This window comes from Chryseobacterium sp. OSA05B, from assembly GCF_019970065.1.
Classification (GTDB): domain Bacteria; phylum Bacteroidota; class Bacteroidia; order Flavobacteriales; family Weeksellaceae; genus Chryseobacterium.
Genome location: NZ_JAHXYH010000003.1, coordinates 519,043 through 576,713, shown reverse-complemented (window position 1 = coordinate 576,713; position 57,671 = coordinate 519,043). Strand labels below are relative to the sequence as shown.

Below are 57,671 nucleotides of genomic sequence, written 5' to 3'. Positions count from 1 at the left end.
CCAGTATTGTGAGACAGTCTTCTACTGGTCACGCAACCAATATAATCGGAGGACTTGCCGTTGGAATGGAATCTACCTTACTTCCAATCCTTGTACTGGCAGGTGGTATTTACGGATCCTATTTATGTGCCGGACTTTATGGAGTCGCCATTGCAGCAGCCGGAATGATGGCCACCACTGCGATGCAGCTTGCTATTGATGCTTTCGGGCCTATAGCAGATAACGCAGGAGGAATTGCTGAAATGAGTGAGCTTCCGAAAGAAGTTCGTGAAAAAACAGATATTCTTGATGCTGTTGGAAACACTACAGCAGCCAGCGGGAAAGGATTTGCCATTGCTTCTGCAGCATTGACGGCATTGGCTTTATTTGCAGCCTTTGTAGGAATTGCCGGTATTGATGGCATTGATATTTATAGAGCCGATGTTCTGGCAGGATTATTTGTTGGGGGAATGATCCCATTCATATTCTCTTCACTTGCGATTACGGCAGTAGGACAGGCCGCGATGGCCATGGTGGAAGAAGTAAGAAGACAGTTCCGCGAAATTCCTGGAATTCTGGAAGGAAAAGCACAGCCTGAATATGAAAAGTGCGTGGCGATTTCCACAGATGCATCTATTAGAAAAATGATGCTTCCGGGGGCGATTACCATTATTTCACCTCTTTTGGTTGGCTTTATCTTCGGACCTGAAGTTTTGGGAGGATTCTTAGCCGGAGCTACCGTATGTGGTGTTCTGATGGGAATGTTCCAGAATAATGCAGGTGGTGCCTGGGATAATGCTAAAAAGTCATTTGAAAAAGGAGTGGATATCAATGGTCAGACTTATTATAAAGGTTCAGAACCGCATAAAGCTTCTGTAACGGGAGATACGGTGGGAGATCCGTTTAAAGATACTTCAGGACCATCCATGAACATTCTGATCAAACTGATGTCCATTGTTTCATTGGTTATAGCACCGACGCTGGCGGTAATTCATAAAGATAAAATTGAAGCTAACAGAAAAGCTAAGCTTGAGAGCCTGACAAGAGCTTCCAATGCTACTTCAACAACAGCCCATGCACAGCTTCAAACAGTTCCTTCATCTCCACAAGACATCAAGGGACATCTGAACGAAAACGGGGATTTTGTCTATGAAACCGGGAATATTCAGGAAATTAAACTGAAAGGTGGAAAAACAATTACATTGGGAGAAGGAAGCAGGCTGTTTCAATTGTATAATGCTGTACAACAAAAGGATCAGAAGATCATTGATCCTAATAATTGGTATACGGTGGAAAATCTTTATTTCCAGACCGGATCCAGTGATCTGAAGGCTGGTTCAGAATTACAGTTGAATAATCTTGCCGAAATTCTAAATGCCTATCCTAATCTAAAAATAAAATTAGGAGGCTATACGGATAATACAGGAAATGAAGAAAGCAATCAGAAACTATCCAATCTAAGGGCTCAAACGGCTAAACTGAAGTTACTTGAACTAGGTATCCCTTCAGACAGGGTAGAGGCAGAAGGCTACGGCTCTCAGCATCCTGTTTGTGAGGCGAATGATACCGACGAATGTAAAGCAAAAAACAGAAGAATTGATGTAAGAGTTCTTGCTCTTTAAAATCAATTATTAATTAAATATACAAAGCACCGTCTAGAATAAGACGGTGCTTTTTTATTGATAACAATATTAAGTGTTAGATTAAAATTAACCACAATCATCCATGTTAATCCGTGAAATCAGTGGTTAAAAAAATGTAATTTATTAAAGATGCTTTTGCAAATACTCCAATGCCTGAATAATGACGTCATCTTTTTTCGCGAAACTGAACCGGATGTAATCCGAGTTCTGTCGTGAATGATAGAAAGCAGAAAGCGGCAGACACGCCGTTTTTTTCTCTACGGTCAGCCATTTCGAAAATTCTACATCCGTCATTGTTTGGGAGACATTCCTGAAATTAACCACCTGAAAAACACTTCCTTCAGCTTTTTTTGTGGCTTCCAAGGGCGTAAGGGCAATCATCTCATTAAAAATATCCCTTTTTCCCTGCATAATCCTGCGGTTTTCCGAAGAATCAAATACTTCAAGATATTTCGCAAGAGCATACTGAGCAGGTGCATTGGCACTGTATGAAATATACTGTTGATGACATCTGAATTTTGCTGTCAGATCTTCGGAAGCAAGCAGGTAGCTGACTTTCCAGCCGGAAGTATGAAACATTTTCCCAAAAGAAAAAATACAGAAAGTCCTGTTTTTCAATCCCGGATGAAGAAAAGAACTGTAATGTTCAACTCCGTCGTAGCAATAGGTGTCATAGATTTCTTCCGAAATGAGATAGATTTCCTGATGTCTGATCAATTCATACAGTTGGTTCCAGTCGCTTTGTTTCCAGATTGTGCCTGTTGGATTTTGAGGCGAATTAACGATAACCGCCTTTGTTTTTTCGGAAATGCATTGTTGAAACTTTTCCCAGTTAATGGTGAAATCTTGATCAAGATCATAATAGACAGGAACACCATCGTTTAAGACCACAGAAGGGCCATAGGTGTAATAGGAAGGCTGAATAATAATTACTTCATCTCCCCGATTTAAAATAGATTTAAGTGCCGTATGTAAAGCAAAAGTGGCACAGGGAATGATGGTGACCTCATTTTCCTTAAGGTAAATACTGTTCACTCTGGCAGTATTGAATGCAATAATATTGTTGATAAGCAAAGGACTTCCTGAAAGCGGCTCATATTGATGGCATTGATGATCTGCTGCTTCTTTCAGGAACGATTTCAGTCGGCTATCGATATCAAAATCGGGAAGCCCTAAAGAAAGGTCGAAGCTGTTGTTTCTGGATGCGAGCTCAGACATTTCCGTAAAAAACGAATAATGTGTGAATCCGTAAATTCTTTCCATCTATTTTGCATTTATGTCAAATATAAGAAAAATAGACATTCGTTAAATTAAATCATAAAAATATATTGTTTTCTTTATTGAATCTTTATTTCTGCTATGTTTTTGCTTTAGGAAATCTTGATTTTTCTATCTTTACCGCCATTAGATTTTAAACGAGCGATATTGCAAATGAAAAAGAGTATTCTTTTATTTTCTTTTGGTTTCTGCCTTCTGGTAAGTGCACAAACTTCTCCTCCGGTTATTAAAAATCCATTAACGACATTTTGAGGAATTTACAATGAGAAGCTGAAAGCTGGATCAACTACATAAAAATACCTTTCACACTGTATAACCAGAGTTTAAATGAATTCAGCAGAGATGAACTAAAAGTACTGATTAAAATTTTGAAAACCGCAGAACAGAATTGTGAAAAAATGAAGACCTAGACAATCAATAGATATGAACCGTCGTTATATAGCGCTTGGGGTTCAATAAAAATTTGTTATTTTTAAGAAAATTATTATCATATGAAAAAAATACTTATCCCGTTGTTGGGTCTGGCTGTTGTAGTCAGTTGCGGAACAGCGAAAATTTCTGAAGGAGCCTCGGCACAGTCTACTTCTGTAGCTAAAGAAGATAAAGCCTTTCAGTCTGCTTATAAGACCATTAAAGCTGATGAATTAAAGAAAAACTTATATGTAATCTCTTCTGATGAAATGGAAGGCAGAGATACAGGAAGTCCCGGGCAAAAGAAGGCGGGTGAGTATATGATTAATTATTATAAAAGCTTGGGAATTAATCCTCCAAAGGCATTGGGCTCCTATTATCAGAAGGTTCCTGCTGAATTTATGAAAAAAAGAGGTGGTGGAAATCTCCCTGATTCTGAAAACATTCTGGCCTTTATAGAAGGAAGCGAAAAACCTGAGGAAATAGTAGTGATTTCAGCGCATTATGACCATGTAGGAACCAAAAATGGAGTAGTATACAACGGAGCGGATGATGATGGCAGCGGTACGGTTGCTGTGATGCAGATTGCAAAAGCTTTCCAGGAAGCTAAAAAGGCCGGAAAAGGACCAAAAAGATCAATTCTGTTCCTTCATGTAACAGGAGAGGAACATGGTCTGTTCGGGTCGGAATTCTACACCAGCAATCCTGTATTCCCACTTGCCAATACAGTCGTTGATTTGAATATTGACATGATAGGCCGTGACGATGCTGAAAACAGAGGAAAGCAGTATGTTTATGTGATTGGTTCGGAAATGTTGAGTTCTCAGCTTAAAGTGATTAATGAGGCTGCGAACAAGAAAACGAATAATTTAGAACTCAACTACAAATACGATGATCCGGCAGATCCTGAACAACTTTACTACCGTTCAGACCACTATAATTTTGCTAAAAACAATGTCCCGGTAGCCTTTTTCTTCGATGGCATCCATGAAGACTACCACAAGCCAACAGATGATCCTGAGAAAATTGATTATCCTTTGCTTGAGAAAAGAGCACAGCTCGTTTTTGCTACAGCCTGGGAAATTGCCAACAGGGCAGAAAGAATTGTAGTAGATAAGAAATAAAATATTGTGTTGGATCAGCGCAAAGATGCAGGAGGAAATTGCTTTAAGTAACAAGTTCTAAAATATATTAAATCAGATGATTTATGGATTTTAGTATATGCTTTTTAGAAATCCAATTTTATCGGAGATAAATCATTACGGCTTATAAACGGTAATATATATTAAACAATTGCGCCTTTGCGTTGACCAACAAATATCTCCAAATATACATTCAATAGGAACGGACTTTAGCCCGTTTTATAAAAAGAACCACAACCATTGGGATTTAACCCAAATTGTAATAAACTCATCATGCGTTTTAATTCAAATTCAAATGAAAACAGCAATCCGTGAAGCCAGACCGGAAGACATCCCACAAATCCAGATCGTAAGAAACTCCGTCAAAGAGAATATGCTCTCTGATCCCGCACTGGTTACAGATGCACATTGTAAAGAATTTCTATTCGAAAGAGGAAAAGGTTGGGTATGTGAAATCGAATCCAAAATTGTCGGTTTCTCCATTGTAGACCTGAAAGAATATAATATCTGGGCACTTTTTCTGGATCCTGATTTTGAAAATCTGGGCATTGGAAGACAACTTCATGATATCATGCTCGACTGGTACTTTGAACAGACTCAGAAGAGTGTCTGGCTTGGCACTGCACCGGGAACAAGAGCTGAAACATTCTACAGAAAGTCCGGATGGAAGGAAGCAGGAGCTCATGGAAAAGAAATCAAGTTTGAGATGACTTTTAATAACTGGAAAAACAAAAGATCATGACACAGGGCGTAAAATCTATAAGACCCTTTATCGGGGCTGAAAATTTTGAAATTAGCAGAAGTTTTTACAGGGATTTAGGATTTGAAGAAGTAATTCTTGAGCCTAAATTATCCTTATTTAAAAGACAGGAAACAGGTTTCTACCTTCAGGATTATTATGCTAAAGACTGGATAGACAATATGATGATCTTTATGGAAGTGGAGAATACAGACGAGTTTTGGAAAGAGATTCTGACTTTGAATCTTACCGAAAAATATGAGGGTGTGAAACTTGCCCCTGTACGAACAATGGAGTGGGGAAAGGAATGCTTTGTACATGATCCGTCCGGGATTTTGTGGCATTTTGGTGAATTTTTTTAATGACGAAAAGGAAATATGATTTACGCTTTTGATACTTATTATTATGAGGATTATGCGAATACGGTGTGTATCGCATTTGAAGACTGGACTTCCGAAAATGAATCCGAAATTTTTATTGAAAAAACAGACATCGGTTCTGCGTATGAGAGCGGTGCATTTTATAAAAGAGAATTGCCCTGTATTCTGAGTTTACTGAAAAAAATCGAATTAAAAGAAGACGATCTTATTATTGTAGACGGCTATGTTACCCTTGATAATGATGGTAAAATAGGATTGGGAGGCTATCTGTATGAAGCTTTGGATCGGAAATACCCGATCATTGGGATTGCAAAGAATGAATTTGCAGCTCTCGATTCCCAAAGAAGAAATGTCTTAAGAGGAGAAAGCAAAACTCCATTGTTTCTTACCGCAATGGGAGCAAATGTAGATGAAATAATACCTAAAGTGGAGCAGATGCACGGCGCTTACAGAATACCAACACTGCTTAAAAAGCTGGATCAGCTGTCCAGAACGTAATCATTTTCACAAATCGACTATCAATTTCAATTATAAAAGCAATTTCATTTCTTTGCTGATTGCTATAATTATTAGATTTTCAACGGATTAATCTATTTTATCTTCCTTATTTTTGAATTATTCCGGAAAAGGTGACAAATGTCATTCGTTTCTTATTTTTATTGATTCTAAATAAATATAAATTTGTCTCAACAAAATAAAGGAATAAATGAAGAAATTATCTACTCTTTCTGCCGCAGTATTCTGTATGATGATGAATGCGCAGTATTGTACTCCGGCATTTCAGTATGGATCAGACAGCAATATGATCACCAACGTTAGTTTTGGAAATATCAATAATACGTCACCTTCTCAAACCGGCACTACACAGGTTTATGAAGATTTTACTTCGGTGTCTACGGATATTCAGGCTGGGAACAGTTACCAGATCTCTGTAAAAGGCCCTTCCAGTACTTTCCCGAGTGATGTTGTGGTTTATATTGATTTCAACAGGAACGGTAATTTCGATGATGCGGGAGAAAGCTTTACTATCGGAAGACTTGGTGCAGCCAATCCTTTTAATGCCATGACAATTACTGGTACGATTGCCATTCCTGCCAATATAACATCAGGAACTACAAGAATGAGAGTACTTAAAAACACGAATACAGCAGCTTATTCGAATCCCAATGCAGCGAATTCAATCAATACGGCGTGTGATACAGGTTTACGAGCGGGGCAGTTTGAAGATTATACATTAAATATACTGGCTTCCAATCTGGCAACCTCTGAAGTAACTAAAAAATCTTCCGTACGGGTATATCCTAATCCTACATCAGACTCAGTAACGGTGAAAACTGAAGAAGGGCTAGAAAAATACGAAGTGTATAACTTAGCAGGGCAGAAACTTACAGAAGGGACCTCCGGTGTTGTCAATATGAACGGCCTTGCTTCCGGAACTTATCTGATTAAGCTCTACACCAGAGATAAAAAAAGCATCACTGAAAAGATCATTAAACAATAGAAACACTTATCTAATCATATCCATATCAATTTTTGTTTTTTTAGACCGGCAGACCTATCTGCCGGTTTTCTTTTTTGTAAGAAATCATTAAAATGTATGAGAAGTTAATGTGAGAATGAAATTGATTAAGAATTTTAATACATAATTGAGGAGGGTTTCGGGCGGGCCATCCGGCCCGCCCGAAACCTCTATAACGGTCCCGAATCCAGTATTTCCAGTAAATCATGCTTTGAAAGCTTCTGGATACCCATTCCATCAGTCTGGAGCAGGTTTTGAGCCAGTTCATTCTTCTTTTTCTGAAGACTTAAGATTTTCTCTTCTACGGTATTCGAACAGATCAAACGGACAGCGATCACGTTTTTTGTCTGACCAATACGGTAACTTCGGTCAATCGCCTGGTTTTCCGCTGCTGGATTCCACCACGGATCCACCAGATAAATATAATCTGCCTGCGTAAGATTTAGGCCCACACCGCCGGCTTTTAAACTGATCAGAAATACGCGGATCTCTTCATTTTCCTGGAAATTATTAACGGCTTTGCCTCTGTTCTTGGTCTGTCCGGTAAGGTATTCAAACGGTATTTTTTTATGTTCAAGTTCTGCTTTAAGTAAATCCAGCATCTCTACAAATTGTGAGAAGACTAATATTTTATGATCCTTAGATTTACTTTGGATCTGTTCCATCAGTATTTCTATTTTCACGGCATGTTCACCGGAGTATCCTTCTTTTAAAAGTAAAGGAGAATTACAGATCTGTCTGAGCCTCGTTAATCCCGTCAGAACGTGCATGCTGTTTGTATTAAGATCGTCATCATCATTGGCGGCGATAAATTCGCGAAGTTCTTTTTCATAGGCATCATAAATCTTTCGCTGTTCAGCATCCATTTCGCAATAGATCATCATTTCGGTTTTTTCAGGAAGCTCTTTGGCCACCTGTTTCTTCGTTCTGCGGAGAATGAAAGGTCTTATTTTGTCCTGAAGTTCCTGAGCCCGTTTTCCGTATTCAAATTTATCGATAGGAATAGCGTAAATATCTTTGAAATACTGCTTGCTTCCCAAAAGCCCCGGACAGGCAAAAGAAAGTTGGCTGTAAAGATCAAACGTATTGTTTTCAATAGGTGTACCGGTAAGAACGATTCTGTTTCTCGACTGCAGGAGGCGTGCTGCTTTATATCGTTCCGAATTTGGGTTTTTAATCGTCTGTGATTCATCGAGGAAAACATAATTGAAGCGGAAATTTTTCAGGAAACGGATATCTGAAAGAAGCATTCCATAGCTGGTAAGCACTACTTCATACTCAGCCATATGTTCCGATGCTTTTAACCGGTCTGCTCCATAATGCGTCATCACTTTTACAGAGGGTGCAAACTTATTGATTTCTTCCTGCCAGTTGAAGAGCAGGGAAGTTGGTACGACCACAAGATTGGTCGTATGTCCGTGTTTTTCCCTTTGAGACAGGATAAATGCAATTACCTGAAGCGTTTTTCCTAATCCCATATCATCCGCCAGACAGCCTCCGAAATTGAAACCGTCCAGAAAGTCCAGCCAGTTTAATCCATCGTGCTGATAGTCTCTTAAAGTGGCATTTAATCCTTTGGGAACAATGACTTGTGGAATGTTCTTGACAGACGAGAACTGAAGCGAGTAAGATGTCAGTTCCTCCTGGATTTCCTTACTTAAAACCTCTTTCTCAAACAGAGAAGAGATCTCAGTAAAACTGATTTTCGGAATTTTAAGATCTTCACAATCAATTTCCCCAATTCTGAAAAACTCATTCATCTTGTCAATCCATTCTTCAGGAAGCAGGCCAAGTGTGCCATCATCAAGCTGTACAAATTTGCTTCTGTTCCGAATAGCGCGGTGAAGCTGTTTCAAAGCGGCATCTTTCTGTCCGAAACTTACTTTCAGTTTGGCATTGAACCAATCCAGGCCGCTGGTGATCTGAATATTGATTTTCGCTTTGTGCGAATTAAGCTTATTGTTTTTGAGTTCATTGAACCCCAGGATAATAACCCCTTCATTTCTCCAGGTTTCAAAGGCATGCAGAAACCAATCTTCATCCAAAAATTTATCCTTGTGCAGATAAAAATAATCATAGCCGTCCATTTGTCCCTCAAAGTCCGGATGCTGTTTCATGATGAGCGAAGTAAAGCGGGCTTCTTCGGCATCACTTCTGTTGATTTTAAATACATTCCCGTTCTGATCCGTCCCGAAAAGCTGCTTTCTGGAATACACAGGAACTTCGGCCTGACCATATTTCATGACCGGAGTGACGGCAATATAATTTCCCTGCTGACGAAGATAAATGATCCTCTCATTCCGGTGTGGTTTTTCTTCAAGCTGTACCGGAGTTGCAGGCTGTATGTAGCTATAATTAATATGAATACGCTTTTCAAGTGAACTAAGAATGTTCTGCATAAATGCTTCATATTTTGAAGCATGAACAAGCAGGATTTCGTTATTGGCTTTAAAAAACTTCAGGACCCTCAGCATATCAGGATCGTCTACAAAGCTAAAGGTATTCCTGCTGTACACAAAATATTCATTCCTGATCGTGACATTTTTGAAGGGAATAGAAATATCATTGAATTCAAGTTCCCCGGTCACTTCATAGAAAGGTTCTTTTTTGAACACACTAAGTTTTAATTCTGCCTTTAAAACTTCAAGATGTACAGGCACAAGAGATTTTGCCGAAACGGTTTCCGAAAGTTCACGGTCATGATAATACGTTTCCAGCCCAAGCGGATTCTGTACAATCAGTTTTAATGCTTCCAGTTCTGCAGCATTATATTCCTCATTGTAATTGTTCTGGAAGGCTGAAACAGCGGTGTAAAATTTAATCTGATGCGGTTCTTCTGCTTTCCATATGAGCTGCATGGCATCAACCGGATTGACTGGGTTTTTAATCTTTCCCATCTGTGTAGTCTCGGACTCCATCAGTGAAAAGTTCAGATGACTGTAATAACGGTGCCTGCCGATGACCAGTATTTTTCTTTTTCCATTTTCCTGCAAAGCAAGGTCCTCAATCACAGAAGAGCGCTGTGGAATAAGCTGTTGTTTAAAAACGTCTTCATCGATGGATAGCATTTCTTTGATCTTAGGCTGTACTTCAATTTTACCGTCGGCATAGTGCAGTTCGAAATAGATATCGAGATCAGGTTCATTTTCCAGGCCGTAACTTTTAGCTTTGGCAATGAACAGTTTTTTACGAAGGTACGGGTCAAAAAAAGTTCTGAAATTTTTTTCTTCTATAATACAGTGGATAATTTCTGTCTGATGTTCACAAAGTTTGTCTTTGGGATGACTGCAGGTGCAGGTACTTACGATGGAACTCCCGATCTGGCTTACGGAAACATCCGGAAAATCCTGTAGCGGAGCTCTTTTCGTGAAAATTCCATTGTTGTTTTCAATAGCAGTAGGATAGATTCCGTGGAAATCTCTGATCTCCAGAAATGCGCTGCCGGAGGTGTGCTTCAGAAGATCGTAAACAGAAAGGGTAGTGAAGCTTGTATTTTCAAGAATATATGCCGCCATAAGTATGCGAATTTACAAAAATTGACGACAAGATTCCAGGGTATTTAGGATGAAGTGAAAAAGCAGTGATAGAGAGCGATTTAACGGAATTAGAAGTCCCATTGTATGCGCTGAATACCAATATAAATATTCAATTATAATTTATCATACGATTAATAAATATTTTATCGTTATTATTGTACAATATTTGAATTCATGAAAAATACGAAATGAATTTAAGAAGATCATAATTTTTTTTTAATGACAAGCAAGATTATAGGCGTCGGCAATTATATTCCGCCGGAAACAATTACAAATTTATTTTTTGACCAGCATCATTTTATTAATAAAAACGGAGAGTCATTAAAGGAAGCGAATGATATTATTGCCAGAAAGCTAAAGGAAATTACCGGCATCGAAGAAAGAAGGTACGCATCTGAACATCAGGTGACCTCGGATCTGGGGCTCATAGCAGCACAGAGAGCAATAGAAAACTCAAAAATAGATCCTGAAACATTGGACTATATCATATTTGCCCATAATTTTGGGGATGTTCGTTTCGGTACCGTTCAGTCGGACAGTGTTCCGAGTCTGGCCTCAAGAGTAAAGCATCTGCTGAAAATCAAAAATAATTTTTGTGTGGCTTATGATGTCCTTTTCGGATGTCCGGGCTGGATTGAGGGCGTTATACAGGCCAATGCTTTCATCAGATCAGGAATTGCAAAACGCTGCCTGGTTATCGGGGCAGAAACGCTTTCAAGAGTTGTAGACGTTCACGATAGAGACAGTATGATCTATGCAGACGGAGCAGGAGCCGCTATTCTGGAGCTCAGTGACGATAGCAGTGGAATACAGTCTCACTTATCGGCTTCACATACGTTAAACGAAAAAGATTTTCTGTATTTCGGAAAGTCATACAACAATGAAAGCTGTCAGGATACGAAATATATCAAAATGGATGGCCGTAAAATCTATGAATTTGCACTGGTGAATGTAGCGGATGCCATGAAAAAATGTTTGGATGCCAGCGGATATTCTATAGATCAGCTTGATAAGATCATCATCCATCAGGCCAATGAAAAAATGGATGAGGCTATCGTAAAACGTTTTTATCAGCTTTACGATCTTCCGATGCCGGAAAATATTATGCCGATGGTCATTAATAAATTAGGAAACAGCAGTGTGGCTACTATTCCTACTTTACTTGCAATGATCCTAGATGGAGAACTTCCTTCCCACGAAATCAAAGAAGGACACGTTGTACTGTTCGCTTCTGTAGGGGCAGGGATGAATATCAATTCATTTGTTTATAAATTTTAACTTATACACGATCAGAGAGGAATAGTGATGGCAGCCATCATATTTTGATCTCTTATATTGAAAAAGGCTCAGATTTTTATAATCTGAGCCTTATTTTTTGAAACGGATGAAATTTCACCGGATCTATGAAGACATCTATTTTTTTGTTTTTATACAATTGAATTATTGAAGATTATCTGCGAGCTGGTTTCTGCAAATTCATTCTCAGCCATTTTTATGGTAATGCTAAATGAGTGATTGTAGCAGCAGTTGCAATTTTTTAATACCAAAGCGGGACAGTGTATCTATACGGTGACGCTTTTTTTATGAGTTTAAGGGAGAGATTCATTTTGGCTACACGTTAGTCCAATTTGGCAACTCCGGAGTTTTTTCTAATTCTGACCTTTGTCTTGTTAATTTAATACATAAAAAAAAATGAAAACAATTTTTATAACAGGCGCTTCAACAGGATTAGGAAAAGCGGCTGCCCAATTATTTCAAAGCAGAGGATGGAACGTTATTGCAACAATGAGAAACCCAGAAGCAGACACGGAACTGAACGGTCTGGAGAATGTAACCCTGCTTCCGTTGGATGTCACCAATCTTGAACAGATAAAATCAACCGTTAAAAAAGCAATTGACCTGGGTAATGTGGATGTGGTTTTCAATAATGCAGGTTATGGGCTTATCGGACCTTTGGAAGCTTTATCTGATGGACAGATCTTAAAACAGCTGGACACCAATCTTTTGGGTGTAATCCGTGTAACACAGGCATTTATTCCTTATTTCAGAGAAAAGCAAAACGGAATGTTTATTTCCACAACATCCATTGGCGGATTGATCGCATTTCCTTTAGGTTCTACCTATCATGCCACCAAATGGGCGCTGGAGGGCTGGAGTGAAAGTTTAGCCTACGAACTGAACCGATTCGGAATTGATGTTAAAACAGTTTCTCCGGGAGGAATTAAAACTGATTTTGTAAGCCGTTCTTTAGATGCAGCAACGAGCCCTGCGTATGAAGAAATGACCAATTCTCTGTTCTCCAAAATGGAAGGAATGATGGAAGCTGCTTCCGAGCCGGTACAGATTGCTGAGGTAGTTTATGAAGCTGCTACGGATGGTAAAAAACAGTTAAGATATGTGGCCGGAGAAGATGCCCGGGCATTGTATGCACAGCGTCTTGAGCTGGGTGATGAGCTTTTCAGAGCGCAGTTCGGAAAACAGTTTATCTAAGAAATTTAAATAGGGAGACCGTATAAATATATGTTTTATACGGTCTTTTCAACCAAATATTTAATACATTTATATCATGGAAAAGAAAGATAATGCCCCTATGAAAATTTCATCCATATCGGAACTTCACAATCTGCTGAAGCTTCCAAAGCCCTTACATCCATTAGTAAGTCTGGTAGACAATACCCAAATGAGTGTGGATAAAGAAATGCTGAACAAAAGCTTCCTGATGAATTTTTATAAAATCTCCTATAAATTTTCCGAACACGGAAAGATGGGCTATGGACAGGGATATTACGATTTTAATGAAGGAGGCATGATGTTCACATCCCCGGGACAGATCCTTTCTACGGATGTAGATGCAGAATACTGTGGGTACACACTTTTGGTTCATCCTGATTTTATCCGGACTTATCCTTTGGCAAAGAACATTAAGAAATTCGGGTTCTTTTCTTATGATACGAATGAAGCCCTGCATTTATCCGATCAGGAGAAAACGGTCATCACAGGACTGCTGGACAATATCAGAAATGAGTTGAATACCGCCATCGATGAAGTTAGCCAGGATGTTATTATTTCCTACATTGAAGTTTTACTAAATTACAGCAACCGTTTTTATAAGAGACAATTTATTACCAGAAAAGCAGTCAACAGTGATCTGCTGTCCAAAATGGATACGGTACTCGAAGATTATTTTAATAATGAGCAGACCCTGAACCACGGTATTCCCACCGTAGAATTTCTGGCCTCTGAGCTTAATCTCTCCCCTCATTATCTGAGTGATATGCTCCGGAATCTTACCGGACAGAATGCCCAGCAGCATATTCACGAAAAATTGATTGAAAAGGCTAAAGAATACCTTACGGCAACCCGTTTTTCCGTATCGGAAGTTGCTTATGCATTAGGTTTTGAGCACCCGCAGTCATTCAATAAGCTGTTTAAAAAGAAAACGGACAAAACCCCTTTAAGCTACAGACAGTCATTTAATTAATAATCCTATCAATAGATTCAAAGCAAAAAGCCCGGCACGTGCCGGGCTTTTTGCTTTGAATCTAAACGTAGAAAAGTAATGCTTTTAAATGTCATATGAAATACCTAATAATAGGTAGAAAAAAATACTTTTTTTTAAGGATTGATGCTTTGTCAGCCTAAGGATACATTTGTAATAAAAAAACACTCCATATAAATCACTTCACCAAACCCATCATAAACAAATGAAAAAAATTAACTTTCTTTTAGCCGTTACCGTAGGAATTATGGCTTATGCGCAGCCTACGGTAACAAGATCAGGTGTTGACAGGATCAATGTTCCTGTTACATTCAGATCGGGAGATGTAACCTCTACAGCCATTACAGCAGGAGCTGCCGGTGCTAATGTTACATGGGATTTTTCTGCTTATACTACAGCTAATGTTGTCACATCTACCACCAATGCATGTCCCGGACAGACCAACTGCTTCAGGTTTCCTACAGCCAACAGAATTACGAATCCCATTGCCGCAGATACTTATGACTTCAACATAATGACCGATACGGAAGCTACCATGATAGGCTCCTACTTCGGACCGAGTCTGGGGGACGGAACTACAACGTATACAGATCCTCTCATCAGGTATAAGTTTCCGATAACGTATCAGCAGCAATTTAATGAAACCTATCAACTCAATACGGTTTCGACAGGTATAGGAAATACGAGCGAAGCAGGCCAGGAATCTTTTATTGCGGATGGTTATGGCACGGTTATTACACCTACAGGAACGTATACCAATGTTCTCAGAGTAAAGAGAATGAGAACCGCCACCCAGACCATGGCAGGGCAGCCACCTTTGTCCTATACCCATGAGTCTTACCAATGGATCAATCAGACTTCAGGAATGGTTTTTTCCTTTGGGATCAATACCTTCACTTTGAATGGAACTACGAATGTTTCGAAGGTGGTTTCTTACCTTGTTCCGGGTGCTTTATCAACCTCTGATTTAGCTATAAACAAGACCGGTATTTCAGTATATCCGAACCCAAGCTCAGATAAGATTACCCTGCAATCTGATGGAAACGTTAAAAAGGTCAGTATTACTTCTCTGGATGGAAAATCTGTTTTAAAAATAGAAAATAGGAAGAATATTGATATTTCAAAACTTCCGAAAGGGGTGTATATTCTTCAGGGAGAACTGCAGAATGGGCAAACGGTTTCAAAAAAAATAATCAAGCAATAATTTTAAATTTCTACTTTTTACAATAAAAACTGTTAAAAATCTGAAAGTCAGAAAAATTGTTATAGGTTGTGGATCAGGAATGAACATATGAATTAAATGGTTTGTTCATGCCTGGGTAATAAGTTTTCAGGTCTCATAATCAGACTTTCGGTAAGTGGTTTTTATAGGAACAGAGCTTTCAGAATACTGAATGCTCTTTCCGTTTTTAATGTAAATCTGTAACTCCTCTTGTGTAAATTTCGATTATTGGTTATCCCTTCAATTAAGAAGAAGCATGCTGGAGAATAGGAATAGCAGATTTTATATTGGATGTATTGATGAAATGCATTCATACTATGTAAACAGAACAAATCAAAAGCTGTAATATTGCAACTCAAATCAGACTAATGAAGACTAAGTTTCAGCTTCCACCGATTCCGGCCGTATTATTATCCATTGTCAGTGTGCAATGTGGTGCTGCCATTGCAAAAGGACTTTTCCCTGAAATTGGGGCAGCACCTACTGCTACTTTAAGGATTGGGTTATCTGCAATTATATTATGGATGGCTTTCCGTCCCAATATATCCAAACTCAATTTGAAGCAATGGAAATATGTCATACTTTACGGATTATCGTTAGGGGCAATGAATTTAATTTTCTACATGGCCATTGAGCGCATCCCAATTGGGCTGGGGGTGACTTTAGAATTTGTCGGACCTTTGGTTCTGGCAATTTTCAGCTCAAAAAAAATAACAGATTTTGTATGGATCATTTTAGCAGCCATTGGTATTGCATTAATTGCGCCGTGGTCGAGTAACGGATTAAACTTAATTGGTGTTTTATTAGCCTTACTCGCAGGTGGTTTTTGGGCAGCCTATATTATTCTTGGAGGAAGAATTTCTAAAATAATGAAAGGCGTTGATGCGGTTACCATTGGGATGTTCATTGCAACCATCTTTATATTACCATTTGGAATTTTTGATGGACGGCTCGCTCACCTTAATCCACAATTGATAGGTTTAGGCGCAGCACTCGCTCTGCTTTCCAGTGCTATTCCTTTTACGCTGGAAATAAATGCCCTTAAACAATTACCATCAAGAACTTTTAGTATTTTAATGAGCCTTGAGCCCGCAATGGCCTCTTTAGCCGCTTTCGTATTTTTACAGGAATATTTATCAGTTACCGAATGTATTGCCGTAGCCTGTGTGGTAATTGCGTCAGCGGGCTCTGCAATAACTTCCAAAGGCATAGAAGCTAAGTAGAATATTATTTTGAAAAATTAACAGGAAAACGCCAATTATCCTCTTGAACAAAGATCATTTTTGATCTAGCCATCTTTTGTAGGAGCTTGGAATGGTATTCTTCTAAAGCGATATTTGCCCTTGTGGGTACGGTTTGTATTATGCTCACTGATTCAAATGCCCAAATCCCTATGTCTGCTCAAGGATTGATTATACCTTTTCGTAAAGGTATGAGAAGGTGTATTGATGCTGCTACTTCTTCAAATTGTTTGGTATTACATTACTTCAACTTCAGTCTCTTTTTTCAGATTGTTAATGAAATCGGAGGGGGTTAGGCCTGTTTCTTTTTTAAACGCAGTCTGAAACACCCTATGATTGGCGTAGCCACATAATTCTGCCAAAGAAGTGATCTTATACTTCCTCAATACTGAATCCTCATACAGTTTCCTGGTAATGTATTCAATTCTAAGGCTGTTAATGTACTGATTGAAGTTCTTGTTCTTATAGGATTTTATGACTTCTGAAAGATATTTTGTATTGGTGCCAAAACTACTTGCCATACTAGCTATTGTAATATCGCTTTTTAGGTATTTTTCTGTTTTTTCAAATTTGGATATCTTACTCAATAATTGATTGACTGTTTCCTCAGCTATTGTTTTCGGAGCTTTTATTGCTTTTTCTTCATGCTTCTCCATTTCGTCCTTTCGGTTTTCTGACTCATGCTTTATTTTTGTAATGAGTTCCTGAAATCTCTGTTGTAAGACTTTATTCCTGTTTTTCCAATAGTACCAAATACCCCCACATCCTAGTATGATTAAAATGAAGAATATATATAAGTAGTTTCTGAGTGTGTTATTTTTTTCCGTATCCTTTTCTTTTTTGATGGCTTTGGTAACTTTATTCACTGAATGTTTTTCTACAGTTCTAATACTGTCCCTGAGCTTTGTAAGGAGTTGATTGTATTTTTTTCCTTCGAGGGTATTGTTTGTAGCCAAATAGGCCTCTGTTAAGATTTCGTAGAAAATTTCACGACCGGAAGGGGATGAAATTTTTCGCTCCAGTTCTAAGCCTTTCTGGGCATAGTGTATGGCCTTGTCATTATTTTTTTGGTCAAAATAAAAATCACCTGCGGTTCTGTATAGGTTCATTTCATTGAGTGAACTTATTTTCCTGTTTTCAGCAATCTTCAATGATTTTAAAAGATATGTCTCTGCCGTCCTTGGCTGGGCGGGCTGCATGATCCATAAATAATACAAGGTTAGGTTTGCCTGTATGGAAACAATCAAATCATATTTCTTTCCCAGTGCTATACTGGACTTTTTTTCGGATATTTTTTCTGCCTCCTCTAGCCCTTTTATGAGGTATAGACGTACGGAATCCGGTTGTTTCTTGCTCTGATCAAAATAACCTGAATAATTGGAATAAAATAAGCTGCTGTAATAATGACGAACATCATTGTCTTTGATTTTTTCCAAATATTTTTTTGAAGCCTGATATGCTTTATGGGAATCTTCCAGAAACCCCAAATCTCCCAATGAACCTGCCTTCATCTTGTACATATTAGATACTTGCTGTGGAGATGAATCTTCATTGATATGGCTTTCCAGGTCCGTTGCAACTTCAATGACTTTCTCAGAATTATTCAATGTAGAATATGTTCGCATCAGTTCAGTACCAATGGGGAATGCAACATTGTATTTATTTTCTTTTGCTGTTCTGTAGATTTTTTCCAGCTGTTTTATGGTAGTGTTTACGACACTTGTACTGCCGATCTTGTCTTGTATCTGGTGTAACTCGTTCTTTAATTGTTCTTCGGATATTTTCTGGCTTTTTCCTAAAGTGAATAGGTGTAGAATGATGAGGAATAAAATAGATTGATAAGTTCTCATTTGATTGGAATTCAATGGTAATTTTGTTTAAAATGGCGTTTTGACAAATATAAGGATATTTCAAGCAAGTGAGCCGTTGCAAGTTGGTTCAGAAATGATATAATATTGTAAAGAGTTACTGTGTTAAAATAAGCTGATTTATGAACTGTATACCGCTCTTGAGCATACTTCCTTTTATGATCACAGCTCCTAGTACTTTTGCGGTCATGCAAATCAGTAAGTTTTGAGAGTGTTTGTGAATCAATCAGAAGGGAAAGTTTTGCCTTGATAACAAGCAGAAATACCATTGCAAAATGGAGAAAAATATTTTTGACATTAAATAAGAGGTTATTCTCTTAATTTTTTTAACTGTGTAAAATAAAAAAACGTTTCTGTAAATTTTTGATTTTTATCAAGTCAAAACGGCTAAATTAAAATAGGGATTTGTACTTTCTATTTTTGAGAAAATTATATGAAATGCAACCACGAAACAATTCAAGCCAGGGTATTCGGTGTTTTACGGTATTTTTTTATCTCGGAATTATAATTACATAAATTAGCTGAAAGCAGGGATTTTCTGCAATAGTAGTTTTACATACTTTTGTGTTAAGTATTGCTTAGCAGCTGTATTTTGTCTGCACAAGAGGAAGATAATGCTCTTCAGGGATATTACGAAGAACTTGATCAGGGGGATCAAAAAAAATAATTGTAGAATTGGGTACTGAAAAGGACGCTCTATTAAACCTTTATGAGATGCACTTAAACAAAATATACTTTTCATTGCTATTGGCTGTAACTATTTTAAGCTGCAGCCCCAATGAAAAGACAAGTCAGCATAATAAGCAAATCAATACCCTTCACACCAATGACAATCCCGTAAAAGAGAAGGATACTCTTGTAGCGGATGTGAAAATTCCGGTTATTGACAGTATGGCAGTGCTCATTGCTTTCAAGAAAACGATAACAACAGACCAATTTATTAAAGAATTGGATATTGATGATCCGGATGGTTTGGGCGGTTCAATTTTTGATTCTGAACGGCCAATTCTGATTGGTGATTTGAATGATGATCATCAGGATGATGCTATTATGCCTTTTTCTATAGAAGGACGTCAGGGTGGCAATAATTGGGATGCACATTATGCTATTTTCATTAATAATGGTGGTGTTCTTGAATATAAATATTCATTTGATAGAGGAGGTGATCTTGCGGAAAGACAGACTGATTTTAAAAGTATAAAAAACGGTATCATAAAGGGTATGGAAGTACCAGGATTTCATTCTGAAGAAGGAAATAGTACTCCAGTAGATTATATGTACCGACCTACTGACCTTTCAGAAGTAGCTACTGCTTCAGAAGCAAAATGAGAAACGAATGAACAAAAATGAAATAATGACATCTGTCTTCCTTATTTTAATGAATTTATAAAAAAGAAATTTTGGGTTTGCCCAAAACAAACCACTCAGCCACTTAATTCCAAAGTCAGTCAGCGGTATTGGGGTAACAGTGGTGAGCTTATTAACCTCCTTAAATTGAATATAACAGATCATTTCGAGAGTGGGTATTGAAAAAAAGTATATTTCTAACGCAGTGACAGATTACTTTAAGAATTATCACAATACCGGATTTTGTGTGCAAAAAAATCGACAGACGTTTGTTGCTGTTCCACTATTCCATTCTATTGCATTTTATATTTAAACTTTAATAAAAACAGGAAAAAATTATTTAGATCTGGAACTTGGCTGGCTGTGTGATTATTTTGATTATACAGATAAAGCATAAAAGCAGCCATTGGTGACGATCAGGGTTATGCCGTCTGGCAATTGGGCGTCTACGCAGAATCCGGAACAGAAATGGAAATTAATATACCATTCTCTATTGAGTGTTTCGCAGACCACTTGAATTATAGCGAAACTTTTCTAAATCTACCTGAAATCTATAAGAATCACGAAGACTTCAGAGATAAGCTCCTGGCAGATAAGTACGCTAATAAAGCTATTTCAGTAGATATGACAATACAAGAATACATCTTTCCTGATCAACTTTTTAAAAGAATAAATAATAAAAAAGCAAATGAATTTGGATTATACCGGACCTTATATAATGATTACCTTACTTTTAAGCACAGTATTCTTTTTTTTAGGCTTAACAGGCTTCACAAATCCTCAGTTGTTTAAGAGAAAGAATTCATTGAAAGTACCTAATAGATTCGTTTTATTGTTGATTTTCTTCCTGATTTCGATTGGTTTTCTTATAACAGCAGTAGGCTTATTCGCAACACAAATTCATAAACGCAAATTGGCATACCATGAAAGCAAACAAGTATTATAAGATTTTAATTACTGTAATATTTGTGATAAGTATTTGTAATAGGCAAGAGAAAAAAGTAAAATTTTTAAATCATGATAAGTTTAGCTATTCGGGATTTATTTATAAGAATCCTGTAGAATTGAACTTTACCATCCTGGAAGACAATACGGTGATGGGTGAGATGAAATATCTAAACCAGAAGAAGCCAGTCCCCATAAAACTCATCGGAAATTTTAACAGCGAAGCGGAATATACTTAACTCTTACGTGAATTCAGAGGGCATGGAAATGATGGTTTTATCCGCATAAAATTTGATAATCTTCAGCAAAAATTAATTGGTGACTGGAGTTCGGGTAAATCCGAAGCCAATTATCCCATTGATCTTATTCTTAAAGACCATTCTGTCATACAGTCAACCACTTTGGGAACCTATGAATTAGAAGGATTATATGTGTATAATTATGCAGAAACAAGATTTGCCGGGACTTTTAAATTAACAAAAGAAAAGAATGGAACTTATACTTACTCAATGATTAGGACTACCAACAAGATAAACGGAAGCTTGGCAACAGCAAGAGGAAAAGATCTTGTGATAAAAGATAATCAGTGTATCATTAAAATTAATAAAACATGCAGATTTAAGGTTGACTTTTATGATGGATTTTTAAGGACATCTGCTATGGATGAGAATTTAAGCAGCTGCGGATTTAAAGGGACCGATATAACTTTACAAGGAACTTACGTAAGAATTGAATTAGAATAGAAATACTACTAAATTTAAAAAGATGAAAAAAAATTTAATAACAGCTGTGATTATGGCACTGGGAACCGTTACTCAAGCTCATGCACAGCAAAAGAATACAGGTAATAAGGCGGCCGTTGAGCAAAATGCTGTAAGGCAATCTAAAGATATTGAAAAAGCAAAAAACTGGATCATTTATGTCGTTGCCAGTACGCTCAATAAGGCCAATGGCCTTGCAGAAAATACCAATGAAGAAGCCGAGGGCAAGCATAAAGAAATTTATACTGACAAATATATGGCCTATAAAAATGATGCCATAGAGGTGGGAATGGAATGGAAAATGACCTTGAAAGAGTTTAAGAAGAAATGGGCTAAAGATTTTAACTGTGAATATGCAGGTATTGGTACAGGTTATCTGGTCTCAAACGGTGAGTATGGATTTATAGAAGTGACCCGTTGTATTTTCAAGGAAAAAATTGGAAATTCTTATCTGTTTGAAACAATAATTACAGATACAGAGGCTAAGATTAATTATAAGAGAGAGATTAGAGTAGTTCCTTCCGGAAATGCTTTTTTAATTGAAGATGTACTGGAGTATAAATAGCAACATAAATCTACAAACGAAGGATAAAGATTTGAAATATATCGGAATAGCTCATTTTCTTATCACCTTGCTGCTGCCCGTTACTATTCCTGTATACGATGAAGGGAGTATCAGTTTTGATGATGCTGGAATTTGGTACCTTTTATTTGGTTGGAGTGAGGCTCTTTTCTGATTCCTTGAATAGCAACAACAATTTTTCCCTGATCGTTGGGCTGCAGTGATAACCTTGCATCAGGTTTTGTAATGGCAGTACCAAGGTTAAGGCTGATAGGAATAAGTTCATTGTTCTTATATCCCTTTAATAAAGGCTCAAGTATAATTTTTTTAAAGGTTTGTATTAGAGGGCTTTCTGTTAGGGTAAAAAAATAGCAGAGAACATTTATAGTTCTCTGCTAATTATTTATATTGAGAAAAAGCTATTTAAGCTTTTATCTTAATTTAAGCTATTTTTACGTTAACTGCATTAACGCCTTTATTACCGTTTTGTAGATCGAATGTTACGACGTCGTTTTCACGAATATTATCTACTAAACCTGACATATGTACGAAAATATCCTGACCACCGTTTGAAGGTGAAATAAAACCAAATCCTTTGGCATCGTTAAAGAATTTTACTGTTCCTTGTTGCATTGTATTGTATTATAAAATTATTGTATTGACTGATAAATTGTTTTTTGGCTGTTGCCATAACTGCGATGATGATATCAAAACAGTTTTTAATTTAGGCTACGCGTACATTCACGGCGTTAACGCCCTTGTTGCCGTTTTGTAGATCGAATGTTACGACATCGTTTTCACGAATGTTATCTACTAAACCTGACATATGTACGAAAATATCCTGACCACCGTTTGAAGGTGAAATAAAACCAAATCCTTTGGCATCGTTAAAGAATTTTACTGTTCCTTGTTGCATGTATTGTATTATAAAATTATTGTATTAACTGATAAATTGTTTTTTGGCTATTGCCATCACGGTATTGATAATTACATCAAAACAGTAATAAATCGATTTGTGAACAAGAATAATGTGGGTAATGTTTAGAACCTTGAAATTATCAAGATGTAAAGGTACTGCACCTGTTATATTGACTACAAAAATTAGCGGCTGATAAAGCGAAGACTGATGGGGAATTATAAATTCAAGAATTTCAGAAGAAGCATCGGCAGGAGCCTGATTATTTTACAAATGTACACATAATTTATTGAAAACAAGCTATTTTCTGATTTTATTTTTTAGTGATAGGATTAATGCAAGTATAATATATCAAATTGCTTACTTAAATCGAAGTCTGCAGTCATTTAGGGAACATCTTGTAGCAGATAGTAAGATGCACATGTTCAATAAATTGTTCACTTAAAGAATTAAGATTTTAATATGGTACTTCCAATAAATAAGAAGTAATAAGGTAAATAAATTATTTGCTGGGATTTTATTTCTTACTATTCAGCAATTAACTATTCGATTAGGAAACTATTCTTTCAAATGCGTTAACAAAATTTGAGAGTGCAGCTTTCGTTTTGTCATCAGTTATTTTACCATTCTCATCTATTTTACCTTTTATTCCCGAAATTAAAAGCGTTGTATCGGCAGTGAAATTTGCCATTAATGTTTCCATGATTAGTTGTAATTCCAAATGCCCTTTTTCACCTTGAGCAGATGCTGTGATAAGACCTACAGGTTTTTCGGAGAATAATGTTGTTGAAACACACCATTCAATAGCATTTTTCAGACCGCTAGGAATACTGAAAACATATTCAGGTGTACAGATTAAAATACCGTCTGCAGTTTCTATTTCTTGTCGAAAGTCTAAGATTGCTTTTGGAGTCATTTCAATAGATAATTCCGGATCAAAATGTGGAAGTAATTTAAGCTCCTTAAAAACGCTTATATTAAAAAACTCTCTTGTAAGATTAACAAATATATCGATTAATTTTTGATTTGATGAATTGCTGCTTGCGCTTCCATTTATGACAAAAATATTCTTCATTATGTACTGTAAGTTTTGTTATATTACTTTTTCATAACAGTTGAAAACTCCCTTTCTAAAATGAATAGTTCCTGGAAGTTCATATCCTTTTTGAAGATAACCTGCATTAGCTGTATTGATTTGTTGGAAGCTGTGCTTATAAATCCAAATCTTTCATTGATGGCATATTAATTTCTTTAACGCAAGTAGCATTTGTAGTGCCGACAATAAATTTCAGGGCGTTAATAACATCGGCAAGAGGGATTAATTCCCCTTTATGTTTTTCTGTTACAATATCTATACCGTCTTCATATTCATACTCTGTCGCTAAATCTCCCAAATTAATTGCTGTTACTCCTATACTATGTTCTCTCAAATGCGTTCGTAATGAATGAATGATGCCTCGGATTGCAAATTTGGTAACTGAAAAAACTATTTCTTTCTTATTATGGTTTTGAAGACCTAATGTTGATCCAATAATGATAATCTTTCCGTTCTTTGATAGTTTAAGGTTCGGTAATAATGATTTAATTGATAAGAGGGAAGAGGTAATATTTGTGTTAATTATTTCTTCTATTTCATTATCGTCTAATTGTTCAAATTCGTAGTTTGATGTAAATCCGTTTTTTTCCCAAATTCCAACATTGTAAATTAAATAGTCGATTTTTTCTGCTCCTATAACCTCTTTAATGGTGGTAACTGCTTGTTGGGATTTTGATAAATCTGCTTGTATCCATATATTATTTTTGTCTGTCGCTTCACGGTAAGAAGGTTTAGTTCGGGATATTCCAAAAACTTTATCGTTCTCATCAGGTAAAAACTTTAAAATTGCTTTTCCTAGCCCTTTACTAACTCCGTAAATTAAGTAGGTATTTTTAATTTCTGTCATGTATTTTCTTGTATTGGTATTGCTTGTATCAGGCAATCCGTATCTATTTTAATTTGTTCACCAATTTACATAAATTTCAAAAATTTTGCTTTTCAAACACAGTATAATTTTATTTTTTTAGCTTAAATAGATCAAAAGAATTATATTGAGGATCGTAACCCGTCAAAAGTTTAGTCTTCTGAATGTCAAGTCGTTTATATGTATTATTGGAAATGGCATTTAATATTTCAAATTTTATGTTTTTAGATTCAATACATAGATGGAGGAGCTGATTTAAATCATCAGGATGCAGATAGGCGCTTAAATCCCGGGCATTCATTTCTGTGAAATCCTCAGGAAATTCATAGGCTCCAATTCTGAGACATATTGCAGTTAAATCACTGGTGGAACAATGGTAGGAAAGAAGGGTTTCTCCAAAACATTTAGAAACACCATATAAATTGCCAGGTTTTACAGGCATCTCGGTGTTAAGCTGAATGTCTTTTGGATAACCTTCTATCGTTTGTGCACTACTTGCATAAATAAATTTTTTACAACCCGCCGCAATAACTGCATCAATAACATTCTTTGTTCCAATGATATTGGCGTCTAGTAAATCATCAAATGTGGCATCGGGATTGGCAATACCACCCAGATGAATGACAATGTCCATATTTTCGCACGCCTTTATGAGGTATTCCTTATCCGTAAGATTTCCCTGGAAATATTCAATGGATGCATCTTGAATCTTGGGAGGATGGAGATCAAAAACTCTAAATTTATATTGATTTGAAAAAGATTTGATAAAGTGGCTTCCAATTTTTCCGGAGCCGCCAGTAATTAATATTTTGTTACGCATAAGTATTTGTTTATGAAATTATATAAGAAGTGTAAGATATTGGGAGTTGCAATTCCACTATCATTACTCGGATTAGGCAAAAATGACGAGTAGAAGAACTATAAAACACTTAGTGATGCTCACATGCAGATGCTACATGTTTCAATTGTTCTGCCTCTTCATTTTCTGTAATATTTTTAGGAAAGGTCACAAAACTAAGAATAAATGTCACTGTCAAAAGTAAAACACTTACCCATAAAACATACTGAACTCCGTAATAGGCACTTACTATCCCGCCGAGAAATGCACCTAAGGAAATTCCAATGTTAAAAGATGAAGTCAATAAACTGTTAACAAATTCCAGTGCATGATGCGGAACAGACTGTGTGGTTCTGATATTTGAAACCAGAAATCCTCCAGTATGAATCATTCCCCATAAAGACACGATGAGGACCATGGGCATAAAAATTCCTCCAAGATAATAAGCTAGAATCTGTACTGTCACTAAGAGCATTAAAAATAATCTTGAAGTCACAAGTACATTGCGATTCAAAGCTATTCCCATTAGCCAATTTCCAAGAGTTCCCATACCACCGAAAAGGAGCAGCATCATACTGATCTGGGCACCATCCATCTTTGTAATCTGTTCAAGAAAAGCAGTAAGATAGGTATAGCTGGCAAACATTGCTGCCAGAGTGGCAATGCTAGAAATCAGATTGAGCCACAAAAGAGGACTTTTCAATACGGCTAGCTGATTCTGTGTGGATTTTGGGTTATCTGCAGGAATAGAAGGGATGAAGAGCAACAGGCCGATAAAGGCAATTAAACTTATTGCACTGCTAAGAAAAAATGATGCCTGCCAATGATGGAAGAGATCCACGGCATAGGTTGTTAAGGGAATACCGAGTACCGTAGCTAAGCTTAATCCCAACATGACTGTAGATACTCCTTTTGCTCCTTTTTCCTTGAATGCAATAGCAATAGAAATATTCCAGAACAGAGGATGTAATATCGCAGGTAATATCCGGGCGATCATAAGCATCGTAAAATTAGTGGAAAATGCTGAGATGAGGTTAGAAAGAACAAATATGCTCATGACCAGACACAGCAGGAACTTACGGTTTATTTTGGTTGTAAATGAAGTGATAAAGGGTGAAGAAACGGCCACAGTTATGGCAAAGGCACTAAGCAGCCATCCTGCGGTATCGATTGATACACCGAATTGCCTGCTTATAGTGGGTAGGATACCGACTATCCCAAATTCAGTGGTAATAATACCAAAAGCGCCCAGTGCCAGAACATAGATTGATGTTTTCATGAATGATTACAATTTTGATGTAGCAAATTTGAACAGAAAAATCTAAAAAAATCAGTATATTTTAATGATAAATGGGTATTTTTGTCCTATGAAAAGAGAGAATATAGATCAATTGGTAAAGGTAGAATACCATCAGGCCGCAAACTGTCCCTTAAAAGACAGCCAATTCTCCTTTTTTCAGATTGTATATGTTATTTCCGGAAAAGGATTTCTTAAAATAAATGATAATATTTCTTCATACAGTGAAGGCAGCCTGATTCTCATTACACCAAATGACCAGCATTATTTGGAAATCATTGAAAACACGGACCTTTTGCTCGTGAAGTTCAGTGAGCGGTATGTAAAAGAGTATAAGTGGAACAGTATTAATTCGATGGAGTGTCTATTGTATGGCGCTTCCTTTTTGTCTGGATGTATTTTACAAAATAAACCGGACATCGTTTTGGTTGATTCAATCGTAACCTCACTGCTCCATGGTCTGAATCATCCTGACCTCTACCATGAGGAACTGACTCTACATTATGTAAATGCATTGATCGTGATAGCAGCCAGAAATATCTCAAAGATGAGAGCGGAGAATGTGGCTTCCAATGCTGATAAAAGAGTGCTGGATATCATTAATTATATCCAGGGAAATATCCATGATCCGGCATTGTTGAAGGTCTCTTCGATATCTCAGAAATTCGGGTTTTCTGAAAGCTATCTTGGGAGTTACTTTAAAAAGCAATGTGGAGAAACCGTACAGCATTTTATATTGAATTATAAAATGAGATTGATAGAGCACCGACTTCTTTTCAGCGATATGCGGGTCAATGAAATTGTAACTGAATTTGGTTTTTCAGATGAAAGTCACCTGAATAAATTTTTTAAAAAGCGACATCATATGAGTTTGACGGAATTCAAAAAGATGAAAAGGCCTAAAACACTGGCTTGATGATCCTGTCTTATTGAGTTCTCCGTATATTTTGTTTGAATGGGTAATGTCTTTGAATGCATTGAAGAGAAATATAAAATGTTATTCGACTCATATCTATTGGCTATCATTAGGTTTACTTTTATAAGCAGATTAGATCCTGTGCATTAATTTAGGTTTTCTCCTTATAGCTATTCCTTTAATATCGCTAAATCAGTACACTTTTTGGTGACGATTTACGCTGGAATTGTAATAATTAAGAACATGGGTGCTTTTTCCCCAGTGTTGTGTGTATTTTCTGAAATGCCTTTTCGAAATCAGGCTTTATGTTTCCAGTGATAATAGGTCCATCCTATTCCAAATAATCCGGAATAGGTTTCAATATCGAGATAGTTTCCTTTTTCAAACTTAGTATAGATTGTCCTTTTTACATGTATTACAACAGGCTTTGTATATTCTCTCAGTTGGTATGTATGCAAATAGTCAGAATCCTTTATTTTTTTAAAAAGATTAGTTTTGCTTGTAAGAATTTCATATTTCTTATTTTCAATAGTGAGAAATACTTTGTGGGTTAAAATTTCGGCTTTTGGGTGTAAGCCTGAGTGTTTCGTGGCTGATATATCCATCCAAAATGTGATAGGATTCATCTTTTCTTTGGGAATAGCCTTAAACTCATAGATTGTAGTTTCATAGGAACCTTCCGAATCATATTTTTCTTCGATAGAGCTGGTTTTATCGATGATTAAATATCCTTTCGATGATGGCTTGGAAAAGTCAAAACATACATTAACAGCTAAAAAGAATGGAATACTATAGAAACTCATCGTCTGTAAGATATTTTGAGTATTGTTTGGAATGTCTTTAGTTTTCAATTTAACAAAAAGCCCAACTATAAACGGTAAAAAAAATAAAATTAATTGGGTAATAAAAGTGAAATGATACCATTCAAAAATTTTCGTAATGATAAGACCATATAAAACGGGTGTGGTAAGAAATAGAAGTTTATAGCTGAGATATAGATCAATGTTTTTCCTGTCTGTATCATTCATGAAAAATCTTATCCAGGGAATGCAAAAAATGATCACACATAGACATTTAAATTGCAATGATAACGGATCTGAAAACAATAAAATAATACATAAAAATATTCTTGTAATAAGAGAAAATATAATCTTTGAAATCAGTCGTATATTATATTTGTCCATTAATTTTTTGAATAAATATAATATAATTTTTTACGGAATTGTAATTGTCGGAAAAAAAGTATGTGTTTTTTTGGCTCAAACAGAGTGTGGAGATGATAGCAGTTTGATCTATAAAACAACTGTCATAAAGAAATAAAAACCAGAAGTACTAATATAACTTATAGATCCATACTATTTTAGGGAGCCTATCGTTTACTTCTACTTTATTATTTAAATGTTCTGAATGAAATCCTTTTAGGTAGGCTCCCGTTTTTATAGTTGGTATTCAATTATCAACAGATTCTGGAATCATTCGTTATCGCTGATACAGATCTTATGTCATCCTTTTTATAGTCTGAATATCGTTATCCATAGGAAGTAAAGTGAGTATTCATAGGTCAATTTTCCATGATGAGTTTGTTCATAAAAAAGAAAGAAGATTAATTGTTAATCTTCTTTCTCCGTTTATTTCCCATCCGAGACATTAACCGTAAAATCTGCGGTATGCACTTGTCCGCCTATATTAAACTGGACCCACATTCTGTAAGTACCGGATTTTTCAATATATGTTTCCGAATAGATAGGAAAATGGTCATCTGACACAGGATGAATATGAAGGAAGTCTTTATCCTTTTCACTGATCATCACGATATGAGCAGATGCTCCCAGATAGGGCTGTAGATCATTTTCTTTTAATTTCCTGTTGTTTATTTCAACGGATATTTCCAAAGATTGTGTTCTGCTAGTTTTGAAATCATTTCCATTTTCAAGTGTCACCGTGTAACCATCAACTTTTGAAATCCAGGGATTAGAAAGCTCTTGGTAATTGGCTCTATAATTGCCCTGCACGTCAATTTCCTGCCTGTTGACAACCTGCGTCGCGCCACTTGGTTTAAAATCGGTAAATAAAAGGTACTTACCACCATTAGGAAAGGTCTCAATGATCACATAGGTACCGTTTGGCTGTTCTTCAGGATGTATATGGCGGAACCAGGTAAGATCTTCACTCACTGCCATTAAATGTACTTTCATTTCGTGGGAAATCTCTAAGGGTACATTCTGATTATTATTTTTAATGGCAAATGTCAATTGTGTTGGTACTCCAGCCTCCATAGTTTGTGGAAAAGTGCTTAGCTGTACCTGATATTCGTTTGAATTCTCCTGATGAGAAGCTTTCAGATCCATTCCGCATTTTGGGCATCGATCTCCCTGTTGGCCTGTTACCTCAGGATGCATAGGGCAGGTATAAACATTTTTATGATCTGTATGATGGGTGTTTTTCATATGCTAATGGGGTTTTACTGATTAATAGATTCTCTTTTTAAGAATCAAGAGGCTCTATTTTAAAGCCTGCTTTCTGAACAGCCTGTATTACTTCCTGTTCGCTGCCTTCTGTTGATATGGTAAGTACTTTATCTTTATGATCGATATCTACTTCCCAATTACAAACACCATCGGCATCATTTAGAAAAGGAGTTACTTTTGTTAAGCAACCGCCACAGTTGATATTGGTTTTGAACTGAAAATTTTGAGTATTGTTTTCCATTGTTTTAAATTTTAATTGTTTTACTGATACAAAGGTGAGCAAAATAAGAGTGCTCCTTTTTGCGCTATTTTCGATTTGATTTGTAAGATTTACTGATTTACTGAAACCGGACCTCAAACAGATATCTGAAGTCCGGTCATAATTGGTTACTTAAGGGATTTGATGGAAAAAGCAGCAAGGATAACAGCAATTGCAGAGACAACAGCTGCTGATAAAAATGCAGTTTGGAATCCTTCGTTAAGAGCAGTAGTATCAGTAGCGCCAGTGATTTTAAGAGCATTGGTTTTTGCCGCCGAAATAGCGACTACAATAGCCAGGCCCAAAGCTGAACCCACCTGATAACTTGTATTCACCAACCCGGAAGCAAGTCCGGTTTCTTCCGGCTTGGAACCAGACATTGATGCAATAGTTCCTGGAATATAGGCTAATGACATTCCTAAAGCACCCAATAAAGAAGCAGGCAGTACATTAACCAGGAATGTTCCATCCGGAGGTATCATACTAAACAGGAGAAGGGAAGCGGTAAGGGCCATCAATCCTGCTATCAGATTGGTTTTAAAACCAAATTTAGTGACCAGTTTACCTGTAACCCCAACCATAAGAAGCATAATGGCAATGGTCATAGGCAATAATGCCAATCCACTGTTAAAAGCTGAATAATGCAAAGTCTGCTGCAAATAAAGATTCAGAAAGAACCATAAAGGTATCCACGCTGCCGCCAATAAAGCCATGACCAGATTGCCCGGTGACAGATTGGGAACTTTAAATATACTAAGCGGCACCAAAGGTTCCTTTTTCTGCTTTTGGATCATCAGGAAGATAATCAATAACAGGATGGAAAGGGCCAGCAGTCCAATAGTCTGTAGGGATTTCCATCCTGCACCTTCAGCTGATACGATTGCATAAACGGCCAATATCAATGCTGCCGTGGCAAAAATGGCCCCTGTGATATCCACTTTTCCTTTTTGAGTACTTCCTTTAAACAGAAGGTTTTTGCTAAAAAAAAGTACTGCAATTCCGATAGGAATGTTAATAAGGAATACCCAATGCCATGAAAGCCATTCGGTAATTGCTCCGCCAAGGAAAACTCCTGCAGAACCGCCGGCCGCTGCAGAGGCACCCCAAAAACCTAATGCTTTATTGAGCTCTTTGGGATCAGTAAATTTGGATAAGACTAAAGTAAGCGCTGCCGGAGCGATAAAGGCAGAACCTAAGCCCTGCAAAGCCCTTCCGGTATTCAGTGCTGCCTCCGACCAGGCCACGCCTGCCAAAAGAGATGCCGCAGAAAGAATACCAAATCCCCACATGAAAATCTTACGGGCACCAAACAAATCAGACAAACGGCCGCCAAGAAGCAAAAAGCCGCCGAAAAGGATCACATAGGCGTTAAAAATCCATTGCAGACCACTTTGAGAATAGCCAAGGTCTGCTTTTATGGCAGGCAGGGCTACCCCAATAATGGAGGTGTCCATAATTACTATAAATTCTGCTGCGCACAGTAAAAAAAGGGCCGACCAGCGTTTGCTGTATGGGGCTGTTTTGCCCATGGTCTGTGTTGTATCTGTTATCATATTTTTTATTATTTATTTAGGTTTAATTATAGGCTCAGTAATCCAAGAGCATGTTGCAGCTGTACGTGCAGAATCCTTAGATGATATACAGCATTCAGGTAGTTGATTTGGGCCTGGGTCAGTGCCAGTTCTGCATCTGTAAGTTCAAGCCTTGAACTCAGGCTGTTCTGAAAGCGCGCTTCCACCATTTTATGATTTAGCTCTGCAGATTTTATCGTTGTTTCATGGATGTCGAGCTGTTTAACGGCCTCTTTCCATTTGCTGATAATTGTAGCGAGTTCAGTTCTGACCTCATCTTTTAAATCATTGAGCCGTATATCTTCCTGTTGTGCTTTGATCTTTGCCTGGTTGATCTGAGACTGCGTACGGTAGCCATTAAAAATATGGACACTGAGTTCTATGCCCACAAAAGAAGTTCTTGGCCATGCATATTGACTGAATTTAAAATCATCAGCCTGCAGCTGTACCTGATATTGGCCTATAAGGGATATCTGTGGCAATAGTTTTGCCTGCGTAGCCTTTAATTTTTTTTCTGTCAGGTCAATCATCAGTTTTTGAATCGTGATGTCGTTCCTGTTTTTCTCAGCGATCCCAAATGCTTCATCCACCTGTTGAAACTCACTTTGGCTTGTCTCTAAACCAAGCTCAAGCGGGTCGGTCAATTCAATTTCAGCTGGTTCTTTCAATCCGATCAGTCTTTTGAGTTCAATACCGGATACATCGATGCTGTTTTTTAAATAGGATATAGAGGATCTAAGATTTTCCACCGCAATGAAGCTGCTCAAGGTATCTGATTTTAAACCTCTTCCCTGGGCCAGCAGAGAGCGGGAATCTTTTAGTGCCTTCATATTCCGTTCAAGACTTTGCTCGAATGAACCAAGCTGGCGGTTCATCATCAGTATATCAAGATAGCCTGTAGAAATCTTAAGGGCCACACGGCTTTTCAGATCAGCTGTTTTTACATTCGCGATCTTTTCATTAATCGCTGATACTTTCGTCAGCTGATGTTTGACCGGTGCATAAACCGGCTGATATAAGGATATAAATGTATTATAGGTGTTTTTTCCGCCAACGGCGACATCCTGAACCGGTTTGTCGGTGCCTGCAAATGAACCCGGGAGAAAGATAACCTGTCTGTCAAAATACCGGGAATAGGCTGCATTGGCAGAAATGCTGGGCAACAGGCTACCCTTTGTTTCTCTGGTTATTTCTTTAGTATGGATCTCTTCCAAAACCTGTATCTGTATGGCTTTATTTCCCTGTTTTGCCATTTCCAGGGCATCGGTAAGGGTCAATGCTCTTTTCTGTGCATACAATCCATTGACACTTTGGGTCAAAAGCAGTGCTGTCGCTATATATAAAATCTTTATTTTCATTTTATCTTCTTTGAAGTTTACATCATTATTTTACTCGTGGTCTGCCTGATCTTCGGGATTTTCTTCCACAACAACTTTCTTAAGTTTACTACTTGATAAATAGGAGTAAACAGCAGGGATGATAAATAGGGTGAGGATTCCCGAAAAGACAAGCCCACCTGCAATAACAATTCCTAATGACTGACGGCTGTTAACAGTAAGTGCAATGGGCAGTACTCCGAATATCATGGCCAGTGATGTCATCAGAATCGGACGGAACCGCTGTTCTGCAGCCTGTATTGCCGCTTCGTATTTTGACAGTCCTGTATCTTTAAGATGGTTGGCGAATTCCACAATCAGTATTCCGTTTTTGGTGATCAATCCTACCAGGGTAATGATCCCAATCTGGCTGAATACATTTAAACTTTGCCCGAACCATGACAGACTCAGAATAGCTCCTGTGATGGCCATCGGTACGGTAAGCATGATGATCAGTGGATCACGAAGGCTTCCAAACTGGGCCGCTAAGATCATATAGATAAACAGCAATGCCACAATCAGGGTAAAGCTGATATTGCCCTGGCTTTCCGTATAGTCCCTTGACTGACCGGCTAAGGAGCTTTTGAAATTTTCACCCAGAACCTCTTTTTTGATTTTTTCAATTTCCTGTATTCCTTCGGCAAGACTTACTCCGGGTGCCATAGCTGCAGATACGGTAGCTGATGTGTATTGGTCATACCTGTAAATGGCTGCCGGACTTACGGCTTCTTCCGTGGTAATCAGATTATTCAACGGGATCATCATACCTGTTGCCGAGCGGACGTAGATTGCACTTAAATCACTTTTATCATTTCTGTTTTCACGGTCCAGTTGTCCGATTACTTCGTACTGTCGGTCGTTGCGCAGAAAATATCCATAACGCTGTCCGGAAAAAGAAAGCTGCAGGGTATGGGCTATTTCTTCCATAGACACTCCCATCAAAGCTGCTTTCTGGCGGTCGATATTAATTTTGATTTCAGGTTTATTGATTTTGAGATCAGCATCAACAAAGAGAAGCTTTTTACTTTGTCGCGCTGCTGTAAGAAATTTTGGAAGTACAGCAGTCAGACTGTCCAGGTTCTGCGACTGCAATACATATTGGATAGGCATACCTCCTCCGTATCGGCTCCCAATAGTTGGAGGCAGATACGGAAATAGAAGAAATCCTCTGAATTTCCCGGACGCAGCTCCATATTGGCTATAGAGATCCTGAATGCTTGATTTCCTTTCTTTGGGATCTTTGAGATAGATACTTTGTACAGCAACATTCACAGGGGCTGGTGCAGGAATGAATGAAATCGCAACCATCGAATAGGTCTGATAAAGACCGTCGGTGGAATCGTTGACATATTTCCCAACCTCAGTCATATGTTTTTTCATATAATCGAAAGAAACGCCTTCGGGGGCAACGGCAATAAGGCTCATATTGGAACGGTCTTCTATGGGAGCCAATTCTGACGGAAGTTTCTCACCGACAAAATAGATCAGTGAGGTCGTGCCCGCAAGGAAAACCCAAGCCAGCCATCTTGCGCGCATAAAAGCTTTTAACAAAAATGCATATCCATTGTTTAAGCGGACAAAGAACGGCTCGGTAGCACGGTAAAACCAATTCGGTCTTTCTTTTTTCTTCAGAAAATAAGCACTTAACATGGGAGTAAGTGTTAATGCCACTAAAGCAGAGACCAGTACTGATCCGGATACTACAATCGCAAACTCCTTGAAGAGCTGCCCGCTGATACCACCCATAAAAACAATAGGCAGAAATACAGCTGCCAGCGTAATGGTAGTGGAAATAACGGCAAAATAAATCTCCTTGGAGCCTTTGAATGCTGCCTGTATTGGAGACATACCCTCCTCAATTTTTTTATAGATATTTTCAAGGACAACTATGGCATCATCTACAACAAGTCCTATGGAAAGTACTAATCCAAGAAGAGTCAGTATATTGATGGAGAAATCAGCCACATACATGATGAAAAATGCAGAAAGAATCGAAACGGGAATGGCAATTACAGGAATCAGGGTAGACCGCCAGTCTCTAAGAAATAGAAAGATGATCAATACCACGAGCCCGAAAGCAATAAAGAGCGTTTCTTCTACTTCCTTGATAGATTCCCGTACAGAATGGGTAAAATCAAAGCCCACGATCAGACGGTATTCAGAGGGGATTTCTTTTCGAAGCTGATCCAGACGTTTATAAAACTCATCTACTACTTCAATTGCATTAGCCCCACGCTGAATCTGAATGGCCACCCCAATACCCACACGGTTGAGGTTTCCTGTTTCGTTGATGATGGCCGTACGTTCGTTGACTTCTCCCAATTCGGCCGAGCCGATATCTTTCAGTTTGATTATGGTATTTCCTACCTGCTTAATGAGCATTTCCTCAAAATCTTGTACCGAAGTAAGACGTCCCATGGTTCGTATGCTTAGTTCGCTGTTCATTCCGTCTATCCTTCCTGCGGGCAGGTCAATATTTTCCCTGGCTAATGCCTGGCGGATATCTGCGGGAGTAAGCTGATAAGCTGCCAGCTTTGCAGGTTCAAAACGAAGGCGCATAGCATACTTGTGTTCTCCGACAATGGATACATTATTAATGCCGGGAATCGATTGAATTCTGTCTTTGATGGTAGTAGAGGCAAGGTGGCTGACCTCTTTGATATCTTTGGTATCACTTTCCACTTCAAGGAATGCCACCAGATTATCTGGAGATGATGTCTTTTGAACGATCGGAGGATCTACATCGACAGGAAGTTGTTTCCTTGATTTAGCCACTTTATCTCTAACATCATTGAGGGCATCTTCAATGTCTATTTCACGGTTGAATTCTATTGAAATAACACTTGCCTGTTCTCTCGATTCGGAAGATATGGTCCGTATGCCATTGGCTTCGGCAATCGATTCCTCCATCGGTTTGGTAATCTTGGATGCGATCACTTCGGGGCTTGCTCCGGGATAAAACGTAACGACCGAAATGACAGGAGGCTCCGTCAGCGGAAATTCCCGAATCCCTAATTCTTTCCATCCTATGATCCCTAAAATAACGATAAGGAGCGAAAATACACCGGCCAAAACCGGTTTTTTTATACTTAAAGCTGATATGCTCATAATGCTAAGATTTGAAATTGATTATTTGGAGACCACTGCTTTTACGGGAGTGCCGTCTCCTAAGCGCAGCATATTTGACACAATGATACTGTCTCCTGTAGCAATGCCGGAGGTAATAACAGCATGTGTTTCTGTCCTGTTGCTAATAGTGATGGGTCTAGGTTTTGCTACGCCATTCTTTATGACAAAGACGGTATAGCCTTTTTCACTTGGAGCAAGAGCTTCAGTGGGGATCATAATGCCGGTAGCTCCTTTATCGGAAACATGAAAATGGACCTTAGCGGAAAGTCCTGCACGAAATTTTCCACCCGTATTTTGGGTAATTGCCTGTACCTGTAAGCTTCTGCTTTCGGCTTCAAGGCCGGGCTCTGTTGCGATAATAGTCGCCGAATATTCCTGATCAGAAAGCTCAGCCGTAAACCGTACTTCGCCTCCTGTATGTATTAATGGCAGATATTTTTCGGGGACAGAGAAATTGATTTTGATGCTGCTTTGATCCTGTAAGGTAACCAATCCGATACCAGGTGTTACATAAGCACCCAGATGTACTTTTGAAATCCCGATTTTCCCCGAAAAGGGAGCACGGATAACCGTTTTGACCAAATCTACCCGAAGCAGTTCCTGCTGTGCGGTTAAAGATTGAAAACGCATAACCGCCTCGTCGTATTCCTGGGGTCTTACCGTTTCAGTCTTTAATAGATTGCTCAACCTGTTTTTACTGAGCTGGGCCAGCTTCAGTTCTGCACCGATCTGCTTTAACCGGGATCTGATATCAGCGTCATTCAGCTTGTAAAGAACAGCTCCCTGGCGCACATAGCTGCCATCTTTAAAGGCTACCTGAGTGATCTTTTGAGGAAGTTCGCTCACAATTGAAACCTCACGGTAAGGCATCATTGTTCCCACGACAGCCTCCTCCTGGTTGAGCTGCTGCTCCTGAGCGACCATAATGTCTACCGGTAATTTGTTGGGACCTGCCTGAGCCGTTGCTGTTTTTTCAGGTTCTTTTTTTTCTTTGTTTTCACAACCAATCAAGAGGATGCCTAACAGGGGAATTAAAAACCCCAATCTTTGTGTACTGTATTTGTATACCATGACTTTTTTTTATCCAACTAACTGTTAAATATCAAGGTCAAAATTACTTACAGACCCTGTGGTGCTTTCTACACAATTACAGATAAGATTTGTGGAATTTATCTTGTCATATTCTAAGATGTTGGTAAATAAATCTATACCGAACAACACTAAAAAGCGAAGCCCGACAATCAACAGGCTTCGCTTAAAATGATACTCGGATAGATTTGCCGTCTGTCTGAGAAAAAATGGAGTCAGGTGGTCAGGAAGGTGAATCACCAGGACACTGTTCTTTTATAATGGTCATTTTATCAAGTCTGATCTGTTTGTAGTAAGAAGAGGTAAAACCGGTGTATTTTTTTAACTGGTTAGAAAGATGGGCCGGGCTGCTGTATCCTAAAGCATACGCAATTTCCGACATCGACTGATCGGTATACACCAGAAGTTCTTTTACTTTTTCTATTTTTCTTGAAATGATGAATCTTTCCAGAGTACATCCCTCCGAGGATGAGAAGAGCGAACTCAGTGAATCATAATCTTTATGAAGTTCGTTGCTGAGAAGGGCAGAAAATTTCACAGGATTACCAGTGTATAATTGTTGTTGAATACCTTTTTCAACAGTATCTTTGATCTGATCTATTGTTTTTTGATTTTTACTGTAGAAAAGATCGAATCCATTTTTTTTCAGCATAGCTTTGATCACTTTCTCATCAATGGCCGTCTGATCTGTTTCTTTTAGAACGACCTCACCCAAACGTATTTCTGACAGTTCCAGACCCAGCTTTGGAAACTCCTGAGCCAGAACAAAAATGCATCTGTTGCATACCATTCCTTTGATTAATAATTTCATGGAGTATAAAATATTTAGTATTCATATTGTTACCAAAAGTCTGTTTTTATCAACAATAAAATGTTATGGTATTACTTGTTTGATTTATGATATTTTATGAATCATGGAAATTTATTCAATATTAAAAATTGCAGACTAAACGGAGAAAACAACCGTCTGTGAGTCACAATACATAGTAATAGATACAAAAACAGCGACCCGGAAATGATGGGCCGCCGTACTGTAAAAATTCTAAAACTTTTTCTGTAATCCATTTATTTTTTTAGTTTGTCAGCAGGAGGATTATAGTCGGGGAGGCTTGTTACCCGTACCGTATCGATTCCTTCTAATGACCAGGTAATGGGTAACATGGTCATATAACCACACTTAGGACAGGTATCACCTTCTGAGCCAATCATTTCTTTGTGTGAGGGGCAGCCTGTTATAAATTTTCCATTTTTATCGAGGGCCTGGCCAAGCTCGTTTTCATACTTATTGATTTTTTTGGTGGTCTCTTTATTTTCTACTGCTTCAGTGTGATGATGTCCGTCACCTTCGCTATGAGAATGGGTACTTTTTTCTTTTTTATCACCGTTGCCACAGGAGGAGGCAACTACAGCGATTGAAGTAAATAGAATGATCTTAAACGTATTGATTTTCATTTGAATACTATTAATTGAGTTAAAAATTCCGGTTTTTTTTACATTATTTTTTCCATTTAAGACGTAAGCTGTTACTGACTACGCTTACACTGCTTAGTGCCATGGCAGCTCCTGCAATCATGGGGTTGAGTAAGAATCCATTGATGGGAAAAAGAATCCCTGCTGCCAGCGGTATGCCCACAAGATTGTAGATAAATGCCCAGAACAGGTTTTGTTTAATGGTGGCTACGGTTTGCCTGGATAGGCGTATAGCTTGCGGTATTTTTGTTAAATCGGATGAGATAATGGTCATTTTGGCTACATCCATAGCAATATCGCTGCCTTTGCCCATTGCAATACTTACATCAGCGGTAGCCAGTGCGGTACTGTCATTAATTCCGTCACCTACCATTGCTACTATTTTTCCCTGCTGTTGAAGTTTTTTCACAAAATCTGCTTTATGCTGAGGCAGCACTTCTGCCTGATAATGGAGTATTCCTGTTTGTTCTGCAATAGCTTTAGCGGTCGCTTCGTTGTCACCGGTAAGCATATACAGTTCAATTCCCATTTTCTGCATTTCTTTAATGGCCTGCACTGATGTTTCTTTGATTTTGTCTGAAATAGCAATCACAGAAAGTGCCTGTCTACTGTTCCCGAACCAGATCACAGTTCTGGACTGTTGGCCCCATTCATCGGCCTGCTGTTGCAGCTGATCAGCAATAATAATATTATTTTCTGCAAGCAGCTTTTTATTGCCTACGAAATAAGTTTCGTTATTGTGGTCTGCTTTAGCTCCTTTACCGGTGATGCTGTCGAACATTGATATTGGAGTCACTAAAACTCCTTCCAAATGTTTTACCACTGCTTCTGCCAATGGATGCTCAGACTGCTTTTCAATACTCAGTAAGATATCTTGGGCTGTATCGTCATTGTTCAGCCATTGAATACCGGTTACCTGAGGCCTTCCTTCTGTAATAGTTCCTGTTTTGTCTAAAACGACAGCCGTTACTTTCTTAGCAAGTTCCAGACTTTCTGCATCTTTAATCAGAATACCTTTTTCTGCCCCTTTACCAACACCTACCATAATAGCAGTAGGAGTTGCTAATCCCAATGCACAGGGACAGGCGATAACCAATACGGTAACGGCGGCTAAAAGTCCCTGAACCACTCCATTATTTCCTCCTAAAACTATCCATAATAAGAAAGTGACAATAGCAATGCTGATGACTACAGGAACAAATATACCTGCAATTTTGTCGACCAGCTTCTGTACCGGAGCTTTGCTTCCTTGAGCATCCTGTACCATTTTAATAATTTGAGCCAGCATGGTTTCTTTACCAACTTTAACCGCTGTAAACTGGAAACTTCCTTTTTGATTGATGGTGCCGGCAAATACTTTTTCGTTTTCGGTTTTCAGTACAGGAACAGGTTCTCCACTCAGCATGCTTTCATCTACATAAGAGTTACCTGACTTCACCATACCGTCCACAGCAATTTTTTCGCCTGGTTTTACCAGTAATACATCTCCGGCATGGACGTGCTCAATAGGAGTTTGTTTTTCATTTCCATCGGGGAGTATGATGGTGACTGTTTTAGGTTGCAGACCCATTAGTTTTTTGATGGCTGATGAGGTGTTACCTTTTGCTTTTTCTTCAAGTAATTTACCCAGAAGGATGAATGCAATAACCACTGCTGCGGCTTCAAAATAAACGTGGGCATGCAATCCGCGCTGATGCCAGAAATCAGGAAAAGCCATATTGAATACACTGAAAAGGTATGCAATCCCTGTACTAAGCGCTACCAGGGTATCCATATTGGCAGAACGGTGTTTGGTCTGCTTCCATGCATTGATGAAAAAGTCTTTCCCCAGCCAGAGAACAACAGGAGTAGAAAAGAACCACATGATTTCATTCGCATAAGGAATATTCATAAAGAACATACCGATAGTTACTACAGGTAAAGACAGGAGAACCGCCCAGATGGTTTTATTTTTAAGCTTTTTGAATTTCTCGGTATGGATTGCTTCTAAAGATTCCTGCTGTTGGGTTTCGTCTACAATGAGCAAATCGTATCCCACGGACTGAAGAGCTTTCTGCAGCCTGGAAGCATCGGTCATATTGGGAAGATATTCTACTGTAAGATTTCCTGTTGCGAAGTTTACTGAGGCTTCAACGACCCCCGGTTCATACTTTGCAATACTCTCTGCACTGCCGGCACATGAGGCGCAGGTCATGCCTAGAACAGGGAATGAGTTTTTAACTGTTGGAACACCATAGCCTAGATCTTTAACAGCCTTAACAGCTTTACCCACTGTTTCATTATCTGTTACCGTAATGGCCGCTCTGCGGTTGTTCAGTTCTACTTTTTGGGTTTCAATACCCTGGACGTGTGTGAGTTCTTTTTCTACGATCAGTGCACAGTGCTCACTTTCAACGTCTTCCAGAGGAATGTAAATGGTTTCCCGAATGGTATTTGTTGCCATATTTTGCTTGTTATTATCTAATTGCAAAGTTGGCGACAAGACCTTTGAATGCGATTGTGGAATTAAGGATTTGATTTGTAAGATTTACTTACACTGATCCAATGGTTTTCTTTTTTCTTCCCGGATCTGTTTGAAATAGCTTGGTGTGAGTCCGGTTACTTTTTTGAACTGATTACTTAAGTAGGCAACACTTGAATAGTTTAAGCGTAAGGCGATTTCACTTAATGAAAGTTCATCATAGACTAACAGCTCTTTTATTTTTTCAATCTTCTGGGCAATAAAATATTTTTCAATTGTAGTTCCTTCCACCTCAGAAAAAAGGTTGGAAAGGTAGTTGTAATCATGATTCAGCTGATCACTCAGCAAGTCAGAAAGATTTTTTTTTGTATCATTATCCTGATGATGAACCAGATCAATGATAATATTTTTTATTTTTTCAATAATTCTACTCTTTTTATCATCAATTACTTCAAAACCTAAAGGGATGAGTACTGCTTCCAGTGATTTTCTATCTTCGGCGCTGAGTTCTCTGGTAAGGGTAACCTCACCCAGTTTAATATGAGTAAAGTCAAAACCGAGTTTTTCGAGTTCATTCTGAATCACCATGATACAACGGTTGCAAACCATGTTTTTAATGAATAATATACTCATACCCGTAAGCTTAGTTTTAAATATTGAGCGACAAATTTATAATTAAAAAACAATTAATCATGCATTATCAAATGTTGCTGACACTTTTTTGAGTAAATAATCCAAAGTAAAGCAGTATTAAAAGAGTGGAAATTAATTAGATGTAGTGAAAAACAGGAAAAAGATAATAGTAGAGTTTTTAAATGTAAACTGAGTTATTTGTTGATGATGAATATTTCATGGGTAAAATAACTGTACAAGAAATTCGTGATATGCTGCAAGATTCAAATAGACTAATTTTCGATGATGAAATACAAAAATCATTGAAAAAAATGGTAATTCCTGTCATGTGGCCCCACCAGGAATCGAACCTGGATCTAAAGTTTAGGAAACTTCTATTCTATCCGTTGAACTATGAGGCCGTTGAACAGAATAAAATTACTAATTAATTTAAATAAAAAAAGACTCTGCCAAAGCAAAGTCTTTTGATTTGATACAAAAATAGGGTGGTTTCTTCGCTATTCTTTGACGATTTTAAGTTTTTCAGAAGTTGCATCCTCAAAAAGCACATTCAATATGTACATTCCTTTACTATAGGATGAGAAATCAATTTTCACATCATTCACTTTTGAATACGGCAGGGTTTTGATTTTTCTACCGTCAATACTGTAGATTTCAATTTCTTTAATGAATTTCCCGGTCTTTAGGAAGCCTGTATCTGTAACAGGATTCGGATAAAACTGAAAATTCCGTACAACATTATCAGAAACTGAAAGCTGATTGGTATTCAGGGTTTGCGTGAAAGTTTCGGAACAGGAATTTTTGTGTACGGTAAGAGTTACGGTATACGTTCCGGAGGCTGCATAAAGATGGGTAGGATTAACAGAAGTCGAAGTGGTTCCATCTCCAAATGACCACAGCACCGTGTCATAATTGGTAGAGCGGTTGGAGAAAGTAACATTTTGTCCGTTGCCACCTGCTGAAAAACCTGCATGGAGGTGAAAAACATTGGAATTCCACTGGACCGGATTATTGAAAAAAGTTCCGTCTGCCAGTTGCTGGTAATATTCAGCCTTGTTTTGAGTCATCCCACTGAGGAAAGAAGACGGGAAGATCCTGTCCTGAAAAAGGGCAGCATATACGGAAGCAGCTATAAGGTAACTTCCTTGAGGATTAGGGTGTACATCACCGTACGAATTGTGTAATGCGAGATCCTCAGTAGCTGTATAATGTGCTCTTGCAGCTTCGCCTGCCGGAATCATTTCTGTTTGCATAAGGTTCGACATTTTCGTGATGGAATCCTTGATGATTTTCTGAGTATTAAAATAAGCAGGATATCCATTCTGAGAAGCGATGCCGTTCGAAATTTCATATAAAAAAATTTTCGAGCACGGGCTGTACTTTCTGATAGAATCTCTAAGTTTTCTGCCTCTTTCTGCTGTCACCGAAACGGGAACGGAATATCCGCCAGATTCCCCGGTCCCGGGTTGCATAACAACGTATTTGTAGTTTTTGGAACGTATGGTCTGGTAAAGAGTATTATCATTAATATGGTTTGCAAATCCGACTCCTCCCACGGTATGAGAGGTCACTTCAACGTTTTTCCCTTTTGAAGCTGCAAGATCTTTAAAAAGAACAGGCATATCATTAAAATAAGTCATGCTGTTGCCAATAAATAAAACCTGATCAGCCTGACCAAAAAGCAATGTGCAGAGATTGAGCAGGATCAGAGTAAGTATACTTTTAATCATGGTATTCATAAAAATTAATTTTTTAAATAAGTCAGATACCCATGGAAAGCAAAAAAGGCAAATCCATGGGAATTATAATAACTAGTATGAAATGTTTAGCTTTTGCGTCGAGAAAATGTTTCAGTTTCCGGATCAATAAGCAGGACAGAAACCTGCGATAATAAGTGGTAGTTTTTCGTCATAAAAAAATATATTTAATTGATAAAATTTATATATAATTTAATAGTTATATAAAAATTAGTGAAATATTATTAATATTGCAGCAGATTTATCATTGTTGTAAAAATGTCATATTGGCTTTAGAGTATTGTTATTGTTTTAATGATCCCCGAAATTAATTATTATTTTCTTTCCGGGTTTGATTTTAAAGCACTGAAATATAACGTGTAGTACCTAATGCGTAGGTGCTTCTTAGCTACGACAACAACTGAGAAACCCTTTAACAGACTAAGAAAACTAAAAAAATATGGCTAAAAAAATACTTTCTTGTTTATTTTCCTTTTCACTGATTTTCTTTTCATATGCCCAAAAGGTGACTGAAGAAAAGCTTAAAAGTATCATTTTTGATATCGGATTTTCCACTGCCGGTGACCGTGAGATTAAAAAAATAGACAGTATTATTTCCATATGTCATCAGAAAAACTACAGCGACTGTGAAGTATTCGGATATCTTAAAATTGCCAATATTTACAACAAGAATAATTATATTAAAAAAGCGTTCCAATATACCGACCTTATTGAAAAGAAAAACCTCATCACTCCGGACACAGATTTTGAAGCCGTTTTTTATTTTTATACCATCCGTTCTGTTCTGCATCAGAAGCTCGGTGAAAGAGTAGCAGCGCTTAAGTTATTGGATGAAATTGCGGTTCGGGTAAAAGAAAATCCTTATTACGAATATCTCTTGGATTGGCAATATGCAGGGATCTACGCTGAAATGAATGAAAATAATAAAGCATTGGAAGCTTACAAAAGGGCGTATCTGAAAGCGAAAGAATATAGAAAACAGCGCGGGCAAAATACAGACAAAAGTAAAAACAAAATCAGCAACAGCTACAAAACTACCGCTTATCTTGCAGGAGCTTACCAGAAGCTGGGAAAGATGGATTCTGCGAAGATATATATTGAAGAATCATTAAAGGATGCCCGTGGTATGGATGAGATAGGGTTTCAATACATTGCTTCCATATACGCAGCTGAATATTACCTGAAAGCAGAAGATTTTAAAAAAGCACAGCAACACCTTTGGATCTGTAAAAACATAGCAATTCACCACTATAAAAGTGAAAACTACCAGGAAGGCGTGATTACCGATCTCATCAGTTTGTATGAGAAAATGGGGGAGAAAGATAGCGCAGATTATTATTCGAGGGAGCTGCTGGCAATACAGAGCCACAACGATGCCCAAAACAAGATCCAGAAAGACAGGCTTGATATAAAGCGTCTGGCAGAAGATGGGAGTAAAGCAATGGAAATAAAAACTCTGATCTATCTCTGCATTGGCCTTATCGTGGTATTGGTTGGTATTTTTATGTACTTTTTTTATGGTAAGAAAGGAAAAGAAAAAGAAGAGGGAGCTTATCCTGTAGAAATTTCAACAGTACAGGATACTGATCTTTTTGATCAGGTGATTGTACTGGCCAAAGAAAACAATCCCGAATTTTTAACAAGGTTTAATGATTATTGCCCCGGTTTTTCAGAAAAGCTGGTTGAGGCCGCTCAGCTTAAAAGCTCCGAGATCCGTTTCTGCGCTTACCTGTACCTTAATTTTTCCACCAAAGATATTGCAGCTTATACCTATACTTCTATAAGAACTGTTCAGACTAAAAAATACCGTCTTCGGAAAAAACTCAGCATTCCGAATGATACGGAGATCTATATATGGTTCCGGGACCTGTTGAAATAAAGTGATTTTTATTGTGATTTAATTTCCCAGCTTATGCAGAAAAGCATTCAGGTCTTCCTCTTTGTCGAGGTCGAGTTTCTGTTTGATTCGGTAGCGACTCATCCTCACACTTTTAGGTTCTATGTGCATCAGCTTTGAGACCTGGCGGGTATACATTTTAAGATAAAGATAGGCGCAGAGTTTCATATTGAGTGTAAAGATTTTCAGCTTTTTGCAGATAAAATAAAACGCTGTCAAATTCCTGTTTTTTTTAGATTCGTTTTAGTTATACTCGTGAGCAATAGGTTGTTGTTGATTGTAATGTATTGAAAATCAGTTTGATTTTATTTGTGTAGACATAGTGTAGACGCTTCTTTCAGGAATGTAGATGGTTTGTAGAATAGCAAAATTAGGAAACTGCTGACATTGTCCGAATTTTTGTAATACTACTTGAGCCAATCACTCGGGTTGATGATTATCAGTGTGATTTTTAACATCATCATGAGAACCCTTGCATCGATAGCTCCGGTATTATCATTTCTGAGAATAGTGGGACTTCTTATTTTAATATTCTGTAACAGAATACCATCAATGAAGTAAGTGAGATCATGAGCATGGGCGGAAAATAATATGATATAAGTTCTAAAAAGAAACGCGCTCCATAGAATTGTATTAAATCTTGTCTATGAAATTAATCAACACTAAATAATTTCAAAATAATTTACTTAAAATGAGTATCTTATGATTAACTAAAAAACAAAAATATGAGACCCGCCTTTGGAATTTTCTGGATGCTTTATATGCTGTTTTTTGCGGTCCCGTTTCCTATGATTTTGTATTATAATATCAAAGATGCGGAGCCGCCGATGCTTAACGAAGCTAATCCATGGCTTGCAGTAGGACTTCTGGGGCTTTCTGTACTTTTGTGGAGCATGGTTTTGTTAAATTGGTTTTATAAATGGATCATCGTGAATTTTGTGGCTAAAAGGAATGTAATGCACCTTGCTCAACATGGAGTACGGAGGAAAGCTGAAATTCTGGAAGCGGTAAAAGTGTCTAAACCCGGCAGTAAATATGATGTCTACGAACTTGTGCTTTCTTTCAAAAATCTGGTGAATACAGACATCAGGCAGAAAGCAGCCGTTAATGATTCAAAACCTCAGCAGCGTCGTTTCGAAAAAGGAAAAACGGTGGAAATACTTATTGATAAAGACGTAAAAAAGATGCCGTACTTTATTTTTGCAGGCAGTGAAGCCAGCATCAATATTCTGAATATTTTTCTTATTACGATGGGCTGGCTGACAATTGTTACTCTTGTTATCTGGTATTATATCTTTTCATATCAGACGGAGAGTGATGGAATGGGGTGGAGGTTTATTATGTACTGGCATCCTTTGCTGCTCTGTCCTGCCATATTACTGTTTTACAAAGGCATTTTCTCCTACTTTATAAACAGGATCTTCAATGGTAAAAAAGGGGAGCCTGAGCTTATTAAATTTAAAGGAATCAGAACAACAGCCAGATTAATCAGTGCTGATCAAACCGGAACGTATATCAACGAACAGCCAATGGTTCTATTTAAATTGGAATACGTCGATGAACAGAATCAGACCCGGAGAGCTGAAATTAAGAAGATTGTAAACCTTCTTGATCTGAATAGTGTCAGACAGCAAACTGTAGATATTTTTTACTTGAAAGAAGATCCGAGTCGCATTGCCTTTGCCGAAGATCTGGATAATATAAGTTAGATGCCATGAAAAACTTAATCATTATAATACTCGCGAGTATTCTTTTAACCGGCTGCGAAAAGGTTTCCAAAAGTATACATGAGACTTTTGAACCTGTAGCAGATACTACGGCTCAGCTTAAAAAGAATGAAGAAATTCCGGTTTCAGTTCCCAGCCCCTATAGTCCGGCTGTGGAAAAGCAGATAGAAGAAGCCCAGCGCCTGGTGAGTACGATGCTGGAAAAGCACACCAAAACACACAACGTTACCTATAAAGAAGGTAAAAACACAGATTTTTTAACGAATGAAGAGGAGCTGAAAAGCGCTGAGGAAGCTTTGAGAAAACTTCCTCAGTATGCAGGGAAAGAGATTAAGGTGTATAATATCATTCACTTTAATGATAACGGAAGTATTCGCGCTATGCTTCAGCACCCTACCAATCCAGGGTATATTGATAATTATGAATACAAAGAAGGAAAATGGTCTGATCCTACACCTGAGCAGATGTCCGTAAGGGATGATATTGAAAGCCGTTTGATTCCTTTGGAGAAAATAGATTTCGTCAATGTTGCTAAAGCTGCGAATGTTTACCATCAAAAAATCGGACAGGTAGAAGGCGCAAAACCGATAACCACTATTTATATATCCATCGCAAATAACAACCTAAGATGGTTTCCGACAAGCATCAATGGAAGCAGAGAACGATATTCTATTCAGCTTAATCAAAACGGAACTTTAAAAAAGTTTGAAAGAGAATAATCATCGCATGAAATGAGATGGTTATAAATTTCCCACAGATGAGGATGATGCTTGTATCAATCTGCGTCATTGACTTGATTTTGCGATAGTAAAAAGAATTAAAAAAATAAGCTTAAAAGGTTTAAATCAATCATTCCAATTTTCAAAATGCTTCCCAAGCTCCATACAAAGGGCATAAAAGAAAGGACCCGCTCTTTAGAAGCGGATCCAGTAGATAAAAACATCTCATTTTTTTAATTAGACAACAATTAAAAAAGCACAGCCGACAATGCTGTGCTTAAATTTTTATTTCAAATTTAATTGCAATTTCAAAGCTGAAAAAAGCAAAAAAAGATTTCATTTCAGTTGTATTACATAGTAAATGTAGTACTATTTTCAATACGAAACATGAATTAAATGTTAAAATTCACAAGTTATCCACATTTATTTGTGGATAAGTTTTTAATTAACTGATATACAGTGTGTTTTAAAGTTTGTTTTTTCTGTTTTTATGCTTATTTCTTTCAAAATAGAAAATAAATTGTTCTGATGATCGCTGAAAGATTGTTTTGGGGATAAAACTACTTTTAAAACGGAGTTTCTATACTTGTTATTCATTGGCGGTATTTTAAAATAAATGGCTATATTTAGCTCATTAATATCTCTTTATAAATATCATTCCTCATTCACGTGCTTTCTTGAGCACTTGATACCCTAAGGTTCAAATTATCTGAACCTGATATCACTATTTTATTATTTAACAATAAAGAAAATTGACATGTGTATTTGCCATGGCCATATTTTTCTTGACAAACAAAAGAGATCATTATGAAGACAACTCCCATTGCCGTATTAGGCGGAACCGGAAAAACAGGAAATTATCTGGTTCAGGAACTTCTGAAAAAAGGATATCCTATGAAATTATTACTCCGGACTCCTGAAAATTTCACCTTTCAGAATCCTTTAATTGAAATTGTAAAAGGGGATGCAAGAGATTTAGAAGCTGTAGACCATCTCATTAAAGATTGCAGTGCGGTAATCAGTAAGATAGGACAGCCCGTCGGTGAGAAATCAATATTCACCGACGCCACAAAAAATATTATACAATCTATGACTGGTCATGGAATCAAAAGATATATTGCGGTCACCGGCCTGAATGTAGATAGTCCATTTGATCATAAGAATGAAAATGTAAAAGCAGCCACAGATTGGATGTATCAAAATTATCCCAAAATTACAAAGGATAAACAGGATGAATACGAAATCCTTGTCAACAGTGATCTGGACTGGACATTGGTCAGACTTCCATTAATCATTCCGACTGCGGAGCATTTCAGAACAGAAACGAATCTGACAGATTGTATAGGCGAACAGATCAGTGCAGCAGATCTGTCTGAATTTTTGGTTTCTCAGATCGGGGATCAAACTTATAGTAAACAGAGCCCATTTCTGTATAATATAAAGGAATAAAATTCACCTTTTTTATAAAAAATAGAGAGCCATTTGGCTCTCTATTTATATTTAGTTTTCAAGTTTTTCCTTAATATATTTCGCAGTATGTGATTTCTTATCCTCCGCCAGGTCTTCCGGTGTACCAGCAAAAACAACCTCGCCACCATATTTTCCAGCCTCAGGGCCTATATCTATTATATAATCCGCCGACTTGATAATATCCGGCTGATGCTCGATAACGATTACGGAATGTCCAAGATCGATGAGCGCCTGCAACGATTTCAGTAATTTCTGAATATCATGGAAATGCAGTCCTGTAGAAGGCTCATCAAAGATAAACAAGGTTTTGTCTGTAGTTACTCCCTTAACAAGGAAAGAAGCCAGTTTTACACGCTGTGCCTCACCACCGGAAAGGGTAGAAGAGCTCTGTCCCAGCTGAAGATAGCCTAGTCCTACTTCCTGAAGCGGTCTCAGTTTGGTAACGATCTTTTCTTCGTTGTTGTCTTTAAAGAATTCCAGCGACTCATCCACAGTCATGTGAAGAATATCGGAAATGCTTTTCTCATCGAATTTCACTTCCAGGATCTCGCTTTTGAAACGGGTGCCTTTACATACTTCACATTCCAGCTCAATATCTGCCATGAACTGCATGGAAACATTGATTACCCCTTCACCTTTACATTCATCGCATCTTCCGCCATCTACGTTGAAAGAGAAATGTTTTGGCTTATAACCCATCATTTTTGATACTTTCTGCTTGGCAAAAAGATCCCTGATGTCGTCATAAGCTTTCAGATAAGTCACCGGGTTGGATCGTGATGATTTCCCGATCGGGTTCTGGTCGATCAGCTCGATATTTTTAATCAGTTTCTTTGGAAATTCTACAGAATCGTAATCTCCCTTTTTACCACCCATTCCAAGCTGGATCTGGATGTCATTGGTTAAAATTTCCTTCATCAGTGTAGATTTTCCGCTTCCGGAAACTCCTGAGATCACCGTAAGGCTTTCCAGAGGTACATCTACATCTATATTTTTAAGATTATTCTGTCTTGCTCCTTTGATATGGATCCATTCCTTAGCTTTTCTTCGCTTTTTCGGAACTTCTATTTCCATTCTTCCGGTCAGGTATTTTGAGGTAAGGGTATCTGCGTTTTTAAGATCGGTATAATCTCCCGCAAAAACCAGTTCACCCCCAAGATAACCTGCTTCCGGACCGATATCGATAATATAATCTGCAGCTTTCATCACGTCTTCATCATGTTCCACAACGATTACTGTATTTCCAAGATCACGAAGGTTCTTTAAAACTCCGATCAGGTTTTCCGTATCTCTTGAGTGAAGACCGATGGAAGGTTCATCCAGGATATAAATAGATCCAACCAGTGAACTTCCCAGACTTGTAGCAAGGTTGATTCTCTGACTTTCCCCACCGGAAAGGGTGTTGGATGTCCTGTTGATGGTTAAATAGCCTAAACCTACTTTTAGTAAAAATTCTATACGGGTTTTGATTTCGTACAATAATCTTTTGGCCACATCCTGGTCGTGCTCAGAAAGTTTCAGTCCGTCTATTAAAGGATGTAATTCATCCAGCGGAAGCTCAATCATCGACTGAATATTATGCCCGTCTACTTTTACCCAGCTCGTTTCTTCGCGCAGCCTTAAACCTTCGCAGGTTGGGCAGAGTGTTTTTCCTCTGTATCGGGAAAGCATGACACGGTACTGGATTTTGTAGAGGTTTTCTTCAAGCATTTTGAAGAAATTATTGATCGAAGGGAAGCTGCTTTTTCCGTCTCCTTTCCAAAGGAAGTTTTTCTGCTCTTTGGTAAGCTGATGATAAGGTTTATGGATAGGGAAGTCTTCAGCTTTTTTGATAAATGCCTTTTTCCATTCGCTCATCGTTTCTCCTCTCCAGGATACCACGGCATCTTCATAAATGGATAGGGTTTTATTGGGAATCACAAGATCTTCATCAATTCCGATCACTTTTCCGTAGCCTTCACATGCCGGACATGCTCCGTAAGGATTATTAAAGCTGAAAAAATGAACATTCGGTTCAAGGAACTCCATGCCGTCCAGCTCAAATTTATTGGAAAATTCTTTTACTTTTCCGGTATCTGCATTTTTCAGTGCACAATAGCCATGACCTTCATAAAAAGCCATCTGAATAGAATCTGCAAGTCTCTGAAGGAAGCTTTCATCTTCTTCATAAGAAAAACGGTCGATCACAAGATTAATTACCATTCCTTTTTCAGGAGTGAACCCGAAACTTTCCAGATCTTCAATACCGGCAACGTTACCATTGATTTCAAGTCTTGTGAAACCTGCCAGCTTTAAAACCTTTAACGCCTCTTTAAAATTATCTGCGTCATATTCCAAAGGAGCTGTCAGTAAAAATGAAGTCTCTTTTTTGGAAGCTTTGATAAAATCGATTACGTCAGAAACGGAATCTTTTTTCACTTCTTCACCTGATACCGGAGAATAGGTTTTCCCGATTCTTGCAAAAAGAAGCTTCATATAATCATAGATCTCTGTAGAAGTTCCTACTGTAGAACGCGGATTGGAAGAAATCACTTTCTGCTGAATGGCAATAGAGGGAGCCAGTCCTTTGATGTCATCTACTTTTGGTTTTTCAAGTTTACCCAAAAACTGACGTGCATAGGAACTTAAACTCTCTACATATCTTCTCTGTCCCTCTGCATAAATTGTATCGAATGCCAGAGAAGATTTTCCGCTTCCGGAAACTCCTGTGATCACGATCAGTTTATTTTTCGGGATCAGGACGTCTATATGCTTCAGATTGTTAAGATGTGCATTCTTAACGAAGATCTGTTTTTTTATATCTATTTCTATTGTTTTAGCCATGTTTTATCTTTGAAAAAGATTGTTTGCATCTTAAAAAAATAAGACCCACAAAATTACGAAATTTTAGCGGAAATAAGATGCTTAAATATTTCCCGGATACAAATAAATTATCGTGAATCATACCGGAAAAATAAGGCTGACTTATAGAGGATTAAAAGGTGATTTGTGAATAAATGATTATCAGTCATATGGTTATATCAGTGGTGTATTTTCATAGTATTTTTAATAGGTTTATGATTTTCGTTATATTTTTGATATTTGCTATTGTTTTGTATTTTAAAATTATTTAAAATTGTATTCATAAATTTGTAATATAGAAATGAGAAAATTATTCAGAGATCTTGTTACACATTTAATGAGAAAAAGATAAGAAAGTCACTTCCCGTACAAGATGCAGTATAGCTATACTGCATCTTTTTTTTATGATAACTATCATTTGCCTGTCTTGGGGAACTCCCTTACTTTTGAAGCCATTATTAAAGAAACTGATTACGAACAAAAACGGCAACTATTATGATCAAAAAGATTGGGAGTATATTTTTATTGGGGTCAATGCTCTGCGCCCATGCACAGGAAAAAACAACGGATATTGAAAGCATTGAATTTCAGGGGAAATTTATCTCTACACCTTATAAAAGTGCCAATCAGAATATAACGGTCATTACCAAGGAAGATATTGCCAATTCTCCGGCGAAAAGTATTGATGAAGTTCTTCAGCAGGTTCCGGGAATGGATATCAGAAGGAGAGGGGCCAATGGCGTACAAAGTGATATCGGCTTCAGAGGAAGTTCTTTTGAGCAGGTGTTGCTGTTGCTGAACGGCATCAGAATGAACGATTCCCAAACCGGGCACAATTCTATGAATGTACCGGTAGATATGGACGACGTGGAAAGGATTGAGATCATCAAAGGTCCGGCTGCCAGAAGATTCGGGCAGAATGCGTATGCCGGTGTTATCAATATTATTACCAAAACAACGCCTGGAAAAAGAGTAAAAATAAGTGCTGAAGGTGGAGACTATGAAACCTACGGATTCGGATTCAATGCGCAGCTGGGCAATGAAAAGTTTTCGAACTCTCTTCAGGCCAATTCTGCCTCATCACAAGGCTATATGTACAATACGGATTACGAGATCCGGAATGTTTTCTACCAAAGCAAACTGAATATCAAAAACGGGGATTTGAAACTGCAGGCAGGTTTTTCTGAAAAGAAATTCGGGGCTAATGGTTTTTATGCCTCTAAAAGCGCTACCGAACAGTATGAGGAAACGCAGGCTTCTATTATAAGTTTAGCCCATCAGCAGACGTTTGGTCATTTGAAACTAAGCTCAAATGCCTACTGGAGAAGAGGACAGGATATGTATCTGTACGACAGAAATAAACCTGATGGTTACAGAAATATGCATATCGGAAACAATGTAGGTGGAGAAGTGAATTCCAGTTATCAGTGGGGATTGGGGACTACCGGTGTAGGTGTAGAGCTGAGAAAGGAATTTCTGGCGAGTAACAATCTAGGAGAGCGAAACCGTTTTGTTTCACAGGTCTTCTTTGAGCATCATTTTTCATTACTGGATAAGAAACTGAACATCAGCCCGGGAATTTCATGGGCGAACTATTCTAAAGAAGGGAACTTTTTCTATCCTGGTTTAGATGTTGGTTATAATTTCAATCCGAATAATAAGATTTACGGAAATATTGCAAAAGTTCACAGGGTTCCGACCTTTACCGACCTTTATTATGTAAGCAAAACCGAACAGGGAAATCAGAATCTTCTTCCTGAAAATGCCGTTTCATCTGAAGTTGGGTATCAGTATCAGAGCAGCAAAATCCTTGCAAAAGTGAGCGGATTTATGAGAAATTCCAATAATTCTATCGACTGGGTGAAAAAAAGTCTGACGGATCCTGTATGGTATGCTCAGAATGTAGGGAAAATTGACACAAAAGGAATTGAAGTAGAATTGAGTCACAGAGCTTTCAGCTGGCTGAAATACACGGCAGGATACACCTATCTGGACAGTAAAATGAAAGAATCCAATGAGTTTGTTTCAAGATATATTCTGGACAATCTGAAACATCAGGTGGTGGCCAAACTGGAAACGAAATTCCTGAACTATTTTACCAATGAATTAGTTTACCGATATAATGAAAGAATGAATCTGGGGACTTATAATCTCCTTGATGAAAAACTGAGTTTCGCCAAAAAAGATTTTTCAGTGTATGTGCTGATCAATAACCTGACGAACACAAAATATACGGAAGCTTTTGGCGTTGAAATGCCTCAGAGATGGTTTCATTTAGGCTTCTCATATACGATCAATATTAAGTAAATGTTAATTCGAAATGAATGAAAGTTAATATTAACAAATTGTTAAATAATTTATTTTTGCAAAAATTTTTTATGAAACTTTTTTTAAGTCTGAGTTTACTTTTGAGTATAACCTTTTTAAAAGCACAGGAACACATTTCCAGCTTCAATGCAGTGACTCTAACCTATAAGTTTCATCCGAAATTTTTTCTTTACGCAGAAGGGCAGCTCAGAGGTAACGAAGATTACACCTATCCGGATTATTACGAGATCAAAGGAGGAGTGGGCTACAACCTGACCAAAAACCATAAACCTTTCGTAGGTCTTGGAAGATATGTCAATTACAAAGAGCACAGTCTGAGCAGAGAAGAGTTCAGGGTATGGCTACAGGACGTGATCGATCTCAAAAAAGGAATCGTGAAGTTTGAAAACCGTTTTCGTGTCGAAAAAAGCTGGTTTTACGAGCCCAAAATTGATAAATCTTCTCAGAGAATGCGTTACAGATACCGTTTGAACATCAGTGTTCCCCTGAATGCAAAAACCGTCAAAAAAGGAACTGTTTTCGCCAATGCTTATGACGAAATCTTTTTGGTAAGCCCCATAAAGCCTACGTTCGCAAGAAACAGAGTATATGGCGGTTTCGGTTATCAGATCGATGACCATTTCGGAATCCTGACAGGTTATCTCTGGCAGCGTGAATTCGAAGCAAAAGGAAATAAAAACCTTCACTTTATCTATCTGGCCCTAAACATCAATATCGATGGTACGGATCATCCTACGAAAACATATGATTTCCCGGGAGCGGATTAAGATACTTTGTCTAAATCTGCCTGAAAACTTAATAAATCCTTTTTCAGTTCAAGATAATAATCATTGAGGATTTTCTGAAATTCATTAACCACGGCGAATACGGATTCAACTTCTGGTTCCAGGTATTTATCATGATTAAAGTAAATGTAAGAAGCGTCTGCATATGATTTGAGGATAGGTCTGTTTGCTTCTGTCAATGATTCTTTATAACTTGAATTTTCGATAAAATCATTCAGGTTTTTTTTGAAAGAGGCTTCTGCTTTTAACAGTTTGGCTCTATGCTTACGAATTTCTTCAAAAGGTAAAGTCACGGTCATAAACTGAAGGTATCCAACAAATTCAGTCAGTGCTTCCTGAAATCTGTCGAACTCTTTGTCTATAACCCAAAATTTTTTATATTTCCCCAATAAGATCGATTGATTGTATTGATCAGCCTTGCTAAAATAATATCGGAAGATGTCTTCATCATTTTTCGTAAGCTCTGTTTTTACTTTTAAAAGCTCACTTTCAAGCTCAGGAATCAGTTTGGTGGCATCTTTAGCCTTGTACAGGTTTTCTCCGTACCTGAATGTTTTAATTTCTTTAGGGTTGGCTTTTAAATAGGCAAGGGTTTGCAGATCACTTTCAATTCCTGCTTTTTCATAAATTAAAGAAACTTTGCTGTCACTGAACAGATCTTCATCGTCTATAAAGGTATCGGAACCTGTTATAATAGTTTCGATATTCTCTAATAGTGGATTGTGAGCTTCATAGTATCCGTTAAAATTTGAACTTAAATACTGATAGGGATATTTTTCCACATACAGTTCGATGAATTTTTCATCGTCTATCACTTCACCCACATTTTTTACCTGATGTAGAGTCAAATATTTTCGGGTCATCACCTCACAGATTTCATCATATCCTCTGATGATATTTTTTGCCAGTTCGTGATTTTCCGGAATGTTTCTGGTCTGGTTATTTCTGATTCTTTCAATTCTTTTTGCAGTGTCAGGATGGGAAGCCCACTGGTCCTGGATTTCTATTTTTGTTTTATTATAACGGGTCAGATCTCCTTCATCTACTTTTGGAAGTCCGTTAACATAAGGATGATTGTTTCTTTCACTGAAAATTTTCAGTAAAGAAGTATGATTTTTATAGAGATTTTGAGGAAGGTATTTCTGTTCACTTTGGGTATAAAAATTAAAGGAATAGTAAAAAGCCGAATCACTTAACTCTATTCTCAACAATGAAGAGATCTGTTCATGAGGATTCGTAAGAAAAGTAGACACGGCATCCGCATGATATTCCATTTCGCGGCTTAGGGAAGCATGTTTTTGAAATAGAAAAGATGAAACTTTTTTCAGAATAAATTGAAATACATTGATAAAGCCCACCGAAATCGCTCCAAATAAAGTAAAAAAGGTATTTCCGGAAAAACTCATGATCATATCTTCATACTCTTTGTTATTGTAAACCGTTTCATAAACAATTTTTTGTGCATGGTGAACATATCCGCCCACTTTCATACTTCTTTGGGAAAAATGTCCGAATTCATGAGCGAGAATGGTTTTTAATTCGCCGGTGCTTGTAGAATTGATCAATCCTAAGCCTATTGTAAGATTTTTTCTCACCGGAAAAAACATACTCCAGAAAACAGAATTATAACTTACACTGGCATTAACGTCAGGAGAAAAGAAAACCTTTTTTGGGGCTTTCACCTGAGTATC

At 37.7% G+C, this 57,671-nt stretch carries 46 protein-coding genes and 1 tRNA gene (2 of these 47 only partly in view); 21 read left to right on the top strand and 26 right to left on the bottom strand.

What is annotated here, in order from left to right; genetic code table 11:
• Positions 1-1,601 carry the 3' portion of a sodium-translocating pyrophosphatase gene (locus LC419_RS14815; protein ID WP_223608092.1) on the top strand. 1,135 nt of this gene lie to the left of the window's left edge, so 1,601 of the gene's 2,736 nt are visible here — the last part of the coding sequence; its start codon lies off the left edge, out of view; the stop codon is at positions 1,599-1,601.
• 144 nt (positions 1,602-1,745) lie between these two features.
• On the opposite strand, the gene LC419_RS14810 is transcribed toward LC419_RS14815, so the two are convergent.
• Positions 1,746-2,885: an aminotransferase class I/II-fold pyridoxal phosphate-dependent enzyme gene (locus tag LC419_RS14810; protein WP_223608091.1), complete on the bottom strand. Its 1,140-nt coding sequence runs from the start codon at positions 2,883-2,885 to the stop codon at positions 1,746-1,748.
• 506 nt (positions 2,886-3,391) lie between these two features.
• Here LC419_RS14810 and LC419_RS14805 point away from each other — a divergent pair.
• The 5 genes from LC419_RS14805 (at position 3,392) to LC419_RS14785 (ending at position 7,073) form a co-directional block, all read left to right on the top strand.
• The gene (locus LC419_RS14805) at positions 3,392-4,435 is read left to right on the top strand and encodes a M28 family metallopeptidase (RefSeq protein WP_223608090.1); all 1,044 of its coding nucleotides are present in this window, start codon (positions 3,392-3,394) and stop codon (positions 4,433-4,435) included.
• A gap of 313 nt (positions 4,436-4,748) precedes the next feature.
• On the top strand, positions 4,749-5,195 hold the full coding sequence (locus tag LC419_RS14800; protein ID WP_223608089.1) for a GNAT family N-acetyltransferase: 447 nt from the start codon (positions 4,749-4,751) through the stop codon (positions 5,193-5,195).
• Positions 5,192-5,554: a glyoxalase gene (locus LC419_RS14795; RefSeq protein ID WP_223608088.1), complete on the top strand. Its 363-nt coding sequence runs from the start codon at positions 5,192-5,194 to the stop codon at positions 5,552-5,554. The genes LC419_RS14800 and LC419_RS14795 overlap by 4 nt, the downstream gene beginning before the upstream one ends.
• 15 nt (positions 5,555-5,569) lie before the next feature.
• A complete protein-coding gene (locus tag LC419_RS14790; RefSeq protein ID WP_223608087.1) occupies positions 5,570-6,070 on the top strand; it encodes an endonuclease V in 501 nt (166 codons plus the stop codon).
• A gap of 208 nt (positions 6,071-6,278) precedes the next feature.
• Positions 6,279-7,073, top strand: a complete 795-nt coding sequence (locus tag LC419_RS14785) for a T9SS type A sorting domain-containing protein (protein WP_223608086.1) — start codon at positions 6,279-6,281, stop codon at positions 7,071-7,073.
• Positions 7,074-7,261: 188 nt separating this feature from the next.
• Here LC419_RS14785 and LC419_RS14780 read toward each other — a convergent pair whose 3' ends face one another.
• Positions 7,262-10,606, bottom strand: coding sequence for a DEAD/DEAH box helicase (locus LC419_RS14780; RefSeq protein ID WP_223608085.1), 3,345 nt, complete (start codon positions 10,604-10,606; stop codon positions 7,262-7,264).
• Positions 10,607-10,846: 240 nt separating this feature from the next.
• Between LC419_RS14780 and LC419_RS14775 the strand changes: the two genes are divergently transcribed.
• From LC419_RS14775 to LC419_RS14755, 5 genes are all read left to right on the top strand, one after another.
• Positions 10,847-11,905, top strand: coding sequence for a 3-oxoacyl-ACP synthase III family protein (locus tag LC419_RS14775; RefSeq protein ID WP_223608084.1), 1,059 nt, complete (start codon positions 10,847-10,849; stop codon positions 11,903-11,905).
• Between the two features lie 414 nt (positions 11,906-12,319).
• Positions 12,320-13,117 carry an SDR family oxidoreductase gene (locus LC419_RS14770; protein ID WP_223608083.1) on the top strand — a complete coding sequence of 266 codons (798 nt, stop codon included), beginning with the start codon at positions 12,320-12,322 and terminating at the stop codon, positions 13,115-13,117.
• A gap of 76 nt (positions 13,118-13,193) precedes the next feature.
• On the top strand, positions 13,194-14,108 hold the full coding sequence (locus LC419_RS14765; protein ID WP_223608082.1) for an AraC family transcriptional regulator: 915 nt from the start codon (positions 13,194-13,196) through the stop codon (positions 14,106-14,108).
• Positions 14,109-14,331: 223 nt separating this feature from the next.
• Entirely contained in the window at positions 14,332-15,330 is a 999-nt protein-coding gene (locus LC419_RS14760) for a T9SS type A sorting domain-containing protein (protein ID WP_223608081.1), read from the top strand.
• A 386-nt stretch (positions 15,331-15,716) separates the two neighbouring features.
• The gene (locus LC419_RS14755) at positions 15,717-16,571 is read left to right on the top strand and encodes a DMT family transporter (protein WP_223608080.1); all 855 of its coding nucleotides are present in this window, start codon (positions 15,717-15,719) and stop codon (positions 16,569-16,571) included.
• A gap of 254 nt (positions 16,572-16,825) precedes the next feature.
• Here the strand turns inward: LC419_RS14755 and LC419_RS14750 are convergent, their stop codons facing one another.
• Positions 16,826-18,439, bottom strand: coding sequence for an AraC family transcriptional regulator (locus LC419_RS14750; RefSeq protein WP_223608079.1), 1,614 nt, complete (start codon positions 18,437-18,439; stop codon positions 16,826-16,828).
• 732 nt (positions 18,440-19,171) lie between these two features.
• Between LC419_RS14750 and LC419_RS14745 the strand changes: the two genes are divergently transcribed.
• From LC419_RS14745 to LC419_RS14735, 3 genes are all read left to right on the top strand, one after another.
• Complete coding sequence (locus tag LC419_RS14745; protein WP_223608078.1) at positions 19,172-19,786, top strand: hypothetical protein; 615 nt, start codon at positions 19,172-19,174, stop codon at positions 19,784-19,786.
• Positions 19,787-21,150: 1,364 nt separating this feature from the next.
• Positions 21,151-21,492, top strand: coding sequence for a hypothetical protein (locus LC419_RS14740; RefSeq protein ID WP_223608077.1), 342 nt, complete (start codon positions 21,151-21,153; stop codon positions 21,490-21,492).
• Positions 21,493-21,514: 22 nt separating this feature from the next.
• On the top strand, positions 21,515-22,075 hold the full coding sequence (locus tag LC419_RS14735; RefSeq protein WP_223608076.1) for a hypothetical protein: 561 nt from the start codon (positions 21,515-21,517) through the stop codon (positions 22,073-22,075).
• A gap of 110 nt (positions 22,076-22,185) precedes the next feature.
• Here LC419_RS14735 and LC419_RS14730 read toward each other — a convergent pair whose 3' ends face one another.
• From LC419_RS14730 to LC419_RS14700, 7 genes are all read right to left on the bottom strand, one after another.
• Positions 22,186-22,392: a DUF4099 domain-containing protein gene (locus LC419_RS14730; protein ID WP_368734504.1), complete on the bottom strand. Its 207-nt coding sequence runs from the start codon at positions 22,390-22,392 to the stop codon at positions 22,186-22,188.
• Positions 22,393-22,513: 121 nt separating this feature from the next.
• Positions 22,514-22,705: a cold-shock protein gene (locus tag LC419_RS14725; protein WP_223608075.1), complete on the bottom strand. Its 192-nt coding sequence runs from the start codon at positions 22,703-22,705 to the stop codon at positions 22,514-22,516.
• A gap of 91 nt (positions 22,706-22,796) precedes the next feature.
• Positions 22,797-22,988 carry a cold-shock protein gene (locus LC419_RS14720; RefSeq protein ID WP_223608074.1) on the bottom strand — a complete coding sequence of 64 codons (192 nt, stop codon included), beginning with the start codon at positions 22,986-22,988 and terminating at the stop codon, positions 22,797-22,799.
• A 550-nt stretch (positions 22,989-23,538) separates the two neighbouring features.
• Positions 23,539-24,063 (bottom strand): NADPH-dependent FMN reductase, encoded by a 525-nt coding sequence (locus LC419_RS14715; RefSeq protein WP_223608073.1) that lies wholly within the window; start codon positions 24,061-24,063, stop codon positions 23,539-23,541.
• Between the two features lie 136 nt (positions 24,064-24,199).
• The gene (locus LC419_RS14710) at positions 24,200-24,931 is read right to left on the bottom strand and encodes an SDR family oxidoreductase (protein ID WP_223608072.1); all 732 of its coding nucleotides are present in this window, start codon (positions 24,929-24,931) and stop codon (positions 24,200-24,202) included.
• Between the two features lie 109 nt (positions 24,932-25,040).
• Positions 25,041-25,769: an NAD(P)-dependent oxidoreductase gene (locus tag LC419_RS14705; RefSeq protein WP_223608071.1), complete on the bottom strand. Its 729-nt coding sequence runs from the start codon at positions 25,767-25,769 to the stop codon at positions 25,041-25,043.
• Positions 25,770-25,878: 109 nt separating this feature from the next.
• On the bottom strand, positions 25,879-27,066 hold the full coding sequence (locus LC419_RS14700) for an MFS transporter (protein WP_223608070.1): 1,188 nt from the start codon (positions 27,064-27,066) through the stop codon (positions 25,879-25,881).
• A gap of 88 nt (positions 27,067-27,154) precedes the next feature.
• Here LC419_RS14700 and LC419_RS14695 point away from each other — a divergent pair, with 88 nt between their 5' ends.
• Positions 27,155-28,000, top strand: a complete 846-nt coding sequence (locus LC419_RS14695) for an AraC family transcriptional regulator (protein ID WP_223608069.1) — start codon at positions 27,155-27,157, stop codon at positions 27,998-28,000.
• A gap of 296 nt (positions 28,001-28,296) precedes the next feature.
• On the opposite strand, the gene LC419_RS14690 is transcribed toward LC419_RS14695, so the two are convergent.
• The 13 genes from LC419_RS14690 to LC419_RS24210 all read right to left on the bottom strand — a co-directional run bounded on the left by LC419_RS14690 (position 28,297) and on the right by LC419_RS24210 (position 44,195).
• Positions 28,297-29,028, bottom strand: coding sequence for a hypothetical protein (locus LC419_RS14690; RefSeq protein WP_223608068.1), 732 nt, complete (start codon positions 29,026-29,028; stop codon positions 28,297-28,299).
• Between the two features lie 600 nt (positions 29,029-29,628).
• The gene (locus LC419_RS14685; RefSeq protein ID WP_223608067.1) at positions 29,629-30,447 is read right to left on the bottom strand and encodes a heavy metal-binding domain-containing protein; all 819 of its coding nucleotides are present in this window, start codon (positions 30,445-30,447) and stop codon (positions 29,629-29,631) included.
• A 37-nt stretch (positions 30,448-30,484) separates the two neighbouring features.
• On the bottom strand, positions 30,485-30,709 hold the full coding sequence (locus LC419_RS14680; protein WP_223608066.1) for a heavy-metal-associated domain-containing protein: 225 nt from the start codon (positions 30,707-30,709) through the stop codon (positions 30,485-30,487).
• Between the two features lie 146 nt (positions 30,710-30,855).
• Positions 30,856-32,280, bottom strand: a complete 1,425-nt coding sequence (locus tag LC419_RS14675; protein WP_223608065.1) for an MFS transporter — start codon at positions 32,278-32,280, stop codon at positions 30,856-30,858.
• Positions 32,281-32,306: 26 nt separating this feature from the next.
• Complete coding sequence (locus LC419_RS14670; protein WP_223608064.1) at positions 32,307-33,656, bottom strand: TolC family protein; 1,350 nt, start codon at positions 33,654-33,656, stop codon at positions 32,307-32,309.
• A 30-nt stretch (positions 33,657-33,686) separates the two neighbouring features.
• A complete protein-coding gene (locus LC419_RS14665) occupies positions 33,687-36,782 on the bottom strand; it encodes an efflux RND transporter permease subunit (RefSeq protein ID WP_223608063.1) in 3,096 nt (1,031 codons plus the stop codon).
• A 21-nt stretch (positions 36,783-36,803) separates the two neighbouring features.
• On the bottom strand, positions 36,804-37,874 hold the full coding sequence (locus LC419_RS14660; RefSeq protein WP_223608062.1) for an efflux RND transporter periplasmic adaptor subunit: 1,071 nt from the start codon (positions 37,872-37,874) through the stop codon (positions 36,804-36,806).
• A 241-nt stretch (positions 37,875-38,115) separates the two neighbouring features.
• Positions 38,116-38,703 carry an AraC family transcriptional regulator gene (locus tag LC419_RS14655; protein ID WP_223608061.1) on the bottom strand — a complete coding sequence of 196 codons (588 nt, stop codon included), beginning with the start codon at positions 38,701-38,703 and terminating at the stop codon, positions 38,116-38,118.
• A 254-nt stretch (positions 38,704-38,957) separates the two neighbouring features.
• Positions 38,958-39,344 (bottom strand): hypothetical protein, encoded by a 387-nt coding sequence (locus LC419_RS14650; RefSeq protein ID WP_223608060.1) that lies wholly within the window; start codon positions 39,342-39,344, stop codon positions 38,958-38,960.
• A 43-nt stretch (positions 39,345-39,387) separates the two neighbouring features.
• Positions 39,388-41,805, bottom strand: a complete 2,418-nt coding sequence (locus LC419_RS14645; RefSeq protein WP_223608059.1) for a heavy metal translocating P-type ATPase — start codon at positions 41,803-41,805, stop codon at positions 39,388-39,390.
• Between the two features lie 84 nt (positions 41,806-41,889).
• Entirely contained in the window at positions 41,890-42,456 is a 567-nt protein-coding gene (locus LC419_RS14640) for an AraC family transcriptional regulator (RefSeq protein ID WP_223608058.1), read from the bottom strand.
• 329 nt (positions 42,457-42,785) lie between these two features.
• Positions 42,786-42,857, bottom strand: a tRNA-Arg gene (locus LC419_RS14635).
• Between the two features lie 96 nt (positions 42,858-42,953).
• Complete coding sequence (locus tag LC419_RS24210) at positions 42,954-44,195, bottom strand: PKD domain-containing protein (RefSeq protein ID WP_306666578.1); 1,242 nt, start codon at positions 44,193-44,195, stop codon at positions 42,954-42,956.
• A 457-nt stretch (positions 44,196-44,652) separates the two neighbouring features.
• Here LC419_RS24210 and LC419_RS14620 point away from each other — a divergent pair, with 457 nt between their 5' ends.
• Positions 44,653-46,092, top strand: coding sequence for a hypothetical protein (locus tag LC419_RS14620; RefSeq protein ID WP_223608057.1), 1,440 nt, complete (start codon positions 44,653-44,655; stop codon positions 46,090-46,092).
• A gap of 18 nt (positions 46,093-46,110) precedes the next feature.
• Here LC419_RS14620 and LC419_RS14615 read toward each other — a convergent pair whose 3' ends face one another.
• Positions 46,111-46,278 (bottom strand): hypothetical protein, encoded by a 168-nt coding sequence (locus LC419_RS14615; RefSeq protein WP_223608056.1) that lies wholly within the window; start codon positions 46,276-46,278, stop codon positions 46,111-46,113.
• A gap of 557 nt (positions 46,279-46,835) precedes the next feature.
• Between LC419_RS14615 and LC419_RS14610 the strand changes: the two genes are divergently transcribed.
• The 3 genes from LC419_RS14610 (at position 46,836) to LC419_RS14600 (ending at position 50,005) form a co-directional block, all read left to right on the top strand.
• A complete protein-coding gene (locus LC419_RS14610) occupies positions 46,836-47,819 on the top strand; it encodes a hypothetical protein (RefSeq protein ID WP_223608055.1) in 984 nt (327 codons plus the stop codon).
• Positions 47,820-47,824: 5 nt separating this feature from the next.
• Positions 47,825-48,556 carry a hypothetical protein gene (locus LC419_RS14605; protein WP_223608054.1) on the top strand — a complete coding sequence of 244 codons (732 nt, stop codon included), beginning with the start codon at positions 47,825-47,827 and terminating at the stop codon, positions 48,554-48,556.
• A gap of 807 nt (positions 48,557-49,363) precedes the next feature.
• Positions 49,364-50,005 (top strand): NAD(P)-dependent oxidoreductase, encoded by a 642-nt coding sequence (locus LC419_RS14600; protein WP_223608053.1) that lies wholly within the window; start codon positions 49,364-49,366, stop codon positions 50,003-50,005.
• A gap of 51 nt (positions 50,006-50,056) precedes the next feature.
• Here the strand turns inward: LC419_RS14600 and uvrA are convergent, their stop codons facing one another.
• The gene (gene uvrA / locus LC419_RS14595; RefSeq protein WP_223608052.1) at positions 50,057-52,849 is read right to left on the bottom strand and encodes an excinuclease ABC subunit UvrA; all 2,793 of its coding nucleotides are present in this window, start codon (positions 52,847-52,849) and stop codon (positions 50,057-50,059) included.
• Positions 52,850-53,362: 513 nt separating this feature from the next.
• On the opposite strand from uvrA, the gene LC419_RS14590 reads away from it, so the two are divergent.
• Positions 53,363-55,174: a TonB-dependent siderophore receptor gene (locus LC419_RS14590; RefSeq protein ID WP_223608051.1), complete on the top strand. Its 1,812-nt coding sequence runs from the start codon at positions 53,363-53,365 to the stop codon at positions 55,172-55,174.
• 71 nt (positions 55,175-55,245) lie between these two features.
• On the top strand, positions 55,246-55,962 hold the full coding sequence (locus LC419_RS14585; RefSeq protein ID WP_223608050.1) for a DUF2490 domain-containing protein: 717 nt from the start codon (positions 55,246-55,248) through the stop codon (positions 55,960-55,962).
• Here LC419_RS14585 and LC419_RS14580 read toward each other — a convergent pair.
• Positions 55,959-57,671 carry the 3' portion of a M48 family metalloprotease gene (locus LC419_RS14580; RefSeq protein ID WP_223608049.1) on the bottom strand. The gene runs 336 nt beyond the window's last position, so the window shows 1,713 of its 2,049 coding nt (coding positions 337-2,049); its start codon lies beyond the right edge, outside the window; the stop codon is at positions 55,959-55,961. The genes LC419_RS14585 and LC419_RS14580 overlap by 4 nt on opposite strands.

What these genes read in the sequence shown, in the direction of transcription:
- LC419_RS14785 (WP_223608086.1), top strand. Translation starts at nt 6,279, where the DNA reads ATGAAGAAATTATCTACTCTTTCTGCCGCAGTATTCTGTATGATGATG.
- LC419_RS14705 (WP_223608071.1), bottom strand. Translation starts at nt 25,769, where the DNA reads ATGCGTAACAAAATATTAATTACTGGCGGCTCCGGAAAAATTGGAAGC.
- LC419_RS14585 (WP_223608050.1), top strand. Translation starts at nt 55,246, where the DNA reads ATGAAACTTTTTTTAAGTCTGAGTTTACTTTTGAGTATAACCTTTTTA.
- LC419_RS14735 (WP_223608076.1), top strand. Translation starts at nt 21,515, where the DNA reads ATGAAAAAAAATTTAATAACAGCTGTGATTATGGCACTGGGAACCGTT.
- LC419_RS14685 (WP_223608067.1), bottom strand. Translation starts at nt 30,447, where the DNA reads ATGAAAAACACCCATCATACAGATCATAAAAATGTTTATACCTGCCCT.
- LC419_RS14590 (WP_223608051.1), top strand. Translation starts at nt 53,363, where the DNA reads ATGATCAAAAAGATTGGGAGTATATTTTTATTGGGGTCAATGCTCTGC.
- LC419_RS14745 (WP_223608078.1), top strand. Translation starts at nt 19,172, where the DNA reads ATGCACTTAAACAAAATATACTTTTCATTGCTATTGGCTGTAACTATT.
- LC419_RS14770 (WP_223608083.1), top strand. Translation starts at nt 12,320, where the DNA reads ATGAAAACAATTTTTATAACAGGCGCTTCAACAGGATTAGGAAAAGCG.
- LC419_RS14725 (WP_223608075.1), bottom strand. Translation starts at nt 22,705, where the DNA reads ATGCAACAAGGAACAGTAAAATTCTTTAACGATGCCAAAGGATTTGGT.
- LC419_RS14665 (WP_223608063.1), bottom strand. Translation starts at nt 36,782, where the DNA reads ATGAGCATATCAGCTTTAAGTATAAAAAAACCGGTTTTGGCCGGTGTA.
- LC419_RS14645 (WP_223608059.1), bottom strand. Translation starts at nt 41,805, where the DNA reads ATGGCAACAAATACCATTCGGGAAACCATTTACATTCCTCTGGAAGAC.
- LC419_RS14755 (WP_223608080.1), top strand. Translation starts at nt 15,717, where the DNA reads ATGAAGACTAAGTTTCAGCTTCCACCGATTCCGGCCGTATTATTATCC.
- LC419_RS14615 (WP_223608056.1), bottom strand. Translation starts at nt 46,278, where the DNA reads ATGAAACTCTGCGCCTATCTTTATCTTAAAATGTATACCCGCCAGGTC.
- LC419_RS14660 (WP_223608062.1), bottom strand. Translation starts at nt 37,874, where the DNA reads ATGGTATACAAATACAGTACACAAAGATTGGGGTTTTTAATTCCCCTG.
- LC419_RS14795 (WP_223608088.1), top strand. Translation starts at nt 5,192, where the DNA reads ATGACACAGGGCGTAAAATCTATAAGACCCTTTATCGGGGCTGAAAAT.
- LC419_RS14640 (WP_223608058.1), bottom strand. Translation starts at nt 42,456, where the DNA reads ATGAGTATATTATTCATTAAAAACATGGTTTGCAACCGTTGTATCATG.
- uvrA (WP_223608052.1), bottom strand. Translation starts at nt 52,849, where the DNA reads ATGGCTAAAACAATAGAAATAGATATAAAAAAACAGATCTTCGTTAAG.
- LC419_RS14695 (WP_223608069.1), top strand. Translation starts at nt 27,155, where the DNA reads ATGAAAAGAGAGAATATAGATCAATTGGTAAAGGTAGAATACCATCAG.
- LC419_RS14710 (WP_223608072.1), bottom strand. Translation starts at nt 24,931, where the DNA reads ATGACAGAAATTAAAAATACCTACTTAATTTACGGAGTTAGTAAAGGG.
- LC419_RS14720 (WP_223608074.1), bottom strand. Translation starts at nt 22,988, where the DNA reads ATGCAACAAGGAACAGTAAAATTCTTTAACGATGCCAAAGGATTTGGT.
- LC419_RS14675 (WP_223608065.1), bottom strand. Translation starts at nt 32,280, where the DNA reads ATGATAACAGATACAACACAGACCATGGGCAAAACAGCCCCATACAGC.
- LC419_RS14620 (WP_223608057.1), top strand. Translation starts at nt 44,653, where the DNA reads ATGGCTAAAAAAATACTTTCTTGTTTATTTTCCTTTTCACTGATTTTC.
- LC419_RS14610 (WP_223608055.1), top strand. Translation starts at nt 46,836, where the DNA reads ATGAGACCCGCCTTTGGAATTTTCTGGATGCTTTATATGCTGTTTTTT.
- LC419_RS14680 (WP_223608066.1), bottom strand. Translation starts at nt 30,709, where the DNA reads ATGGAAAACAATACTCAAAATTTTCAGTTCAAAACCAATATCAACTGT.
- LC419_RS24210 (WP_306666578.1), bottom strand. Translation starts at nt 44,195, where the DNA reads ATGAATACCATGATTAAAAGTATACTTACTCTGATCCTGCTCAATCTC.
- LC419_RS14805 (WP_223608090.1), top strand. Translation starts at nt 3,392, where the DNA reads ATGAAAAAAATACTTATCCCGTTGTTGGGTCTGGCTGTTGTAGTCAGT.
- LC419_RS14750 (WP_223608079.1), bottom strand. Translation starts at nt 18,439, where the DNA reads ATGAGAACTTATCAATCTATTTTATTCCTCATCATTCTACACCTATTC.
- LC419_RS14650 (WP_223608060.1), bottom strand. Translation starts at nt 39,344, where the DNA reads ATGAAAATCAATACGTTTAAGATCATTCTATTTACTTCAATCGCTGTA.
- LC419_RS14600 (WP_223608053.1), top strand. Translation starts at nt 49,364, where the DNA reads ATGAAGACAACTCCCATTGCCGTATTAGGCGGAACCGGAAAAACAGGA.
- LC419_RS14810 (WP_223608091.1), bottom strand. Translation starts at nt 2,885, where the DNA reads ATGGAAAGAATTTACGGATTCACACATTATTCGTTTTTTACGGAAATG.
- LC419_RS14715 (WP_223608073.1), bottom strand. Translation starts at nt 24,063, where the DNA reads ATGAAGAATATTTTTGTCATAAATGGAAGCGCAAGCAGCAATTCATCA.
- LC419_RS14690 (WP_223608068.1), bottom strand. Translation starts at nt 29,028, where the DNA reads ATGAATGATACAGACAGGAAAAACATTGATCTATATCTCAGCTATAAA.
- LC419_RS14800 (WP_223608089.1), top strand. Translation starts at nt 4,749, where the DNA reads ATGAAAACAGCAATCCGTGAAGCCAGACCGGAAGACATCCCACAAATC.
- LC419_RS14760 (WP_223608081.1), top strand. Translation starts at nt 14,332, where the DNA reads ATGAAAAAAATTAACTTTCTTTTAGCCGTTACCGTAGGAATTATGGCT.
- LC419_RS14670 (WP_223608064.1), bottom strand. Translation starts at nt 33,656, where the DNA reads ATGAAAATAAAGATTTTATATATAGCGACAGCACTGCTTTTGACCCAA.
- LC419_RS14700 (WP_223608070.1), bottom strand. Translation starts at nt 27,066, where the DNA reads ATGAAAACATCAATCTATGTTCTGGCACTGGGCGCTTTTGGTATTATT.
- LC419_RS14655 (WP_223608061.1), bottom strand. Translation starts at nt 38,703, where the DNA reads ATGAAATTATTAATCAAAGGAATGGTATGCAACAGATGCATTTTTGTT.
- LC419_RS14775 (WP_223608084.1), top strand. Translation starts at nt 10,847, where the DNA reads ATGACAAGCAAGATTATAGGCGTCGGCAATTATATTCCGCCGGAAACA.
- LC419_RS14605 (WP_223608054.1), top strand. Translation starts at nt 47,825, where the DNA reads ATGAAAAACTTAATCATTATAATACTCGCGAGTATTCTTTTAACCGGC.
- LC419_RS14780 (WP_223608085.1), bottom strand. Translation starts at nt 10,606, where the DNA reads ATGGCGGCATATATTCTTGAAAATACAAGCTTCACTACCCTTTCTGTT.
- LC419_RS14790 (WP_223608087.1), top strand. Translation starts at nt 5,570, where the DNA reads ATGATTTACGCTTTTGATACTTATTATTATGAGGATTATGCGAATACG.
- LC419_RS14765 (WP_223608082.1), top strand. Translation starts at nt 13,194, where the DNA reads ATGGAAAAGAAAGATAATGCCCCTATGAAAATTTCATCCATATCGGAA.